This is a genomic window from Ureibacillus yapensis, from assembly GCF_003515775.1.
Classification (GTDB): Bacteria; Bacillota; Bacilli; order Bacillales_A; family Planococcaceae; genus Ureibacillus; species Ureibacillus yapensis.
The window spans coordinates 1-57,671 of record NZ_QWEI01000002.1 but is presented as its reverse complement, the minus strand read 5'-3'; the positions used below and the strand labels follow the sequence as shown (position 1 = coordinate 57,671).

At 36.6% G+C, this 57,671-nt stretch carries 58 protein-coding genes, 3 pseudogenes and 1 riboswitch (1 of these 62 running past the window's edge); of the genes and pseudogenes, 46 read left to right on the top strand and 15 right to left on the bottom strand.

Annotated features, from left to right (window positions below; genetic code table 11):
* The 3 genes from leuC to D1B33_RS05005 all read left to right on the top strand — a co-directional run.
* Nucleotides 1-102, top strand: the final stretch of a protein-coding gene (gene leuC, locus D1B33_RS05015) for a 3-isopropylmalate dehydratase large subunit (RefSeq protein ID WP_118875284.1). 1,308 nt of this gene lie to the left of the window's left edge; only the last 102 of its 1,410 coding nucleotides appear in the window; its start codon lies off the left edge, out of view; the stop codon is at nucleotides 100-102.
* 19 nt (nucleotides 103-121) lie between these two features.
* Entirely contained in the window at nucleotides 122-715 is a 594-nt protein-coding gene (gene leuD, locus D1B33_RS05010; protein ID WP_118875283.1) for a 3-isopropylmalate dehydratase small subunit, read from the top strand.
* A 164-nt stretch (nucleotides 716-879) separates the two neighbouring features.
* Complete coding sequence (locus D1B33_RS05005; RefSeq protein ID WP_118875282.1) at nucleotides 880-1,062, top strand: hypothetical protein; 183 nt, start codon at nucleotides 880-882, stop codon at nucleotides 1,060-1,062.
* A gap of 66 nt (nucleotides 1,063-1,128) precedes the next feature.
* Here the strand turns inward: D1B33_RS05005 and D1B33_RS05000 are convergent, their stop codons facing one another.
* Nucleotides 1,129-2,427, bottom strand: a complete 1,299-nt coding sequence (locus D1B33_RS05000) for an MFS transporter (RefSeq protein ID WP_118875281.1) — start codon at nucleotides 2,425-2,427, stop codon at nucleotides 1,129-1,131.
* Nucleotides 2,428-2,624: 197 nt separating this feature from the next.
* Here D1B33_RS05000 and D1B33_RS04995 point away from each other — a divergent pair, with 197 nt between their 5' ends.
* On the top strand, nucleotides 2,625-3,887 hold the full coding sequence (locus tag D1B33_RS04995) for a helix-turn-helix domain-containing protein (RefSeq protein WP_158582917.1): 1,263 nt from the start codon (nucleotides 2,625-2,627) through the stop codon (nucleotides 3,885-3,887).
* 29 nt (nucleotides 3,888-3,916) lie between these two features.
* Here the strand turns inward: D1B33_RS04995 and yfkAB are convergent, their stop codons facing one another.
* Together yfkAB and D1B33_RS04985 are read right to left on the bottom strand one after the other, a co-directional pair.
* Nucleotides 3,917-5,026 carry a radical SAM/CxCxxxxC motif protein YfkAB gene (yfkAB, locus tag D1B33_RS04990; RefSeq protein WP_118875279.1) on the bottom strand — a complete coding sequence of 370 codons (1,110 nt, stop codon included), beginning with the start codon at nucleotides 5,024-5,026 and terminating at the stop codon, nucleotides 3,917-3,919.
* A 252-nt stretch (nucleotides 5,027-5,278) separates the two neighbouring features.
* Nucleotides 5,279-7,201 (bottom strand): right-handed parallel beta-helix repeat-containing protein, encoded by a 1,923-nt coding sequence (locus tag D1B33_RS04985; protein WP_118875278.1) that lies wholly within the window; start codon nucleotides 7,199-7,201, stop codon nucleotides 5,279-5,281.
* Nucleotides 7,202-7,405: 204 nt separating this feature from the next.
* Between D1B33_RS04985 and D1B33_RS04980 the strand changes: the two genes are divergently transcribed.
* From D1B33_RS04980 to D1B33_RS04960, 5 genes are all read left to right on the top strand, one after another.
* Entirely contained in the window at nucleotides 7,406-8,239 is an 834-nt protein-coding gene (locus D1B33_RS04980; protein WP_118875277.1) for a DUF2785 domain-containing protein, read from the top strand.
* Between the two features lie 18 nt (nucleotides 8,240-8,257).
* Complete coding sequence (locus D1B33_RS04975) at nucleotides 8,258-8,812, top strand: hypothetical protein (RefSeq protein ID WP_118875276.1); 555 nt, start codon at nucleotides 8,258-8,260, stop codon at nucleotides 8,810-8,812.
* A gap of 216 nt (nucleotides 8,813-9,028) precedes the next feature.
* Nucleotides 9,029-11,731, top strand: a complete 2,703-nt coding sequence (acnA, locus tag D1B33_RS04970; RefSeq protein ID WP_118875275.1) for an aconitate hydratase AcnA — start codon at nucleotides 9,029-9,031, stop codon at nucleotides 11,729-11,731.
* A 237-nt stretch (nucleotides 11,732-11,968) separates the two neighbouring features.
* Nucleotides 11,969-14,179: a 5'-nucleotidase C-terminal domain-containing protein gene (locus tag D1B33_RS04965; protein ID WP_233549393.1), complete on the top strand. Its 2,211-nt coding sequence runs from the start codon at nucleotides 11,969-11,971 to the stop codon at nucleotides 14,177-14,179.
* A 182-nt stretch (nucleotides 14,180-14,361) separates the two neighbouring features.
* Nucleotides 14,362-14,616: a hypothetical protein gene (locus D1B33_RS04960; protein ID WP_118875274.1), complete on the top strand. Its 255-nt coding sequence runs from the start codon at nucleotides 14,362-14,364 to the stop codon at nucleotides 14,614-14,616.
* A gap of 61 nt (nucleotides 14,617-14,677) precedes the next feature.
* Here D1B33_RS04960 and D1B33_RS04955 read toward each other — a convergent pair whose 3' ends face one another.
* Both D1B33_RS04955 and D1B33_RS04950 read right to left on the bottom strand, forming a co-directional pair.
* Nucleotides 14,678-14,962, bottom strand: coding sequence for a DUF2653 family protein (locus D1B33_RS04955; protein WP_407656715.1), 285 nt, complete (start codon nucleotides 14,960-14,962; stop codon nucleotides 14,678-14,680).
* Nucleotides 14,959-15,429, bottom strand: coding sequence for a hypothetical protein (locus D1B33_RS04950; protein WP_118875272.1), 471 nt, complete (start codon nucleotides 15,427-15,429; stop codon nucleotides 14,959-14,961). Before D1B33_RS04950 ends, D1B33_RS04955 begins: the two co-directional genes overlap by 4 nt.
* A 247-nt stretch (nucleotides 15,430-15,676) precedes the next feature.
* Here D1B33_RS04950 and D1B33_RS04945 point away from each other — a divergent pair, with 247 nt between their 5' ends.
* The 3 genes from D1B33_RS04945 to D1B33_RS04935 all read left to right on the top strand — a co-directional run bounded on the left by D1B33_RS04945 (nucleotide 15,677) and on the right by D1B33_RS04935 (nucleotide 18,036).
* A complete protein-coding gene (locus tag D1B33_RS04945) occupies nucleotides 15,677-15,940 on the top strand; it encodes a YhdT family protein (protein ID WP_118875271.1) in 264 nt (87 codons plus the stop codon).
* The gene (gene panF, locus D1B33_RS04940; RefSeq protein ID WP_199677376.1) at nucleotides 15,940-17,379 is read left to right on the top strand and encodes a sodium/pantothenate symporter; all 1,440 of its coding nucleotides are present in this window, start codon (nucleotides 15,940-15,942) and stop codon (nucleotides 17,377-17,379) included. The genes D1B33_RS04945 and panF overlap by 1 nt, the downstream gene beginning before the upstream one ends.
* Before the next feature lie 75 nt (nucleotides 17,380-17,454).
* Complete coding sequence (locus D1B33_RS04935) at nucleotides 17,455-18,036, top strand: hypothetical protein (protein WP_118875269.1); 582 nt, start codon at nucleotides 17,455-17,457, stop codon at nucleotides 18,034-18,036.
* Between the two features lie 69 nt (nucleotides 18,037-18,105).
* On the opposite strand, the gene D1B33_RS04930 is transcribed toward D1B33_RS04935, so the two are convergent.
* Nucleotides 18,106-18,486 carry a nucleotide excision repair endonuclease gene (locus D1B33_RS04930; protein WP_118875268.1) on the bottom strand — a complete coding sequence of 127 codons (381 nt, stop codon included), beginning with the start codon at nucleotides 18,484-18,486 and terminating at the stop codon, nucleotides 18,106-18,108.
* Between the two features lie 171 nt (nucleotides 18,487-18,657).
* Here D1B33_RS04930 and D1B33_RS04925 point away from each other — a divergent pair, with 171 nt between their 5' ends.
* The 9 genes from D1B33_RS04925 to D1B33_RS04885 all read left to right on the top strand — a co-directional run bounded on the left by D1B33_RS04925 (nucleotide 18,658) and on the right by D1B33_RS04885 (nucleotide 29,951).
* On the top strand, nucleotides 18,658-19,083 hold the full coding sequence (locus D1B33_RS04925; protein ID WP_118875267.1) for an acyl-CoA thioesterase: 426 nt from the start codon (nucleotides 18,658-18,660) through the stop codon (nucleotides 19,081-19,083).
* A gap of 212 nt (nucleotides 19,084-19,295) precedes the next feature.
* Nucleotides 19,296-23,081, top strand: coding sequence for a DEAD/DEAH box helicase (locus tag D1B33_RS04920; RefSeq protein WP_118875266.1), 3,786 nt, complete (start codon nucleotides 19,296-19,298; stop codon nucleotides 23,079-23,081).
* A 167-nt stretch (nucleotides 23,082-23,248) separates the two neighbouring features.
* Nucleotides 23,249-24,028 carry a nucleoside-diphosphate sugar epimerase gene (locus tag D1B33_RS04915; protein WP_118875265.1) on the top strand — a complete coding sequence of 260 codons (780 nt, stop codon included), beginning with the start codon at nucleotides 23,249-23,251 and terminating at the stop codon, nucleotides 24,026-24,028.
* A gap of 56 nt (nucleotides 24,029-24,084) precedes the next feature.
* Nucleotides 24,085-24,198: riboswitch (SAM riboswitch) on the top strand.
* A gap of 88 nt (nucleotides 24,199-24,286) precedes the next feature.
* Entirely contained in the window at nucleotides 24,287-25,225 is a 939-nt protein-coding gene (gene metA / locus D1B33_RS04910) for a homoserine O-acetyltransferase MetA (RefSeq protein ID WP_118875264.1), read from the top strand.
* Between the two features lie 268 nt (nucleotides 25,226-25,493).
* Complete coding sequence (locus D1B33_RS04905; RefSeq protein ID WP_118875263.1) at nucleotides 25,494-26,351, top strand: MBL fold metallo-hydrolase; 858 nt, start codon at nucleotides 25,494-25,496, stop codon at nucleotides 26,349-26,351.
* A 154-nt stretch (nucleotides 26,352-26,505) separates the two neighbouring features.
* Nucleotides 26,506-27,267 (top strand): 3-hydroxybutyrate dehydrogenase, encoded by a 762-nt coding sequence (locus D1B33_RS04900; RefSeq protein WP_233549392.1) that lies wholly within the window; start codon nucleotides 26,506-26,508, stop codon nucleotides 27,265-27,267.
* Nucleotides 27,268-27,357: 90 nt separating this feature from the next.
* Entirely contained in the window at nucleotides 27,358-28,059 is a 702-nt protein-coding gene (locus tag D1B33_RS04895; RefSeq protein WP_118875261.1) for a CoA transferase subunit A, read from the top strand.
* A complete protein-coding gene (locus tag D1B33_RS04890) occupies nucleotides 28,034-28,681 on the top strand; it encodes a 3-oxoacid CoA-transferase subunit B (RefSeq protein ID WP_118875260.1) in 648 nt (215 codons plus the stop codon). The genes D1B33_RS04895 and D1B33_RS04890 overlap by 26 nt, the downstream gene beginning before the upstream one ends.
* Nucleotides 28,674-29,951, top strand: coding sequence for an MFS transporter (locus D1B33_RS04885; RefSeq protein WP_233549391.1), 1,278 nt, complete (start codon nucleotides 28,674-28,676; stop codon nucleotides 29,949-29,951). Before D1B33_RS04890 ends, D1B33_RS04885 begins: the two co-directional genes overlap by 8 nt.
* 153 nt (nucleotides 29,952-30,104) lie before the next feature.
* Here the strand turns inward: D1B33_RS04885 and D1B33_RS04880 are convergent.
* Nucleotides 30,105-30,332 (bottom strand): annotated as a pseudogene (locus tag D1B33_RS04880) (hypothetical protein); the annotation flags it as partial.
* A gap of 18 nt (nucleotides 30,333-30,350) precedes the next feature.
* A complete protein-coding gene (locus tag D1B33_RS04875) occupies nucleotides 30,351-31,928 on the bottom strand; it encodes a recombinase family protein (RefSeq protein ID WP_158582916.1) in 1,578 nt (525 codons plus the stop codon).
* 183 nt (nucleotides 31,929-32,111) lie between these two features.
* Here D1B33_RS04875 and D1B33_RS04870 point away from each other — a divergent pair, with 183 nt between their 5' ends.
* Together D1B33_RS04870 and D1B33_RS04865 are read left to right on the top strand one after the other, a co-directional pair.
* Nucleotides 32,112-32,399 carry a hypothetical protein gene (locus D1B33_RS04870; protein WP_118875258.1) on the top strand — a complete coding sequence of 96 codons (288 nt, stop codon included), beginning with the start codon at nucleotides 32,112-32,114 and terminating at the stop codon, nucleotides 32,397-32,399.
* 154 nt (nucleotides 32,400-32,553) lie between these two features.
* Nucleotides 32,554-33,102, top strand: a complete 549-nt coding sequence (locus D1B33_RS04865; protein ID WP_118875257.1) for a TraB/GumN family protein — start codon at nucleotides 32,554-32,556, stop codon at nucleotides 33,100-33,102.
* A 68-nt stretch (nucleotides 33,103-33,170) separates the two neighbouring features.
* On the opposite strand, the gene D1B33_RS04860 is transcribed toward D1B33_RS04865, so the two are convergent.
* Nucleotides 33,171-33,941, bottom strand: coding sequence for a hypothetical protein (locus D1B33_RS04860; protein ID WP_118875256.1), 771 nt, complete (start codon nucleotides 33,939-33,941; stop codon nucleotides 33,171-33,173).
* 302 nt (nucleotides 33,942-34,243) lie between these two features.
* Between D1B33_RS04860 and D1B33_RS04855 the strand changes: the two genes are divergently transcribed.
* The 3 genes and pseudogenes from D1B33_RS04855 to D1B33_RS04845 all read left to right on the top strand — a co-directional run.
* Nucleotides 34,244-35,224 carry a hypothetical protein gene (locus D1B33_RS04855; RefSeq protein ID WP_118875255.1) on the top strand — a complete coding sequence of 327 codons (981 nt, stop codon included), beginning with the start codon at nucleotides 34,244-34,246 and terminating at the stop codon, nucleotides 35,222-35,224.
* Nucleotides 35,225-35,583: 359 nt separating this feature from the next.
* On the top strand, nucleotides 35,584-35,832 hold the full coding sequence (locus tag D1B33_RS04850; protein ID WP_118875254.1) for a hypothetical protein: 249 nt from the start codon (nucleotides 35,584-35,586) through the stop codon (nucleotides 35,830-35,832).
* 147 nt (nucleotides 35,833-35,979) lie between these two features.
* Nucleotides 35,980-36,120, top strand: a pseudogene (locus D1B33_RS04845) (arsenate reductase); the annotation flags it as partial.
* Nucleotides 36,121-36,201: 81 nt separating this feature from the next.
* On the opposite strand, the gene D1B33_RS04840 reads toward D1B33_RS04845, so the two are convergent.
* Complete coding sequence (locus D1B33_RS04840) at nucleotides 36,202-36,780, bottom strand: hypothetical protein (protein ID WP_118875253.1); 579 nt, start codon at nucleotides 36,778-36,780, stop codon at nucleotides 36,202-36,204.
* Between the two features lie 144 nt (nucleotides 36,781-36,924).
* Between D1B33_RS04840 and D1B33_RS04835 the strand changes: the two genes are divergently transcribed.
* The 10 genes and pseudogenes from D1B33_RS04835 to D1B33_RS18715 all read left to right on the top strand — a co-directional run.
* On the top strand, nucleotides 36,925-37,278 hold the full coding sequence (locus tag D1B33_RS04835) for a hypothetical protein (protein WP_118875252.1): 354 nt from the start codon (nucleotides 36,925-36,927) through the stop codon (nucleotides 37,276-37,278).
* 198 nt (nucleotides 37,279-37,476) lie between these two features.
* Nucleotides 37,477-38,034, top strand: a complete 558-nt coding sequence (locus tag D1B33_RS04830; protein WP_147370379.1) for a hypothetical protein — start codon at nucleotides 37,477-37,479, stop codon at nucleotides 38,032-38,034.
* Nucleotides 38,035-38,036: 2 nt separating this feature from the next.
* Nucleotides 38,037-38,732: a putative periplasmic lipoprotein gene (locus D1B33_RS04825; RefSeq protein ID WP_118875250.1), complete on the top strand. Its 696-nt coding sequence runs from the start codon at nucleotides 38,037-38,039 to the stop codon at nucleotides 38,730-38,732.
* 315 nt (nucleotides 38,733-39,047) lie between these two features.
* On the top strand, nucleotides 39,048-39,605 hold the full coding sequence (locus D1B33_RS04815; protein ID WP_325049430.1) for a recombinase family protein: 558 nt from the start codon (nucleotides 39,048-39,050) through the stop codon (nucleotides 39,603-39,605).
* Between the two features lie 23 nt (nucleotides 39,606-39,628).
* Nucleotides 39,629-40,072 (top strand): HIRAN domain-containing protein, encoded by a 444-nt coding sequence (locus tag D1B33_RS04810; protein WP_158582915.1) that lies wholly within the window; start codon nucleotides 39,629-39,631, stop codon nucleotides 40,070-40,072.
* A 756-nt stretch (nucleotides 40,073-40,828) separates the two neighbouring features.
* Nucleotides 40,829-41,242: a hypothetical protein gene (locus tag D1B33_RS04800; RefSeq protein ID WP_118875245.1), complete on the top strand. Its 414-nt coding sequence runs from the start codon at nucleotides 40,829-40,831 to the stop codon at nucleotides 41,240-41,242.
* A gap of 63 nt (nucleotides 41,243-41,305) precedes the next feature.
* Nucleotides 41,306-41,731, top strand: coding sequence for a hypothetical protein (locus D1B33_RS04795; protein WP_118875244.1), 426 nt, complete (start codon nucleotides 41,306-41,308; stop codon nucleotides 41,729-41,731).
* A 46-nt stretch (nucleotides 41,732-41,777) separates the two neighbouring features.
* Entirely contained in the window at nucleotides 41,778-41,954 is a 177-nt protein-coding gene (locus D1B33_RS18395; RefSeq protein WP_158582914.1) for a hypothetical protein, read from the top strand.
* Nucleotides 41,955-42,680: 726 nt separating this feature from the next.
* Nucleotides 42,681-43,442, top strand: coding sequence for a DUF4145 domain-containing protein (locus D1B33_RS04790; protein WP_158582913.1), 762 nt, complete (start codon nucleotides 42,681-42,683; stop codon nucleotides 43,440-43,442).
* Nucleotides 43,443-43,866: 424 nt separating this feature from the next.
* Nucleotides 43,867-44,091: pseudogene (locus D1B33_RS18715) on the top strand (hypothetical protein); the annotation flags it as partial.
* Here the strand turns inward: D1B33_RS18715 and D1B33_RS04780 are convergent.
* On the bottom strand, nucleotides 43,984-44,568 hold the full coding sequence (locus D1B33_RS04780) for a hypothetical protein (RefSeq protein ID WP_118875242.1): 585 nt from the start codon (nucleotides 44,566-44,568) through the stop codon (nucleotides 43,984-43,986). The pseudogene D1B33_RS18715 and the gene D1B33_RS04780 overlap by 108 nt on opposite strands.
* A gap of 133 nt (nucleotides 44,569-44,701) precedes the next feature.
* The gene (locus D1B33_RS04775; RefSeq protein WP_118875241.1) at nucleotides 44,702-44,926 is read right to left on the bottom strand and encodes a hypothetical protein; all 225 of its coding nucleotides are present in this window, start codon (nucleotides 44,924-44,926) and stop codon (nucleotides 44,702-44,704) included.
* A 703-nt stretch (nucleotides 44,927-45,629) separates the two neighbouring features.
* On the opposite strand from D1B33_RS04775, the gene D1B33_RS04770 reads away from it, so the two are divergent.
* The 3 genes from D1B33_RS04770 to D1B33_RS04760 all read left to right on the top strand — a co-directional run bounded on the left by D1B33_RS04770 (nucleotide 45,630) and on the right by D1B33_RS04760 (nucleotide 47,856).
* On the top strand, nucleotides 45,630-45,854 hold the full coding sequence (locus D1B33_RS04770) for a hypothetical protein (RefSeq protein ID WP_118875240.1): 225 nt from the start codon (nucleotides 45,630-45,632) through the stop codon (nucleotides 45,852-45,854).
* Nucleotides 45,855-45,929: 75 nt separating this feature from the next.
* Nucleotides 45,930-47,426, top strand: a complete 1,497-nt coding sequence (locus D1B33_RS04765; RefSeq protein ID WP_118875239.1) for a zinc-ribbon domain-containing protein — start codon at nucleotides 45,930-45,932, stop codon at nucleotides 47,424-47,426.
* 139 nt (nucleotides 47,427-47,565) lie between these two features.
* Nucleotides 47,566-47,856, top strand: a complete 291-nt coding sequence (locus tag D1B33_RS04760) for a hypothetical protein (protein ID WP_118875238.1) — start codon at nucleotides 47,566-47,568, stop codon at nucleotides 47,854-47,856.
* On the opposite strand, the gene D1B33_RS04755 is transcribed toward D1B33_RS04760, so the two are convergent.
* On the bottom strand, nucleotides 47,847-49,082 hold the full coding sequence (locus D1B33_RS04755; protein ID WP_118875237.1) for a hypothetical protein: 1,236 nt from the start codon (nucleotides 49,080-49,082) through the stop codon (nucleotides 47,847-47,849). The genes D1B33_RS04760 and D1B33_RS04755 overlap by 10 nt on opposite strands.
* A gap of 221 nt (nucleotides 49,083-49,303) precedes the next feature.
* Here D1B33_RS04755 and D1B33_RS04750 point away from each other — a divergent pair, with 221 nt between their 5' ends.
* From D1B33_RS04750 to D1B33_RS04735, 4 genes are all read left to right on the top strand, one after another.
* Complete coding sequence (locus D1B33_RS04750) at nucleotides 49,304-50,035, top strand: class I SAM-dependent methyltransferase (RefSeq protein WP_118875236.1); 732 nt, start codon at nucleotides 49,304-49,306, stop codon at nucleotides 50,033-50,035.
* Nucleotides 50,036-50,180: 145 nt separating this feature from the next.
* Nucleotides 50,181-50,756: a hypothetical protein gene (locus tag D1B33_RS04745; RefSeq protein ID WP_118875235.1), complete on the top strand. Its 576-nt coding sequence runs from the start codon at nucleotides 50,181-50,183 to the stop codon at nucleotides 50,754-50,756.
* A gap of 228 nt (nucleotides 50,757-50,984) precedes the next feature.
* Nucleotides 50,985-51,314 (top strand): hypothetical protein, encoded by a 330-nt coding sequence (locus D1B33_RS04740; protein ID WP_118875234.1) that lies wholly within the window; start codon nucleotides 50,985-50,987, stop codon nucleotides 51,312-51,314.
* Between the two features lie 318 nt (nucleotides 51,315-51,632).
* The gene (locus D1B33_RS04735) at nucleotides 51,633-52,238 is read left to right on the top strand and encodes a hypothetical protein (protein WP_118875233.1); all 606 of its coding nucleotides are present in this window, start codon (nucleotides 51,633-51,635) and stop codon (nucleotides 52,236-52,238) included.
* 450 nt (nucleotides 52,239-52,688) lie between these two features.
* Here D1B33_RS04735 and D1B33_RS04730 read toward each other — a convergent pair whose 3' ends face one another.
* Nucleotides 52,689-53,504, bottom strand: coding sequence for a copper amine oxidase N-terminal domain-containing protein (locus D1B33_RS04730; RefSeq protein WP_118875232.1), 816 nt, complete (start codon nucleotides 53,502-53,504; stop codon nucleotides 52,689-52,691).
* A gap of 446 nt (nucleotides 53,505-53,950) precedes the next feature.
* Between D1B33_RS04730 and D1B33_RS04725 the strand changes: the two genes are divergently transcribed.
* Both D1B33_RS04725 and D1B33_RS18555 read left to right on the top strand, forming a co-directional pair.
* Nucleotides 53,951-54,478 carry a hypothetical protein gene (locus D1B33_RS04725; protein ID WP_118875231.1) on the top strand — a complete coding sequence of 176 codons (528 nt, stop codon included), beginning with the start codon at nucleotides 53,951-53,953 and terminating at the stop codon, nucleotides 54,476-54,478.
* Nucleotides 54,479-55,336: 858 nt separating this feature from the next.
* Entirely contained in the window at nucleotides 55,337-55,486 is a 150-nt protein-coding gene (locus tag D1B33_RS18555) for a hypothetical protein (RefSeq protein WP_199677355.1), read from the top strand.
* Between the two features lie 935 nt (nucleotides 55,487-56,421).
* On the opposite strand, the gene D1B33_RS04710 is transcribed toward D1B33_RS18555, so the two are convergent.
* Nucleotides 56,422-56,907: a hypothetical protein gene (locus D1B33_RS04710; protein WP_118875228.1), complete on the bottom strand. Its 486-nt coding sequence runs from the start codon at nucleotides 56,905-56,907 to the stop codon at nucleotides 56,422-56,424.
* Between the two features lie 215 nt (nucleotides 56,908-57,122).
* Between D1B33_RS04710 and D1B33_RS04705 the strand changes: the two genes are divergently transcribed.
* Nucleotides 57,123-57,602, top strand: a complete 480-nt coding sequence (locus tag D1B33_RS04705; RefSeq protein ID WP_118875227.1) for a hypothetical protein — start codon at nucleotides 57,123-57,125, stop codon at nucleotides 57,600-57,602.
* Nucleotides 57,603-57,671 lie beyond the last annotated feature (69 nt).

Sequence of the window (57,671 nt, the reverse complement as noted above, 5' to 3'; positions counted from 1 at the left end):
GCCGGGGCGCGTACACACTTAGTTAGTCCGGCAATGGCAGCAGCTGCTGCTATTGAAGGTCACTTTGTTGACGTACGCAAATATGTAACGCAAGAAGTATAAGTGCTAAGGAGTGAATAAAATGGAACCAATTAATATTGTAAATAGTGTCATTACACCATTGGATCGAAAAAATGTCGATACAGACCAAATTATATCCAAAGAGTTTTTAAAACGCATAGAACGTACGGGCTTTGGTCGTTTCCTTTTTTATCATTGGCGTTTTGACGAACAGGGAAATGAGAACCCTGATTTCGTTTTAAATAAACCGGAATATAAAGGCTCCCAAATTTTGGTTGCACAAGATAACTTCGGCTGCGGTTCATCCCGTGAACATGCGCCTTGGGCAATTCTGGATTATGGATTCCGCGTGGTCATTGCTCCAAGTTTTGCGGATATTTTCCATAATAACTGCTTTAAAAACGGCATTTTACCGATTAAATTAACAGAAGCAGAGTGCGATGAAATTTTGGCGAAAGGCTTGCAAGGTCCATATGACGTGGAAGTGAATTTGGAAGCTCAAACTGTAACAGGAACAGACGGAAAAGTATATAGCTTTAACATTGATCCATATTACAAGCAAATGCTTCTAAACGGGTGGGATGAGATTTCACTCACTTTCCAATATGAAGACCAGATCAATGCTTTCGAAGAAAAACGTATTGTATTTAAATAAGATGGAGTCGATTCATTCTTTTAACAGAGTGAATCGACTTTTTTTATTTAGGCTGTTTTCGCAAACTTTGTTGCTTTTTAAGTAAGGAATAAATGTGGTGATATAATATATTTACAAAAGGAATTAAATATTAAAGAAATTATGCGATAGGAGGTGAACCATTTATGAATAATAAGATTTTAAACTTCGTTGTTCTTGCTCTTATAATATCAGCGATGGTGATTAATAACTTAGAAGGAATCCATACCTTCAAAACGATATTTAATAGTGTTGCTATGGTTGTTTTAATCTTCATTAGTTGTGAGCGTCTATATAGATATATGAAGCGAAACAAAAAAGCAGTTTAACAGGTGGGAAGCATGCGCTATCTTTTTTATTGCTTACGAAACACCCCTTAAGTTATTGCTTTATTATCATCTCTTCATTTCCAATTGAGCGCTATTGGGCAAAGATTTTTGTTTATTTTGAGGATAAATGGCCCTAATGAATGAAGAAGGCAGTAAAATCAACGTGATTACAATTAGCAAAATGCTGCAAATAAGCAATACTATTTGGGCAGCTACCAAATCATAAAGCAGGCCAAAAAACAATGAACCAATGGGCATGAACCCCATTGCCATCATTTCAATAAGCCCCAAAATGCGTCCTCGGTAACTTTCCTCCACATCTTTTTGCAGCATTACCCCAATTGGCGTATTCGTGAAAACGGATAAACTGCCGAATAAAAACATTACCACAGAGTAATAGAGAAAAATGAATAAGCTTGAAAACTTGAAGAATAAAGGGAGTGACATCCCACTGACTAATATCGACAATCCCAAAATGGCTCGTTTGGAGAAGAGGAGGGGGAATTGAATCGTCGATATTACAGCTAAATAGATGGAACTAAACAGCATGCCGATCGCTCCCGCTGCCTCAATAAAACCGATAGATGTATACTCTATCTTCAACCGTTCCACAAAAATATAGTTCGTTCCCACAGTAACAGCTGAAAAAAAGAAATTTAACCATAACACGACGAGCAATAATCGAGATAGGGCAGGTTTGGATCGTATATAATCCATGCCTTTTTGTAAGCTTTGAATCATTGACTCTACCTTTATCGAATTAATCGTTTTGCTGGAATACAAATCAAAATCCATGGAAGCATCCAATAAAAATGCAATCCCATATAAGACGACATTAATCAAAATGAACGATTCCATCGATACAAATCCGAATAACATTCCGCCTATAACCGGTCCCCCAATACCGGAAAGGGATATTGATAATTGATTGAAAGACATGGCACGTTGAATTCTTTCTTGATCGACCAAGTTTGCTATAGAAGCAGAAAAAGCAAGGGTTGAAAAAGTACTGCCGATTGTATAGAAAAACGTTGTTGCATAAATGGCTCCAATCGATAGCGCAGAGGAAAAACTAATTAGCAGTAATCCGGTAATCGAAAAGATGGAAATGCCTTGCCCAATAAGCACAATTTTCTTTTTTGGCAAACGATCCGATACAATTCCGGCAATTGGTGAAAAGATCATTCGTGGAACAATCGAAAAAATCAAGTTTGCCGCAAAACTTAATGCTGAGCCGGTAATTGATAAAATATACATACTCATCCCAAATGCGTAGACATTTGCTCCCAAGGAAGAAATCATCTTGCTAAATAAAAAGGTGTACAAATGGTAAGTTGCCCTCTTTCGCTTAAATTCCTCAGTCATATTGATGCCTCCCACCTAAAAGTTTAATAGTATTAAACACATATTATTCCATATATTGGTAAAGTGCAAGATTAAAGTTTAATATAATTAAACAAAATTTAAAAATTAAGGGAGATATGGAAAGTAGTAAGTTTAATAGAATTAAAAACGTGTTCGACTGTTCAGATAATTGTTACAATATGGAGAGAGGTGATTGCATGAATTCACTTGGTGAAAGAATCAAGCAATTTCGAAAGCGAAAAAAGATGACTTTGGCTGAAGTTGCGGGAGACCGACTAACAAAAGGGATGCTAAGCTTGATTGAAAATGGCAAAGCGCAGCCGTCAATGGAGAGCTTGCGGTATATTGCCGAAAGGGTAGGAGTGGACGTTAGTGATCTTCTTGATGATGGAGATATTGAAGAACTTCGGACTCTCTTGATGGAAATCGAAGAACAATATAAGTCGATTTTTCATCCTTATGAGCCAAAAGCGAAAGCAAAGTTAGTGCGAATGCGCGAAAAGATTTTAAGGAAAAAAGAGGAGCTTCAAGGGAAAAAATACGAAGAAATTCGATTGCTCGACTATTTTACAAGAATTGATGCAATCTTGAATGGCGAGCAGGAAGAGTTAACCATGTTTGATGTGATTGGTTTTTACGAAAAAATCCATGCATATAGCCGAATGATTGATTGTTATGCATTTTTGAGCGGGTTGGCCTATACCCGAAATGACTATAAAATTGCTTTGCAGTTCATGCAGGATGCCGAACAAAAAATACAGCCATATCGGCACCTTATCGACTTTATGGCTATGCTGGATTTGCATTATTTATTAACGGTTCTTTACACAGCAGTTGACGATCCTGTTAACACGCAAAAGCATCTGGAGTTGGCACTGGAAATTGCCCATAAACATAAAATTTATTATCGGATGGATGATTTTTATCGCTTTACGCTCATTCAGGCAATTGGGCAAGGTGATAAAGAAAAAAGCAGCTACTATTTAATGAAATTAACCCAGCACGCAGACTTCACGGAGGATAAAATGGCGATCAGCACGCTTGCTTTTGCCAATGCGCATTTTGCCAATATAATTGAAAAAGATTACAAAAAAGTACCTGGCTTTAGTAAATATTTAATTCTCGATGGGTTGGCAGAAGAAGAGGTGATTGATTTCGCACTTTTATTCCATATGGAAGAAGCATATGCTTACTGGGCGTTGGATGAATTCAAAAAATCCCTTGAGATTAGCGAATCATTCACGATTCCTCCTTATGTCCATCATCCATTGGATTTATCGATCATGTATAGAAGCTTTGCTGTTCGCGCCTTATGTTTCTATGAAACTGGTAATCGGGATGCTGCGAAAAGCGAGATTTTATTCGCTTACCATGGGGTAACGGAGTTTCCAAATTCCATTTATAAAAAATTTGTTCAAGAAGCTTATGAAAAAATTCAATATGGAAAAAGGGTTAAGTAGGAATTGTTGCACCCACTTAACCCTTTCTATTATTTCACTGAACCACTGACGAATTGTGTGTCTTTGTAATACATATTTTTCACCAAAACATTTGGTCCCAGACATTTTACTGCCGGGCAGTGGCAATTCAGCGATTTAGCCAGGTCCGTGTCCATCCATTTATCGAAAACATCAGGAAGTGAATCCGTTTGGATATTCCCAAGGGCAGGTGTGTCGCCAAAATCCGTTACAATGACATCCCCATTGAAAATATTCACGTTCAGTCTTGAGCGGCCATCCGGATCGCTGCGCATTGTGACATTTTTGGCCTCGCGCAATCGTTTTAGCAACGCGCGGTCGTCCTCATTGATACTGCAAGGATAGAAGGGAAGTGTACCAAACAGCATCCATGTATTTTCATCGCGGATATCCAGCAAATGATTGATCGCATCCCGTGTTTCTTCCAAAGTCAGGGAAGTAAGGCTTGAAGCGAAATCGGATGGGTACATAGGATGCACCTCGTGTCGCGCGCATTTCATTTCGTGAACAATTTGATGATGAATGTGTTCGATATAAGGAATGGTTTTTTTATTCAGCATCGTCTCAGCCGAAACCATCACTCCTTGCTCTGCAAGCATGCGGGAGTTTTCAATCATTCGGTCAAAAAGGGCGGCACGCTGGTCAAAAGTGGGTTTTCTTTCCATCATGGCAAAACCAGTTTCAACAAATTCCTCTACTGTTCCCCAGTTGTGCGATATGTGGAGAACATCCAGGTAAGGTGCGATTTCCAAATATCTTTCGCCATCCAGGGTAAGATTTGAGTTCATTTGCGTACGGATGCCACGTTCGTGTGCGTATTGCAAGATGGGCTTTACATAATTGGCAACCGATTTTTTGCTTAACATCGGCTCGCCGCCCGTAATGCTCAATGTTCTTAAGGTTGGAATTTCATCCAGTCGTTTTAGAATCAACTCTAACGGAAGCGCTGCTGGATCTTTCGTTTGCAACGTGTAGCCAACAGCACAGTGTGCACAGCGCATATTGCATAAAACAGTGGTTGTAAATTCAATATTGGAAAGTGTTAACTTCCCATATTGTTCTATATCCAAATAAGCTTCCCAAGGATCGAAATTGGGGGTCATCTTTTCTAAAGTTTTCATAGTCTTCGATATCTTCCTTTCCAAAGGAATATTCTCTCATAATATTCTCGATTCGAAAACTATTTTGTTCATTTTAGAAGGATAACCAAAATAATGTAGCGTTTTAGCTTATCTAGTTGTCCAGCTGCGAACCCCAGCCCCTCGATTGTTTCGACTCCTCCGCACAAGGATGTGCAAGTGCCGATATGCAACACGATGTTGCGTTTTTGTCGGCCAACAATTGTCGGGGCTGAACGGATGTTCTCCGCATTTCTAAGTATCCAGCTGCTTTATATAACTGTGGTTTTCACTGTAATATACGTCGCCGTAACTGTTTTCGATGACGGTTCTTCGTATTTCAATGTTGGAAAAATTGACAGCCTGCACATTAAAGCGTGATTTATTGTTGCGAATGATACTGTCCGTGATAAAAACTGCCGATTGATTTTGTGCGAAAATGTCCGTAAGGGCCCCGTCCATCATTTGGACGCCTGTTAGTTCGATGGTCGACTCAAAATCAATCCAGACTTGATGGTGGGCATGTTTTGATATAAAACAATCCGTGGCAAACACTTCACTATGATTTTGTATAAATAAAGCGTGCCGTTTGCCGTCAAATAATTCGCTGTTCTTCAGAATCACCGAACTATCATTAACGACTAATTGGGACAGCTCATGGCCGAAAATTTGACTATCTTCTAAAAAGAGACTTGAATTTCTAAGTACTTTGACTCCATATGATTTGCCGTTGTAAATTTGGCAATGTTCGAATCGTGCATTTGATAAATCGCAAATTTCTATTTGCACATTTAAACTATCGTAAAATTGGCAATCAACCGCGGTTAATTCACACTCATTGACAATAAATAAACTTTTTCCGTTGAACAGTTTGCTCTGAACAATCGCTACTTCTACATTGGATTTGCAGGCGATATGAGGCATTTCATTCGTGGAAAATAGACATTGGTCCACTTCTACTTTTGACTGGGACATCGCCAATATCCCATTGCCGATATTTTCGGATACTGTTGAATGGAAGATAGATAATTCTGATTTGAACAATGTAATGGCAGAATTTGCGTTATGGGTAATATCGCTTTCAACTATGGAACAATTGCTCTGATCTTCAATGCAGATTCCAACATGATAGCCTTCCTTGATCGAACATCTTTTAATAGAAAGAATCGATTTATTGGATAGAGAGATTTGTGATGAGCGATTTCCTCGAATATGTGTTTCCGTTAAATTCAAAATCGAACCATCACCAATTTGCAGCCCGAAATTTTCGCCATCATAAATGCGGCAATGCTCAATATTCATCTTGGAATGTTTGGACACGACAATGTTGGTCTTTTTATGTTGGCCGATTTCACAGTGGAAAAGCTGGATTTCCGCATTTTGGGTAATGGAAATCCCGGCGTCTTTTCCTTGCCAAATCGAGCAGTTCCTTGCAGTCAATATCCCTCTTTGCACACAAAGCTGAGTTTGGTTGTTATGCTGCAATACAGTGGATTGCAAGGAAGCATCTCCTTCGTGGTAGACATGAATCCCCATTCCATCCCCATATTCAATCACACTTTCATGATCAATAAAACGAGAATCTTCTACAACGATTTGTGCACTTGTATGGTGGTACATATGAAGGTTGCGCGTTTGGACAAATGATCCATTTTTGATGCAAAGAGCGTGCTTTGCATGGGAAAATTCGCTTTTTTCAATGCAAACCTGCGAAGATTCAACCAAAATCTGTACTTTCCCATTGTGCTCAAAGGTGCAATTTTCAAAAATGGCCTTGCTATTATTGATAATGGAAACGGCCATTTCCTTTGCTTGTTCAAACCGGCAACTATAGGCGTTCATTTTTCCGTTATCCACCGTTACGTGAACATCATTTTTCCCCCCAATGAAGAAACAGTTCTGCAAAACCACTTCTCCTTCGATATACATCTGGGCGGTAGGGGAGATTGTCAAGTTTTGAAAGGTTACGGACACGTTTTTAGGTACAATAATTAATCCTTCCAACCTGGTTTCTTCATATATATCTCCGGCGAGCACCATGTTTTTATCGAAATGAATCGATTCCTTATAATTTTTCGCTTTTAATTGAATTAAGTTTCCGGCTTTGGAAAATTGAATGGCTTTTTGAATCGTGTTCTTCTTTGAGAAAAACTTTGCAAACAGTCGAACTACAGCCATTAAGCGGCCACCTCCATCTAAACAATCACTATTCCTATTGTCAGTAAAAAATTCAAATCTTAATCGTATTCTTACAAATCTTTCTAAAAGCAAAGGCAGAACCCTTTTAGTTATTCAGGGGCAATTTGCTTTTTTGCTAAAACCAAGCGAGAAGTTTACAATGAATCTACCAAAGCTTATGCCAATTGAAGGGGGATTTATTTTTTGAAAGCTGTATTTTTGGAACTGCTAAATAAAAATGACAAAGAACGTCAAATCTATTTGAAGGATCATGGCCAGGGATTAATCGATCTCATGCTTAGGGAAATCGGCAATCCGGATGAAGAACTGCGGGATAAACTAAATTACCGGTTATTTATCGAACTATTATCGGGTCAATTATTCACCAATGAACAAATGGCTCATGTAGCAAATACATTAAAAGGCGAAAATTATCTTTATCATGAAATTGGAGACAGGGATAATGACCATGTTTTTACAAGGTCTTTTTCAGCCCTTTGGCTAAGCAATTTGCTGAATGCCGATCGCCAATTGCGTTTTTTATCACGGGAACAAGCAATAGAATTGCTGGAACAAAGTGTTTCCTATTTAATGAAAGAAAAGGATATTCGCGGATTTGTGGGTGGTGAAAAAGGCTGGTCGCATGCAATTGCCCACGGTGCGGATCTATCAGCCAGCATTGTTGCACATCCTTCCTTTGAAAGCCGGTTTGCACCGATTCTTTTACAGGGAATCAAGGAATCTTTTTGGAAAGGTTCCGTCTATGTAGATGACGAGGAGGAACGGCTTGTTGCAATCATCGAAAGCTTATTATCAAAGGATTTTCCGGAAGAAATATTGATCGAATGGATTGAGCAAGTGTTTGATAAATTACAATTCTATTTGATGGAAGTCGGCTATACACGCGACTATTTTACCGCAAGAACAAATACGCTCCATTTTATGAAAACCTTATACTTTACATTGAAATTTTCTAGAAAATCTCCGGAATTACAAGCGATTGTCTCATTGTTCATTGCAAAATGGATGAAACAATAGAGTAAGAGGGGGAAGAGAATGAAACAACGATTTTTGCGTATATTTTTAATTGCTGCATTGATGGTTGCAATTGGTTTTGGCTATTATTTCTGCTTGGCTGCATTTGGCGGGGATGGCAAAAAAACACCAGAAGAGGCTTTGCCGACCGATGCAAAGTATGAATGGATTGAAGGACCCAAGAGCGAAAAAGAACAAAGATATTTCTTCTTATCGAATGGCAATTATTTTGGAACGGGAAGTGTCACAAAGAATTTGAAAGGATGGACATCCGGGAAAGGGGCTTATTCGCCGCTGCCCGATCCACTTGAAGACGATAAAATCACCAGTGCCTATTCGGATGGCGAAATATTATTTGGGCTGATTAAGCCGAACGGGGGAGTATCCGTAACGGTCAATAGCGAAAAGGCTGAACTGCTACCTTTATCGAGTTTATCTGAAGAACAAATTGCAAACTATCAAGTTGAGAACTATGAAATCTGGTATATAGATTTATCGAAACTGAAGGATGCAGAACTTTATATTATAAAAGTATTGGATAAAAACAATTCTTCCTTGAGTGAGTTATCTATTTAAAAAAGCGGGTAGACAAGTAGAAGAAACTTATCAAAATGTTCCATGTCCACTCTTATTTGGCAACTGTTATAAACATAGTAAATTGCTAGGTCATAAAAATAACTTATCACAAAAGATAATATTAATGTAATTTACTTATGTATAAATATCAGATAAGATAATATATGGAGAAAAGCTTTGTAAGCCTTTCAATTCTTAACTAGGGGGAGTACACAAATGGCAAGCAACTTACACAACAGCCGCTCTTCTTTTGAAGTAAACGGTAAAACGTATAATTTTTACCGCTTAGCTGCAATTGAAGAAGCAGGCGTAGCAAACGTATCACGCCTACCATACTCAATTAAAGTATTACTAGAATCTGTATTGCGTCAATATGATAACTATGTAATTAAAGAAGAGCATGTAAACAATCTAGCTAAATTTGGTGCGGGTGCTAATCCGGAAGGTGAAGTACCATTCAAACCATCACGCGTAGTATTACAAGACTTCACTGGGGTTCCGGTAGTAGTTGACTTAGCAGCTTTACGTTCAGCTATGAAAGAGCTAGGCGGAGATCCAAATAAAATCAACCCTGAGATTCCGGTTGACCTAGTAATTGACCACTCAGTACAAGTTGACAAATACGGTAATGCTTCTGCATTGCAAGCTAACATGGACCTTGAGTTCGAACGCAACGCAGAACGTTACAACTTCTTAAAATGGGCTCAAACTGCATACGATAACTTCCGTGCGGTTCCTCCAGCAACTGGTATCGTACACCAAGTTAACTTGGAGTATTTAGCACCAGTTGTTCACGTGAAAGAAAATGAAGACGGCACATTTGAAACATTCCCTGATTCAGTAGTTGGTACTGACTCTCATACAACAATGATCAACGGGATCGGCGTTCTAGGATGGGGTGTTGGTGGTATTGAAGCAGAAGCAGGTATGTTAGGTCAAGCTTCATACTTCACAATTCCAGAAGTAATCGGCGTTAAATTAACTGGCGAACTTCCAAATGGCGCTACTGCAACTGACTTGGCTTTAAAAGTAACACAAGTATTGCGTCAACGCGGCGTAGTTGGTAAATTCGTAGAGTTCTTCGGCCCAGGCGTATCCAAGCTGCCATTGGCTGACCGCGCTACAATTTCAAACATGGCTCCTGAATATGGTGCTACTTGCGGATACTTCGCAATTGATGAAGAATCATTAAACTACATGCGTTTAACTGGCCGTGATGAAGAGCATATTGCGGTTGTAGAAGCTTACTTAAAAGCGAACAACCTATTCTTTGATCCAACATTAGAGCCGGTTTATACTGACGTATTGGAAATTAAATTAGAAGAAATCGAACCAAACCTTTCTGGTCCAAAACGTCCACAAGACTTGATTCCACTTTCAGAAATGAAAGCGCGCTACCATGAAGCAGTTACTGCTCCTATGGGCGTACAAGGTTTCGGTTTAACAGAAGATGAATTTGCAAAAACATCTACAATCAAATTTGCAGATGGCGATGTAGAAATGCCTACAGGTGCGGTTGCAATCGCTGCAATTACTTCTTGTACAAATACATCCAACCCATACGTTCTTTTAGCTGCTGGTCTAGTTGCTAAAAAAGCGGTTGAAAAAGGAATCCAACCACCAAAATGGGTAAAAACATCTTTGGCACCAGGTTCAAAAGTAGTAACTGGCTACCTTGAAGATTCTGGCTTGCAAAGCTACTTGGATCAAATCGGATTCAATACAGTAGGTTATGGTTGTACAACATGTATCGGTAACTCCGGTCCATTGCTTCCAGAAATCGAAGAAGCGATCAAAGATAAAGATTTATTCGTAACTTCTGTACTTTCCGGTAACCGTAACTTCGAAGGCCGTGTACACCCACTTGTAAAAGCAAACTACTTGGCATCACCGCCACTTGTTGTGGCTTATGCATTGGCTGGTACAGTTGATATCGACCTTCAAAGAGATGCAATCGGTACAGACAAAGATGGCAACAATGTATTCTTTGCTGACGTTTGGCCAACAACAGAAGAAGTAAATGAAGTATTGAATAAAGTAGTTACTCGTGAATTATTCCAAAAAGAATATGCAACAGTATTTACTTCAAACGAAAAATGGAATGAAATTGAAACATCAACGGATTCTTTATATACATTCGATGAAAATTCAACTTACATCCAAAACCCACCATTCTTTACTGGTCTTTCTAAAGAGCCGCAACCAATCCAAGGTCTTTCTGGATTGCGCGTAATCGCTAAATTTGGCGACTCTATTACAACTGACCACATTTCACCAGCAGGTGCAATCGGCAAAGATACACCAGCAGGTAAATATTTGCAAGAAAATGGTGTAGCGATTCGTGACTTCAACTCTTACGGTTCTCGCCGTGGTAACCATGAAGTGATGATGCGCGGAACATTTGCGAACATCCGTATCCGCAACCAAGTTGCTCCTGGTACAGAGGGTGGCTTCACAACTTACTGGCCAACAGGCGAAGTAGAGTACATTTACGATGCAGCGATGAAATACCAAGAACAAGGTACTGGATTAGTAGTTTTAGCAGGTAACGACTATGGTATGGGTTCTTCCCGTGACTGGGCTGCTAAAGGTACATTCTTATTGGGCATCAAAACAGTAATCGCACAAAGCTATGAGCGTATCCACCGTTCAAACCTTGTGATGATGGGTGTATTGCCACTTCAATTCATGCCAGGTGAAAGCGCAGATTCTTTAGGCTTGACTGGTAGAGAAGAAATCTCTGTTAACCTTACAGATGATGTAAAACCACGTGATATTTTAACAGTAACTGCTAAAGCGGAAGATGGAACAGTAAAAGAATTTAAAGCTCTTGCTCGTTTCGACTCTGAAGTAGATGTAGACTACTACCGTAACGGTGGTATCCTGCAAATGGTTCTTCGCTCGAAAGCAGCTGAATAATTTGCACAAAGAGGCTGGCCCAAAACTCATGTTTTTGGGTCGGCCTTTACTTTTTTGTTCATTCAGGAGAGGGTATGACGCTGTATCTTGCTTTTAAAAAAGGCATTAAATAGGTTTTTAAAGAATGGTAATCTAACAATAAATTTACATGCCCTTAATAGATTTTTACAATGCTATAGATTAATATAATGTTGTATTAAAAATATTAATAATTCGATTGTCGGAGGTTTTATCCTAATGAAATTATCCAAGAACGGCAAAATCTTTTTAGCCACAGCTACTACTACTGCACTGGCATCATCCGTATTGATTGTTACCCCAATGCAAACTGAAGCAGCAGCCTCATTTTCTGATGTTTCTTCATCACATCCATACTCAGAACATATTATTAAACTAGCAGATTTAGGAATAATTAAAGGTTTTCCGGATGGTACATACAAACCTGAAGCCGGCGTAACACGTGGACAGGTTGCAATTATGCTTGCCAATATCCTGAAATTGGATACAAAAAACGTTCAAGATCCAGGGTTTAAAGATGTACCTAAAGCAAAGGACTCTTTCGGTGCGATTGCCGCATTAAAAGAAGCAAATATCATTAAGGGTTATTCTGACCATACTTTTAAACCAAATGAAAAAATTTCGCGTGAGCATTTCGCTCTAATGCTTTCTTCCGCTTTAAATCTTCAGCCGAAAAATGATGAAGCATTGCCATTTAAAGACGTAGCAAAGTATGCTAACGAAATAAAAGCACTTTACGATTATGGGATTACTACAGGTACGACGGCCAGCTCCTTTTCTCCTGCAAAATTCGTGACAAGAGGACAAGCGGCAACGTTTTTGGCGCGTGCTTTAGAACTCCCAAATGATTCCGATGGTGCTTTCAACTTAACAATCATGCATTCGAATGATACGCATGGTCAAATTGAAATGGCTCCAAAGCGTGCAACAGCGGTGAAGGAAGTCCGTGCAGAAAATCCAGATGCTTTGTTATTAGACGCTGGAGACGCTAACACGGGTACTTTATACTACAATGAATTTAAAGGGCAAGCAGATGTGGCTTTCATGAACTACATGCAATATGATGCCATGACATTCGGCAACCATGAGTTTGATGGCGGTTCTTCGCCAGAAGGGCACAAAGCTCTAGTTGATTTTATAAAAGCTGCCAAATTCCCATTCGTATCAGCAAACGTTGATTTTTCTGGGGACAAACAGTTTACAGGTTTATTCAGCGATTTAATCTCAAGCGAACCAGAGAACGGTAAAATTTATAATGGAATCGTGAAAGAAGTAAATGGCGAAAAAGTGGGGATTTTCGGGTTAACGACAGCAGAAACGGCTGATCTCTCTTCTCCGGGCAGCATTGAATTTGAAAATTATATTGAAGAAGCAGAAAAAGCGGTAAAAGCGTTTGAAGGTATGGGTGTCGACAAAATTATCGCACTTACCCACATTGGATTTGACGATAACCCTGCAGTGGATAATGATATCCTTTTGGCTCAAAATGTGGAAGGCATTGACGTAATCGTTGGTGGACATTCCCACACAAGACTAAAGGAACCCTATGTAATAGACAAAAATGCGCAAGGACAAGCCAAAGAGACAACATTAATTGTCCAAGCAGCGAATGCCAGCAGTCATCTAGGAACATTGGATGTAGCGTTTGACGAAAAAGGCGTGATTGTGAGCCACCAAGGCGAATTGCTGGAATTAGGAAAATATACCGATGACCAACAAGCGCTTCAACTGTTGGCTCCTTATAAAGAGCAGGTTGAGAAATTAGGAAATACCCAAATCAATGCAAGCACAACGGCTGCTTTAGTGAACCCGCGTATTTCAGACGAAGGGAATACGGAACAATTGAGCGTTCGCAAAAACGAGACGGCTTTAGGTAACTTGATTACTGACGGTATGGTTACAAAAGCTCAGGATTACACAGACAAGAAGGTAATCATGGCTGTTCAAAACGGTGGGGGAATTCGCGCGGCAATAGATGAAGGACCAATCACTGTTTCGGAAGTCATTACTGTACTGCCTTTTGCCAATACACTGGCATTGATGGATCTGACTGGTGCCGAATTGAAAGAAGCATTTGAAATCAGTGTTGGCACTTATCCGAAAGAAAACGGTGGATTTTTGCATGTTTCCAAAGGAATAAAAGTCAAATTTGACTCTTCCAAACCTGCCGGAGAACGCATCGTAAGCATTACTTATACAAATGACCAAGGAGAAGCTGTTGAAATCGATGACCAAGCTACTTATACAATCGCTACAAATGCGTTCACTGCCAAAGGCGGAGATGGCTATGATGTCTTTGCGAAAGTATATGAAGAAGGCCGCGTTACGGATTTAGGCTTATCGGATTGGGAAAACTTTAAAGAACATTTAGAATCCATCAAAACGATTAAGCCAACAATTGAAGGTCGCATCGTTGACGTAGCTAAATAATGATTTCTTTTAGGCTGAATTCACCTTAAGCGGTAGATTCAGCCTATTTTTTATGAAAAGCAATAAATCAAGCAAATTTCGCCTCTATATGATAGGATTTACATAGTTTAGAAGTTTTTATTGAAATTATTACATACAGTTAATAAAATAGATATATAAGATTAACATGATCGGGAGGGTATATGGATAATAGATACAGTATATTGGCGAAGTTTCAAGATGGCCATTATTTCTACTTGAACTTTAATAATCCAAAAATCTTAGATTGCCTAGAGCAAGTTCCTCCTCCACATGGATTATTAGCCCTAGCAAAATGGCCTATTTACAAGCACGCTGAAATTGAATTTTTTATGGAGTTAATCAACGGCAATATTAAATACTATCATATAAAAGATCGTCATACTAAAGTAAAGAAGACCATCAATGTCAGTCACTGATAAAGAAAAGAAGAGGTTGCCCAGATTTTTGTTCTGGACAACCTCTTTTAGATTGGGAATTTTACCATTCTATATTCGCAATGATTCCTTCATCATCATGCAGGTCTAGGACAATTCTTGCCGACAGGGAATCTCGATTTAATTGTTCATCGAGATATAGTCGGATTGCCGTGATGAAATTTACCGTATTATAGAAGTCCATTTGACCATTTACATAGGCTTCTGCGGTAAATCCGCCCAAATCATCATACATTAATTCCACTTCAACGTCGGAAGGTTGAACATGCTTGAATTTAGCATGAAAATAGCAAAGGGCGTTCACGATCTCTTGTTCAGATAAAGTCATCGTTTCCAATTGTCTGTTACCTCTTTGTTTTTATTGCGTTTGATCATTTGATAAATTTTCATGCAGATAAACACGATGAAAATAATTGCCGCTGCGTTGATCGCAAAGCCTAAAATGTTCCCGAGTAATCCCATGTCGGCGAATAGACTGCCGAATAATAAACCAGCCAGTCCGCCTATGAATAACCCTCTCATTAGCCCGCCGCTAAAGAAACCGCCTTTGTTCGGGTTTGTCGTTGCAGATTTATTGTTATTGTTTGTTGTAGATTTGTTTACAGTTGAATTTGTTCCATTATCATTTTTTTGGATGTTGTTGTTTGTTGTGCCTGGGTTGTTGTTATAGCTCTTTTTGCCAGACTTATACCGTTTTGCTTCGGCAGTTTCAGCATCATCCATGAAAGGAATAATTGTACCGACACTCGAGAACGCTAAAGTGAAGGCAAGAAAAATAGCAGAAAGTTTTTTCATTAAACTTTATCCTCCATCCTAATTAATCACAAGTTTATTGTGTGATTTTTATCTTTTATAATTATAGCAAAATATGATACGAGAAAAAAATATTTGCTCTTAATTTGGGAAAAGAATAAATAAATATACGATGAAAATCTTTCTTATATGCATAGTTATTAGAAACTCTTCCATTTCCATATCCGACAAAGTATGATAAAAAGGGGAAAACCTCTTTTATGAGAGTAATTGAAAGGATGAAGTTAAATTGCAGGATCAACGTTTTAAGGTTGCCAACCGGGAAGCATTGATTGGGGTTGGACTCGTCATTATTAATTTTGCGATCTGGTTTGGATTTGCTTATGGCTTAGGTTCCGGCGATCCATCAGAATATAATTATATCCTGGGATTTCCTGAATGGTTCTTTTATAGCTGTATCGCTGGAACTGTTTTTATGATCTTCTTGATATGGATCACGATTAAAGTGTTCTTTAAAGAAGTCTCTTTTGAAGAACAGGAGGAGGAACAATGATTCATTGGCAAGTAATTATCCCTCTTTTCCTGTTTTTAATCATTATTTTCGCGATCGGCTTTTGGGCAAATAAACAAGTTCGAACGTCAAATTCTTTTTTGCAGGAATACTTTTTGGGCGGACGCGAAATGGGCGGTTTCTTGCTGGCCATGACCATGATGGCTACATACGGAAGTGCCTCCAGTTTTATCGGCGGGCCCGGGGTTTCTTACAATCTTGGACTGGGCTGGGTTTTGCTTGCTATGGCTCAGCTGCCGGCAGGATATTTTGTACTGATGGTATTAGGAAAGAAATTCGCGATTATCTCCCGACGCTACGAAGCGATTACGTTAATTGATTTTTTAAAAAAGCGATATAACAGCAATGCTATTATTGTACTTTCTGCTATCAGCATTATTGTATTTCTTTTTGCTTCCATGACGGCTCAATGGGTTGGCGGTGCGCGATTGATCGAATCGCTGACGGGAATGAATTATACAACTTCCTTGTTGATATTTGCTGTTACCGTGTTAGTATACGTAATCATCGGAGGATTCCGTGCAGTGGCATTAACGGATGCGCTGCAAGGTTCCATCATGATCATCGGTACAGTCATTTTGCTTATCGGTACAATCATAGCAGGCGGGGGAATTGATCAAATAATGGCCTCGCTTTATAATGACAATCCCCAAATGTTGTCACCGTTTGGTTCAGATGGATCATTAACACCGTTATATGTTTCGTCATTCTGGATTTTAATTGGATTAGGGGTCATTGGATTGCCTCAAATTGCGGTGCGAGCGATGAGCTATAAAGATTCAAAGAGTTTACATAAGGCCATTATTATTGGGACAATCGGTATTGGAACGATAATGTTTGGAATGCATTTAATCGGCGTCTTGGCACGTCCAGTTATTCCGGGCATTGAAGTAGCGGACACCGTAATGCCCACTTTGACTTTAAAAGTACTGCCGCCAATTCTTGCAGGGGTTGTTCTTGCAGCTCCAATGGCAGCCATCATGTCCACTGTGAATGCCTTGTTAATGATGGTTAGTTCGACGGTTGTAAAAGATATTTATCTTAATTTCATCAATCCGGACGCATCCGACAAACAGATTAAGAATCGGAGCTTTTTGGTGACAACGGTTATTGGACTAGCTGTCATCATCTTCGCCTTAAAACCGCCGGAATTTTTGATTTGGTTAAATCTCTTTGCATTTGGTGGGTTGGAGTCGGCCTTTTTATGGTCTGTTGTGTTTGGTTTGTATTGGAAAAAAGCAAACAAATATGGCGCTATTTCTTCCATGATTGTAGGGCTGGCTTTATATATAGCGATTGATCGCCTCTCTCCGCATATTTTTGGCATGCATACAGTAACCATTCCTATATTTGCGTCATTGATTATCTTCGTGATTGTGAGTTTGGCAACACAGAGGGTAGGGGGAATGACGAATCAATAGATATGTTCGGGGATTTGATATAATGAAAAGCTTTTGTAGAAACAAAGCGGATAATGAAAAGGGGGTCATTTCAGCATGACAACCAATGGACCATCACAATATAACGGCATGATTTTATTGACGGGGTATTTGCAGCGTTTATTTGTTGCCGAAACCATTTACAGAAAAATCGGTGAAACCCATGATGAAGCACGGTATGAAAGAGTTAAATCGCTTTTGGATGAAGCATATGCCATTTTGCCGGCTTTTGAGGAAACGAAAAATTTGACAAAGGCACAAATAAATCAGCTGCAATTAATTGCCCAACAAACAGAAGAATTCATGAAATCATATTTTAAAGAATTGCCATACACTTTTAAACAAAAACTTGCCATTGTGGGATCTTCTTTGTATGCTGAGCAACATGTCAACGCGGGCATTATCCGGTTGGGAAAACTATTCAATGTGGAAGTAAATAAAGATTTCCATCAACGCATCAAGTTTTATGAGCAACGAACAAAAATGATTGATTATCTGGTGGCTACACTTCAGCAAAACGAGGAACCCGAAGAACAATTTACAAAGCCGATTGACCCTTGGTTTAACGATGTGATGAAAAACAAAGAGTTTCTCTTGGACGACTTTAAACAAGTTGCGAAATTATTGGAATTCAACTAAACGAAAAGCTGATTGGTATTTTCATCTACCAATCAGCTTTTTTATTTTCTTATTTAACTCGAGCACGCTTTAGCTTTCTTTATAGAAAACTTTTTCGATATTATATTTAGCTTTCAGAGTATTGATTGCATATGTTTCGTAAATTTCGCGTTCCATAGCATCTTCCACTTCATACACTTCAATTTTGTAGATTTCATCACGATGGTTTTTCATTGGCGACACATTATCCTCAAAGTGTTTTTTGATGCGCTGGCGGATTTTGCGTGCTTTTCCGACGAACAGCACTTCATTTGCTTTATTATAGAAAAGGAAAAAGCCGCCTTTTTCACGTGTGATTTTATGAAAATCAATAAATCCATGAAATGGCGTAATGGGCACTTCGCCTTCTTTTAATTCTTGTTTGCGCTGATAAATCACGACATCAGGTTTCGGTAATTCAATTTTAATCAAAACAGTTCACGTCCTTTGTATATTAGAAATTTATACTACCATAATTGCCAACAAAATGCTATTGAGGAAATAGAGCAGTTTAGCTTCCTTCTTTATTATCGACAAAAAATTAAAGCGTTATTTATGTCATTGTTTAAATCTGTTGTATACTTATTAAAGAGGTGAATGTAGATGTTTGTCAGTGAAAAACAGATTGAAATACGCTATGCAGAAACAGACCAAATGGGTGTCGTGTATCATGCGAACTATGTTATTTGGATGGAAATTGGCCGTACACAATTGATTAAGGATATTGGATTCAACTATGCCGGTCTGGAAGAAGTAGGCTATTTATCTCCAGTTTTGGATATCTCCATACAATATAAAAAAGCCATGCGCTATGGCCAGGTTGCTACTATCCGCACTTGGGTAGAATCCCACACAAAATTGAAAACCACATATGGCTACGAGATTTTGCACGAAGACGGTTCGGTTGCAGCCACGGGCACTTCACTACATACGTTGGTAAAAAAAGATAGTTTCCGTCCTTATCCATTAAGCAAGGTTGACCCTGAGTGGGATGCAAAATACCACGAAATTGCACATTCAGGAAAATAAAACATTCCATTACTATAGATAAGAGCGTAAATATATAAATCGGCATAAGAAAAGACAAACGACTCGGCCATTTTTGGTCGAGTTGTGTTTTTCTAAATTTTACCCCACATTCGAACTTTCAAACTATTTTGGTCAAGCTACCACGAAGTAAGGAATCTTGATATAATGACCTTTATGAGAAAAAATTGAAACCCGTAGGAAGGAGTGTTTGCATGGTGCAAAAAATGGAAACAATCGAGACGTTGAAATGTTTTATTGTCTTAACCAATACAGCTCGTGAAGCCATTAAACAACACTTTCAAGATGAACATTCCTTCTTTAAATTGCAAAACGCCTTTGATGTAACCATTGAAAAGCAGTCGATTGAACAAACTTCGCTTTCATTAACCGTTTTTTTTGACAACAAACGCAATGCGCAGCTCGCAAAGAAATTTGGGGAACGCGTGGTAATCATGGATTGCGCTTTTGATATAAAAAACGGTTTAATCGCAAAAAGTTTTCGTACAAGAGGGAAAAGTACCCCGATTGAAACGAACCGACGCCGAAGAATGCGCATTCGTTTTGTTCCTTCCCGCATCAACGGACATACATATCCAGACAACTTTATTTCCGCATTGGCTGAATTGCCTGTAGCACAGGAGCGATTCGATTATGTCAATAAAAGAATTTCCAGTTGGGAAGGTTATTTAAAGGTTTTATATAAAAATGCATCAATTGATGACATTGATGCGACTTTTAGTTCCATTGACTATAGCGCGGACTTTTCCAAAGTTACGCTTCGCTTAAATGGCATCAACGACAAAGAATGGAAGCAAATAAAAGGGTTAAGTGCCTATGTGAAAGGCTACCCAAGGGAAATTGGGGAAGTTGTTAAGGTAAATCGCCAAGACAGAAGCATCGACATCGAATTAAATGCGAGAGTTTCAAAGCTTGCCCGTTCTAATGATTTTGACTTTACATCCGAATATATTACATTTAGCAACGCTTCTACAAAGTCTCAATTGAATCGTTTGTTAAAAGGGTTTGATCGATTAAAAGAAGGGCTAGCAGCAAACCCGAATCTTGAAAATATCTTATTTGAAGATCACCCGAAAATTGCCGAGCGAAAAAACGAGGCCAATCTCGAATTTCATAATAATTTAAATGAATACCAACGAGCGGCAGTGACTGGTGCCATTTCTGCGGAAGATTTGTATGTCATTCAAGGCCCTCCAGGAACCGGGAAAACAACCGTCATCTCTGAGATTTGCTACCAAAATGCAAAGGCTGGCTTGAAAACATTAATTGCTTCCCAATCGAACTTGGCTGTTGATAATGCGCTGGGCCGCCTATTATCCAATAAGGATATTCGCATTCTTCGTTATGGACGGACGGAAAGTATTGAAGAAGAAGGCAAAAAGTTTATCGAAGAAAATGTTTCAGAGTATTGGAAGAAACAAACCTATGATGCGATTTTAAAAGAAATTGATGAACATGATGAGAAGGAACAGCTTCTAAAAAAAGATATCGAAAACGGTAAGAATGAAATAGAAGAATTACAGCACAAAGAACACATGTTGCTGGAGCAGATTGAACTGAAAAAAGCTGCCCAGGAGCAACTAATCGAAATACAAAAAGAAATCTATCAGCTAAAGAAGAAGATTATCCCATTAAAAAAAGAACGGGAAAAAATAGAGCAAGGGATTGAAAAGCTTGCCTCCTCTTATGAAAAAATAACAGCCCGCATGAAAGAGCTTGAGGGCATTCTTGCAGATCTTGGTTCAATTGAAGAAATAGATCAAGCGATTCGTAAAGCGAGGGAAAATAGTGCAAAAAGCCAGAGAATGCTTGAATATAAAAGCGTTCAAAAAGAATTGCATCGAATCAGCGCCCAACTTGAAGAAGCTCGCCAACAAAGCCGCAAATATGAAGAACAGACAAGCGGGATGGATTCAACCATACAACAAATTGAATCTTTTAAAAAAATATATGAAATTGAGTCTTTTATAGAAGAAAAAAATATTCGCAGGGGCTATGTGCTCAGTCAGCTTTTTGCGGATATGGAAAAGATTCATGAACAACTAAAAGACCTGAAATTTTTAAATGAACTTTCAAGTCGTCTGGACAAAGCCATAGACTATTGTAATGGGACGATTGGAATTCAGGTTAAAGTCGAACAACTGCCAGCTAATCATTCCTACTCATTGCAGGAAATCAATGAATTTTTAACGAAACTTAGCACAGCTTTTGCCAAAAAAATCATCACGAAAGAAAACGGCGTCCGCTCTGTTCAAGGGTTATACATGAGAAAGCTGTATCTTCAGCAGGTATCCCAACGCTTCCGATTGCTTATTGATGAATCCAAGCTTGTTTTCAAGAAAATTAAAGAAGAAGTCATCGATCAATCGCTGCAACAAACGGGCGTGGATGAGTCTTCGCTACAATCGGCAAAGTTAAAAGAAGAGCAGCTGCTCAGCTTGCAAGATCAAATGGAAACCAAGCTAAACTCCATTTCTCTAGATCCTATGGAAAAAGAGTTGATTCCTTCAGAAGATGAACTTCAAACTGTTCTTCATACTTTGCAATCAGACATTGAACAATACGAGCAAAACCGAATAAAACACGGTGAATTTCAGGAGAAGCTGGAGAAAAAGCAGCAAGAAGCAGAGCGTGTAAAAGAAGAACTCCGTCATGGGGAAGCATTGTTGAATGATGCAATTGCTCAATTAAAAGAAATGAACGCTGAAGGCATCAAATTGGAAAAAGAAAGTGAAAGATTGGTGCAACTAACAAAGCAAAACCCAGAACTTGCGCTGGAAAAAACAAAAGAAAGCATAACAAATCTACAGCAGGAGATTGAGAAAACCCGCAAAAAAATTGAAATGCTGCCCATTGCTAAAAATATGCAGCTTCAATGGAAGGAATTGCTGGAACAAGCGACAGAGCACGACTTGGATGAAATTCGTAAGCTTTATGTTAAACACGCAAATGTTATTGGAACAACTTGTGTGGCCTCGGCGAATAAAGAGTTTATGGATCATTATCCGATTTTTGATGTTGTGATCATTGACGAAGTGTCAAAAGCGACCCCGCCGGAACTTTTATTGCCGATGCTAAAAGGAAAAAAAGTAATCCTGGTTGGCGATCATCACCAGCTGCCGCCGTTAATCGGTGATGATACGTTTGAAGAAACCTTGGAAACTGTGCTGAAAGAAAGCGATACGTTCGAAGAAAAACGGGAGCTTGAAAAACTCTTGGAAGAATCGTTATTTGAACGGTTATATAAAAATTTGCCATCCTCCAACAAGAAAATGCTGGCGATTCAATATCGAATGCATGAAAAAATTATGCAAACCATTGCGCCATTTTATCAAAACGGCAATGAATCGCTGCAATGTGGCTTGCCGGATTCCGATAGGCTGCGCGATCATAAACTCGACACTGCTTTCTTCCATCGCGACCAGCATTTATTATGGATCGATATACAGAATCAACCTCAATTCTTTGAACAGCGCATGAAAGAAGGAGCAAGTTTATTTAATGAAGCAGAATTGAACGTAGTGCGCAAAATGCTGCTCGATTTAAATGAAGCGACCGCTAAAGCGAAGGAACAAGGGCTTATGGAGGAAAACGAGCTTAAATCGGTTGGCGTCATCAGTTTCTATGCAGAACAAGTAAAACGGATTAACCGCCTGATTGAACAGGAGCTGGATGTACCGCACTTGCACATTCGTACAGGTTCCGTCGATAAATTCCAAGGGATGGAAATGGATGTGATTTTGGTGAGCATGGTGCGGAATAATAACAACAAGCATGGGGATATTGGGTTTGCCAAAGATTATCGCCGCCTCAATGTCGCATTGTCTCGTGCGCGGGAATTGCTGGTCTTGATCGGCAGTACAGAAATGTTTACGCAGCGCCCGAAAAAAGAGGAAACCAAAAAAATGTATCAACACTTGCTGTCAACTGTAAAGGCGCAAAACGGCTATCGAAATGAGAGTGAAAGCTTGATTTCTTAACCTGATAAAAGCTTTTTACATCTTGCATAATGTCTAGCTCCAGCGCCCAGCCCCTCGAGGTCGCGGTCTGCCCTCATTCGAAAGCTGAAAAGATGCTTTCGATTCGGTCCTTCCAGCGCTTGTCAGGGCTAACCAGGGCGCTTGCGCTTTTCATAAAGGAGGAAATAATGGAACTGAATTCATTGCAAAAATCTTTAACTGAAAAACTGACCAAAAACAGCAATATTTCCATCCTGCAAGCAGATACATGGTGTGTACCTGTTCATACATTAAATATCACATATAAACCAGTGATCCGAACGAAAATGGACATTTTAATGAAAATGCTTTTTCTTTCGCTAAAAGAGACGCATTTTGAAAGCCCAGAGCAAATAAGCGAGATTCTCCTTGTAGAACCGCTGTTTGTTCATGATTTATTAAGCAAAATGCAAAAAACGGGCTTAATTTCGAAAACGTCAGGTTGGTACGAATTAACGGACAAAGGGAAAAGCCAGTTTGCCAATGGCGTTTTTGAAGAAGAGCAGGATGAGGCCTCAGTTGAACTTTTATATAGCCCAACGCATGAGTCTTTTTTAAAAGGCGATATAGAAGAAGTACTGGACTATGAAGACTTTCCTGAGAAGATGTTTCGCTACGCATCGCAAGACGAGCCATTGAGTTTGGAGCACGATGTCATCATCGCGGAAATCAAGAGCCGCAATCTTGATGATCAAGACGGGGAAGAAGATACGGAAGAGAACTTATTGATTACTTCCCTTGATGGAGTGGAGGATATGCAAGTGAATGATGTACCGTGCATCGAGTTTGTGCTCTACAATCAAGAAAAGGACAACTATTCTTGCCGTATTTGGAATACACTGATTGATGGATGGGATGAAAAAATGGAGTTGCTCATTCAGAATAAAGAGAAAACATCTTGGCGAAAAACATTATCCAATGAAAAATAATCTTAAAAATATTGCAAATACTTCCCAAGCATGTTAGTATTAGCTTAATTTCATGAATCTTATCAAGAGAAGCAGAGGGAAATGGCCCGATGAAGCTTCAGCAACCTCTAACAAGGTTAGAAAGGTGCTAATTCCAGCAAGATTGCATTTCGCATCTTGGGAGATAAGAGTGTGCGTATAACATATACCCTCTCATTCCCAGTGCTGGAATGAGAGGTTTTTATGTTACGTGAAAAATGAAGAGTTGGGGGAAAAAGAATGCCTATTAATATACCAAAGAATTTGCCTGCAGGGGAAATCCTGCGCGAAGAGAAAATATTCGTGATGGAAGAAGATCGCGCCCAGACGCAACAAATTCGTCCATTGAACATTTTAGTATTAAATTTAATGCCCGAAAAAGAGAAAACAGAGCTGCAGTTATTGCGTTTAATGGGTAACACGCCGTTGCAAACGAATGTGACATTTTTAAATACAGCTACTTATTCTTCCAAAAATGTGTCAAAGTCCCACTTGGATAGTTTTTATAAAACGTTTGATGAAATTAAGCACCGCCGTTTTGATGGAATGATTATTACGGGTGCTCCTGTGGAACGCATGGAATTTGAAGAAGTGAACTATTGGGAAGAAATTGTTGGCATTATGGATTGGGCCAAGGTGAACGTCACTTCTTGCATGTACATATGTTGGGGTGCGCAAGCTGCACTGTATCATCATTTTGGAATTGGCAAGTTTGAACTTCCGAAGAAATGTTCGGGGATTTATTCTCATGTCATTACGGATTTAACGGTCGATTTGGTACGAGGATTCAGCGATGAATATGTAGCGCCTCATTCGCGCCATACTTCCGTATCGATTGAGGATGTATGCAATCATAGCGATTTAAGGTTGCTAAGCTATTCAGATGAAGCCGGACCTTTTATCATTCAATCCAAAGATACAAGACATATCATGATTACAGGACATTTGGAATACGATGCCACAACGCTTGCAGATGAATATTCAAGAGATGTAGCTAAAGGAGAGCCGGTTGACATACCTGTCAATTACTTCCCTGAGAACGATCCGTCCAAAACGCCAAAAAACACTTGGCGCGCGCATTCCCATTTATTATTCTATAACTGGCTGAACTATTACGTATACCAAGAAACACCATACGAATGGCACTATGTTGAAGATACGATTGAATTTCATATTTAACCTACTTAATTTGAAACTAGAGGATGTCGAAAAGCAATTAATGCTTTTTGACATCCCTTTTTTATGGAGTTAGCGGGATAGATCAAGATATGTTTTGTTCTTTGAGCATACTAGAATAATGGTCGAAGATTGCCGCATTTTGTCGACATTCAGGCAACGAAAGTTTTTGGAAGAATCGTAGTGAGATTGGTTTTTTCTGATGTTTATATAAGTTCACTGGTGGAATACTACAAAAGACATATTTTACAGAAGAAAGAAGGGGACAGGTATGGATAAAGAGATGAACTATGGTAGTGATTATAAGTATATACCGGCAACCTCGGTAGGAAGTGGGGTAGGGATCGAAGTATTGCCTGATTTATACCAGCATACTGTTCAAATTGTAAATATTGCGCTAGTAGGAGAACCGCATACAAATGATTTTGTCTTGGTGGATGCGGGCATGCCGAATTCTGCCGATGAAATTATTTCGGTAACCGAAAGCCGATTCGGAGCAAACAGCCGACCGAAAGCGATTATTTTAACACATGGCCATTTCGACCATGTTGGAGCGATTATAGAATTAATCAAACATTGGGACGTGCCTGTTTATGCACATTCACTGGAGATGCCATTTTTAACAGGCATGCGAAGCTATCCAAAACCCGATTCAACGGTAGAAGGCGGCATGATCGCGAAAATTTCTCCCATGTTCCCGAATGAGCCCATCAACTTGGGAAGACATGTCCAATTGTTGCCTTCTGATGGAAGCGTTCCATATATGCCAGGTTTCCGCTGGATTCATACTCCAGGGCATACACCGGGACACGTTTCTTTATTCAGGGACAGCGACCGTGCATTGATTGCCGGGGATGCATTTGTAACGGTAAAACAAGAATCTCTGTATAAAGTGATAACTCAGGAGAAAGAAATCAGCGGACCACCACGCTATTTAACAACAGATTGGAAGGCCGCATATGAATCGGTAAAAAAATTAGAAGCCTTGAAGCCATCAGCAGCGATTACCGGACATGGCTTGCCTATGACGGGAGAAGAATTGGCGGAAAACTTGCAAATGCTTGTCCGTGAATTTGATAAAATAGCCATTCCGGACCATGGTAAATATGTTGACGGTCATGAAAACTAAATAGTTTCACTCGGGTGTTGTTCGCAACACCCTTTTTTGTGTTTAAGTTTTCATTATACATAGTAAAGAATATAATCATTACCAGATTAATATTATAGTTTAAAGCTTTATATTAAATAGACTTGTTAATGTTTCAAGACTAGAAGGGAGGATTATGATGGTCAAACAAAGAGTAGTCATTATTACCGGAGCAGTTGGGGGACTTGGGTCTGCAATGACCAAGAAATTCATAAAAAACGAAGATATCGTTTGTTTACTTGATATTAGTCAAGAAAAGTTGAACATCGCTGTAGAAGAACTTGGAAAAAATGCAAAAGGATATGTGTGTGATGTAACCTGCGAAAAATCGGTTAGTCAAACAATACAAGGAATCATAGAAGAATTTCAACGAATTGACGTTCTTGTAAATAATGCTGGAATCCAATATCGTGCCAAAGTAGAGGACTTTCCTTTAGAAAAATGGCAGCTGTTAATTGATGTTATGTTAACTGGCGTCTTTTTAATGACCAAGCATGCATTTCCTCAAATGAAGTCACAAAAATTTGGTCGGATTATTAATATTTCCTCCGTTCACGGAAAAATGGCCTCTCCTGAAAAGGTAGCCTATGTTGCAGCAAAGCATGGTGTAATTGGAGTGACGAGTGTTACGGCTATCGAGGGTGCCCCGTTCGGGATAACTGTTAATTCAGTATTGCCTGGCCCAGTAAAGACACCGTTACTTGTTAAACAATTAGAAGATTTATATGAAAGTGAAGGTTTGACAGAACAAGAAGCGTTACCTAGAATTGCCTACCCCAAACAGGCAATGAACCGTTTTATTGAGGCAACCGAAATCGCTGATACAGTTTTTTTCCTGGCATCAGATGAGGCATCGGCAATCACAATGGAACATATCAAAGTTGCAGGTGGAATTTAAAAAAGGGTCTATGGAAATTCTGTTCTACTAAATAAAGGGATTTGAAAAAAGTGGAAAAGTTTTAATTTCTTCGAAAAAGGTGGTTTTATAATGAAACAGAAATTTGTTAAAGATCCGAGTACCTTAATGCCACTGTTCAAAGACGGACAGAAAATACTAGCGGGCGGATTCGGTATATCCGGAACACCTTTAACAATCATTGATGTAATCGCTGCTTCGAATGTAAAAAATTTAAAGATTGTTAGCAATAACTTAGGTGATAACGGGATAGGGTTACATCAATTATTTATTCGTGGACAGATAAAAAAAGCGATTGGTTCATTTTTTACGATGAACCGAGAAGCAGTTTTGGCTTGGACAAAAGGAGAGTTGCAAATCGACTTACTGCCTCAAGGGACATTAGCGGAAGCAATTCGGTGCGGTGGAGCAGGAATTGGTGGGTTTTACACGAAAACAGCTGTGGGAACAGAATTGGCAAATGGTAAAGAAGAAAGAGTGATTGATGGAGAACGTTATATTTTCGAGAAAGCCATTAAAGGTGATGTTGCAATAATTCGTGCTAAAAAGGCCGATCAATTGGGAAATTTAATTTATCATACCACTGCTCGTAATTTTAATCCCATGATGGCAACAGCAGCAGATGTCGTTATTGCCGAAGTAGATGAAATTGTGGAAGTAGGCGAAATTGATCCGGAGCATGTCGTGACTCCCCATGTATATGTCGATTATATCATCCAAACAGCATATCAGAAGGAGGGAGGCCAATATGTCAAACAAAGATGTTCGATTTAAAATAGCCCCACGCATTGCTGATGAGCTAGAAGATGGTCAAGTCGTCAATTTGGGGATTGGCATTCCATCATTAGTAAACGCTTTTATTGAAGGGAAGGAAGTATATTTACAATCTGAGAATGGCCTTTTGGGTATCGGTCCACCTCCGTCACAAGATGAATTTGATATAGATTTGATTAATGCCGGTAAAGAGCCTGTGACCCTTGCGAATGGTGCAGCTTTGTTTAGCAGTGCCGACTCTTTTGCAATGATTCGGGGTGGACATGTTGATGTAGCCGTACTGGGGATTTTACAAGTGGATACTCGTGGTAGAATTGCCAACTGGGCGGTTCCCTATCAACCGATTCTAGGTGTAGGAGGTGCAATGGATTTAGTAGCAGGAGCTAAAAAAGTGATTGGCGCTGCAACACTATTTGCAAAGGATGGTTCATCGAAAATAGTTAAAGAATTAACTTATCCTATTAGTGGTATTCGTTTCATCGATTTGCTAATAACAGAGTTTGCCGTGTTTTCTTTTAATAAGGAAGAAATGGTTGTGAATGAAATTTTGGTAGACATGTCTATAGAAGAATTAAGTGATAAGATTGGCATTCCTTTAAAATGGAGGGAACTGGTTGGGTAATCAGATGATCATAGAATCAGTCACACGTAAAAGAATGATTCGCATTTTGCCATTTATTTTAATTTTATACATCGTAGCCTATCTTGATCGGGTAAATATGGGATATGCAGCACTCGAGATGAATGCTGAGTTAGCATTAACAGCTGAAGTTTTTGGATTGCTATCAGGAATATTCTTTATTGGTTATTTTTTCTTTGAAGTACCCAGCAATATGATCATGCATAAAGTTGGAGCAAGAATTTGGATTGCCCGAATTATGATTTCATGGGGAATCGTGGTTATTTTAACAGGCTTTGTTCAAAGTGCGACGCATTTATATATTCTTAGGTTCTTATTGGGTATTGCCGAAGCAGGCTTCTTTCCAGGGATTATCTTGTATTTAACTTATTGGTTCAAGGAAAATGAACGTGCAAAAGCGACCGCAGTTTTATTATTGGCTCTGCCAATTGGAGGTTTAATCGGAGCTCCCGTTTCAACTTGGATTATCGATAATATTGCATGGGCAAATTTGTCAGGCTGGCGCTGGATGTTTATTTTAGAGGGGATTCCTGCATTAATACTGGGAGTAGTCGTGCTGTTTTATTTAACTAATAAACCTCGTGACGCAAAATGGCTTACGGATGAGGAAAAGAACTGGCTTGAGCAAGAACTGGAAGCGGAGAGAATTAAAAGCAGCAAACTAAATAAACCGACCAAACGAGAAATGCTAAAAGACTTTACAGTTTGGAAACTCTCAGCATTTTATTTCGCGGCCTATACAGGAATTTATGGATTATCCTTTTGGGTACCTACCATTATTAAATCATTATCTGAAGCGACTACTACCAATCTAGAGATAGGCTGGTTGGCAATGATTCCTAACATTATCGCAATTCCAGCTGCACTATTTGTTGGTTGGAATGCGGATCGTACAGGAACGCATAAAAATCACTTACTGGTTTGCCTGTTCATCGCAATGATAGGATTTATTGGATGTGCTGTTGTAACATCTGTTGCACCGATGGTATTCGTTTTATCCATCGCCTCTTTTGGTCTATATGGTTTTGCTGGTTGTTTCTTTGCTTATCTTACATTTTTCTTTACAGAATCGACAGCTCCTGTTGGTATCGCCTTAGTCAATTCATTTGCTGCGCTGGGCGGTTTTATCGGACCTACTATATTGGGAATGTTTACGCTAACATCGGGAATGTTCCTATTGGCGGGTATTGTCGCTGTAGGAATATTAATTTTATTTTCTATGAAACGCAAAACTCCTATAACAAGTCAGTAGTGAGAAAAGAGATTCTGGAGCACTTGAGGAACAGCTCCAGAATTTTTTTATTCAAATTGGTTATTCAGACAATTTTTCTTGACCAGGAGGGTTTGTTATTGTCTTTTTTCATCAACTATATTTAGCTAAGCCAAACTTAACAACCTTTGCTATTTAAATCAAGAACATGGCAACAATCGTTGTCACAACTAATCCAATGACAACGGGAATTAAATTTCTGCGGGCCAATTCAAATGGACTGACATTGCAGATTGCAGCCGCTGGAATCAATGCCCAAGGAACCAATGTGCCGCCGCCAACCCAAATTGCAGCAATTTGGCCGAGCGCCGTTAAAGTAGCCGTTCCATCACCAATTGCTGTTCCAAATAGTTGAGCGTTTGAATACAACGACTATTGGTTTTAAAGTATGGTTGAATTGATTTTCACTTCTAAATGAAATTCCGACTCTTTGCCGCGTGTTTTCTTTGTAATGAATAACTTTACTTCATCAAAAATTTTATGAAGAAGTTCATTTTTAAATGGATCAGCAAGCGACTCATATATCCTTAACGCTTCGGTTGCATTTACCAGAAATTTCTCGACATTAACTTTTGCTTGTTCTTCTTCCTCGTTTGATGACATGGTTTTCTTGATAATTTCAATTCGTTCGCCTAAATCTTGAATTTCTATATTTATCTCATTTCGTGTCCGATTATAATCTTCCTCTTCTGCAGCTCCATCTAAGTAAGCATTATAGTTTCGATTACGTTTATCTTTAAGCTTTTCAATTCGTTTCTTATAGGAAGCTATTTCAGTTTCAGCATCAATCTTGTTTTCCTGAGGACTAAGTTCAGTGAGCAATTTTTCCTCTAATTTTTCAGCATCAATTTGCACGTATTCATTCAGAATTTCCAATAATCTTTCCTCAATACGGTCATACTTAATCCCGCCCTTACAATCTGGACAAAACATATGATAAGTTATATATTTCTTTTTTGTCCCATCTAATAATATATGTTGAGCTTGAACATTTTTTCGCATCATGTTTTTTCCGCATACTCCACAGGTAATCAGTTTGCTTAAAGCGTAAACTCTTTTATGTGTTTGAGTATCATAGTTAACTCGATTATCTGCCAAAAGCTCCTGTGCTTTTTTAAAAAGTTCAATTTCCTCTTCACTTATTAGTATGGCAGAATCTTTTTCTTCTACTTGTATCCATGTTTCTTCTGGCTGGGGTTTAATAGCTTTTCCTTTTAATTTTGTTCTGCCAAAAACTTGGATTCCGATATTTTTCTCTTGGGAAAGAACTCTTCGGATTTGGTGTTTAAGCCACTTTTTGCCTTTTGGAGAGGGAGTCCCGTTATGATTTAAATAATTAGCAATCCTTTCAAGCCCCCAACCCTCATTTACATACAGATTATAAATGTCTTTTACGGTTTTTGATTCCTCTTCATGTGGAACAAGTTTTCTCGTTTTATCATCAACCTGAAAACCAAAGGGAACAGGTCCACCGATATAGAACCCTCGCTCTGCTGCTAGTCTTCGTCCACCAACCATTCGCTTTCTGATAATTTGCCATTCTTCTTGAAATAAAAAGAGTTCCATACGTAGCATTTTCAGATCTTCATCATTTGAACAGTCATATATTTTCCCTGGTGTAATAATTATCGTTTCATAATCTTTAAATAAATCATGAATGTATCCTGAATCTTTTAAACCTCTAGATAGTCTCGAAACATCTTTGCAAACGATAGCATCAAAGGTTCCATCTTCAATACCTTTTAAAATCTTTTTAAATTGCTCTCTTTTTTCAATGCTCGAAGCACTGATGATTTCTTCAAAGGGTAACGGATGGCAGGGGAAATCTTGTGTCGAAAGAAAATTTCCCATTAATACACGTTGAGCTTTTAATGTGTCTTCACCAGTTAGCTTTTCAAATTTTATGTCTTGGCGTGATCGTCTTAAATAAAGAGCTGCCATTTTCACTTTTCTTGGCATATGCATACTTTCACCTTCAATCAATAGTTGTATCAATTAAAAGTGTATTAGTTTACTAGTAAATAGACAACACAAATAAATACCATTTTTTACAAAAATACACTTGACATGAGGGAGTTACGGATTAATATATAAAAAAGTGGTATAGAACGTATGTTCCTATAAAACTTTGGAGGTGATGACATGGAACAAGAATTATATTTCAGAACAGATATAGGAGAAGGTCTAAGCTATCTTGTGGAAGAAGAAACAGGATATGAACCTCAATTTATTTGTGTATATCGAAAAAGTGATGTTTATCTAATTGGTGTAAAACTATATTATGTCAGGAGTAATAAATATTGTTATGGACATAGTGAGGAATGGATATTAAAAGAAATGTCGGAAAAAGGGTACGAGTGGGTCTATAAGAATTATCCAGAACAAAAGAAAAATAGATTACGAACTTTACTGGCAACAAAGGATCAATAATTTGGTCCTTTGCTTTCTTTTCTCCTTACTCGTCCTCCTTTATACGTATTGTTATGGAAATAACACCATAACAATACAAAAAAATTGGGTTTTTTTACCGAACGTATGTTTCTTTAATTAAAATAATAATGTAAGAAGTAGGGGAGGAGATAATATGTCCAGTTATTGCATCAAAAAAATCAGGGAGAACGCATTTTATCTGTATCGAAAAACGTACCTTTATCCAGAGTATCATGCCTCACTGGGTAAATTACTAGGGTTAACCGAAGAACAGGTAATTGACATTCGAGACAATGAACCAGAGATCTGGAACAATGATGAATTCAAGGAAGCTCGTAAAAAGGTGAAATCCAAATCCCGATCAAAGTTTCAATATGAATCACTCGGAAGATGGAGAGATGATGTCACAAGCCTAAAGGATATCGAGATTGATAAAGATTCTGATCAGTTAACGCCTTTGGAAGAAAAAATCTTAAAAATGGATATTGTCCAGTGGTTTTTGCAGGACCTTTCGAAACAAAATGCAGAAAAGCTTGGAACAAAGCCAGGGGACGAAATGAAAAAACTGTTAAGAGAGAAAGAAAAAAAGGTAAAACAAGTGGCAGCCTTGGGCTATGGATTTAAGGAAGCGGAGGAAATTGTGCTGAATCGTTATTATAAAAAAGCCAATGAATTCAACGCTAAGGGATTAAGCCGAGTATGATTACTCGGCTTTTTTAATCGATAACAATCAAAAAAGTTCCATTATATTCAATGGAACTAAGTAAAGTTTTACTTTTGATAAAGATCTTTATCAGGAGCAACTTTTATTATCCGAGTCTGGTCGTTAAAGACAAGCAGCCATTCACCGTTTCTTTGTATCATGCTAGCATTTTCTTCGCCTTCTTGTAATACAGTTAATATTGCCTTCTCGACTTTATAATTAAGATGATGAAGTTTAGAAGTATCTAACAAGCCATTGTTAACCATTTCGTACAGGATTTCTTGTGCATCTAAAAGTGTGCGTCTGAAGTCGTTTTCATACACTAATTTTAAAGCATTGACGTATTCAAATCCATTTTCAGTTTTTTGGACAACTGGGCTATTAAAACCAACCGTAATTTGAAATTTTTGGGTATCAAAGTCTTTGTACATATTAACAGCAACAATTGGAATCGCTTCAATACGTTCAATATCATAAGTCAGTCCCTTTGCTTTGTTCACATTATCTGGGGCAAAGCTTAAATTATCGATACAACAGTTGAAAGAATCATTATCCATATGCTCAACAATGAAGTCTTTCTCGTAGGCTTCTTCTATTGCCTCTTTACCATACCAATGAAGCATCACTAATTGATGTAGTTTTTTGTATTTACCAAACTTACTTGAAGAGGTGCCTATATAACCTTTTCGTTTACCATTTTTCCTCGTCTTACCCCAGCTGATCTTCCAATTAACTGATTGGACGTCTGCCCACAATTTTTCTTTAAAATCTGTATATCCAAGAATGTTCTGCTCTTTATCATGAAAGTAGATTCGTTCGTTTTCGACATATAGGTGCATCAAGCAACCCTCCATTCTATTATTAATACCTTTAAAAATAACATAAATGAAGGGGAGGTAAAATTACCCATTGGACTTTTTTGAGAAATTTTGTTTCCTAGGTCATTGAGTTTGTATGATTCATTTTTCTATAATGTGGTTACGGAAAAAGAAAAAACCGATGTCTGCACATCGGTTTTAAAGGACTTTTCCGCATTCCAATTAATTATTATGGTGCGGAATTTTGATTAATTTGCTTATCATAACTATTTATAATGTTAATCGAAATTCCTCCTAATTTCAATACACAGGGGGTTAAAAAAGTGAAGAAATTGAATGATAAGAAAGATCAATTATTTGATGCAATTGCTGATTTACTTCATGAAGGTAAAGGAACTGAAAGTATTTTAGAAGAGTTAAATCAGCAGCTTATAAACGGGAAGAATACAAAAGAAGTAAAAGCTTATCTGGAATCATTGGTTGCAGCAGAAAAATCTAGAAAATTTTTGGAAGAGAAGAATGCAAATAAAAAGCAAAATTCAGATGATAGCAGTCGATGGGTTGTTTGCTATTTTAAAAAATTAAAAGAGGTGGAGTTAACAATGGCAAAAGCAAAACATTTACTCTTATTGCTGACAATGTTAGAAATGAAAAGTGAAAATGTGTTATGGGTCAGTAAAAACAAACCTGCAAAGATTTCAGATGTCGCAAAAGTGCTAGACGTTTCAGCAAAACAAGCTAGAAGGATTCTTGAAGAATTCAACGGTACATTCCTGGATTTGGAAATTTCAGATACGAATCGTATAGCGAAAGTTACGATCAAGAAAGAATTTCATCAAATGGGAGAACAAGATTCCAAAAAGAAGAGTTGGGCAAAGCTTTATAAAGTTCGAATTGAACAATTACATGAGAAATTATTAGCCGAAGGTAAAAGCACAATCGAATTAGGGTTATTATACAAAATCCTCCCATATGTTCATTATGAGACAAATTACATTTGCCGCTATCCTGATTATGAGAATGCTGAAGAAATAGAAGCATTGAACGGAAAAGAACTTGCTGATCTTTTAGGTCATGATGAAGCTACCATTTGTTCTTATATGAATCATTTATACGATTACGGTGTTGTTCTTCCAATTGGTTCAGGAAAAGATGTTATTTACAAAGTGCATCCAGATTATGTAATGAGACGTCCTAGTATTTATGATGATTTCATGAGAAAAGATTTTGCCGTTGTTAAATCAAGAAAAAAAAGCAGTATTGAAAATCGAAGAAATAGAGGAAGGAAAAAAGAGAGAATTTAAGCTCTTTTTTTTCCTTCCATTACCCTGTCAATTTGTGAAAATGTCCGTTTTTGTTCATTTCAATTTGTGAAAATGTCCGTTTTTTTAGAGGGGAAAAATTGCATTGAACTATTGGCGTTATTGGATATGTTTGAGTACTGGGTTGAAAAATTAATCTTGTTATTGTACGTCTAGTCATTTTGAATTAAATATTACTTGAAATATGCTGTTTGAAAAACTTAGATCATTTAACTACGACATACAATAACAAGTCAAAAAACGGAAGGGTCAATAAATTATCGATACTTAAATAAATTCTTCCAATTACTAGCTCAAATGTAATATTATTATAGAATATCACTTTGACTGGAGGATAATTAATGACCGTTAAAAAAATTGGTGTAAACAAAATTACAGAAAAAACGAAAGCAGTAGCAATCGAATTTGAAGATGGAACATTTGCATCATTTTCTCTTAAGCAAAATGAAATCACAAAACTGTGGGAATACAATCCATTGATTCCAATTCAATTGTCACACATAACAGCAGCTAACCATATCAAGGACGGCGAATCATTTATTCATGAAGTTTTGAATGATCCAAGCGTTCGTTTGGAACAAATTTTTTAAAAGATATCCCTTATGGGGCAAGCCCCATGCCCCCTTCTGTACTAAGTGTGTCGCAGGAATTACGGCACTTCATAGAAATAGATTATATGAAAGATTTCTTTTAACTCGAATTGGAGGCTCTCGCCTCCTAAATCATTAACGGAAGCTCCACACGTAAAACGTGATCACTGGGGCTTTGAAGACACTGCAAAAGCTGAAGGGACGGAAAAAGAAAAGTGGGCATTCTTCCAACGTGTTCGTGATGAAATTGGAGAACGTATTCAACGATTTTCTGAAACGGGAAAATAAAGAACTTCGATGCCTAAAGGATAATTAAAAAAAGAATCATCTTTTGATGATTCTTTTTTATTTTGGAAATCGTTGCACGATTTAAATTACTGATTCCTTTCTGCTTTCTAATATTGTGGTAACAATGTTATTAAATGCACGTGCTGCAGTTTCTTCCCCATACACTTGGACCAATTTTTCAAAATTGGACTCCATATTCCCCTTTAAAGTATTTATCAGAGTGGTACAGAGCACGATATTGTCTTTTACATAGCCCCTCTTAAAATTTTTCCGATCAGGTGACCAAGAGGAATTTGGATTGCCTACCACTTCTGTCAATTCGATTCCTGAATAATAACAGTGTTTTTGACTATTTGACAATTCTTCAAGTAGGCTCCTTAAATTCGAATCGACTTCGTAAACTTTACCTTTTTCCATTCGCTTGTTTGTAAGCCAATAAATAGTGTTTAGTTTATAGCCGACATAGTCAGCCTCTCTAATTCGAGCTTCCCTTGTTCTTTGACAAGGCTTACAATAGCTTTTATTTGTGCCAAAATTCCTTACAGGTGCAAGGTTCCCATTGCACAATGGACCTGTACAAATTTTACTCGGAACACCATTTACCTCCTTTACCTTCTTGTTTAATGAACCTTTTCTTCGACCGCTGTTTTTTCCACCCACATTTTTCACCACCTAATAAATATTATGCAATACAACGAATTTTATACCTCAATTGAACTTTAATTAACATTTTAATTGAAATTTAACTTTAATTGAAATACAATTACACTGTAATTAAAGTTAAACAAAGGTGGATGATTGAAAATGAAAATTCAAAAAACATATTCTGCAGAAGAATTTGCCGACAAAGTGGGAGAAAAAGTAGGCAATATCCGTTTGTTCCGAAAATATGCAAGGAAATTTGGTTTAATTGATAACCACGAGGTGTTGACTGAAGATTTTCTACCAGCATGGGATATTGCACAAAAATTGCACTATCAAAAAGGCGTAAAATGGGAGAATGCAATAAAACATGGTCTTAGTGAAGAGTTTGGAATACCTGAAAATGAGAGTACATTTGAAACTGAAATAGTGGGAGCTAATATTATTGAACATAAACTTGATGAAATAATAGAATATTTAAAAAGAATAACGATTGCTTTAGAAAACAAAGCTTAAATTTAACCTAAGTTGAATAGAATTCGTTCATTTAAAAACCAACATTTAAGCACCTAAGGGTGCTTTTTTATTTACTTCAATATGATTAATGTGTAGTGATTAATTTAGAAAGTGGTGAATTTAGACTAACTTTAGGTTAAAATTATCCATATATTGTAACTAGGAGGTTCTCTTGTGAAAAAATGGATGCTTATTTTAATGAGTGCGATGGTGCTAGCTGCTTGCAGCAATGATGCAGATTCATCGACAAATCAAGAAGTGGTTGAAACCGAACCGACGGAAGCAGAAGAAACGACAGTTGAAACTAAACCAACAGAAACAACAGAACCAGTAGTTGCTGATCCATCTAAAGAAGAAACCGAGGAAGAAACTCAGGTAGAACCGAAAGTGATTGAATTGAAACCTTTGACTTTAGAGGATTTTAACAATCGCTATGAACTGGATACTGAATTCAGCGAACCGTTTATAGACGGTAAATTTGAGTTGAAAGATGGCACCATTGTTTATGCAGACTGGTATTTTTACTTGGAGGGTGAAACCTTCGAGGATGCATCTGCTGCGTTTATAGATGGTCAGCTTGTAGATGCTCAATTGACTCTAAAAGAGGGCGTGACGAAAGAAGAGGTTCTGACTGAATTGGGTTTATCTGAAGACGTAGGTTATAAAGTCAATGAGTACACTGGTGTTGTCGATCTGGTCATAGACAAGCGTTTTGATGATGCAAATATTCAACGTCTTCCAAGTGAGTGGGATTAAGAATGAAAAAATGGATGATGTTTATTGTAATGATTGTTATGACGCTAGCAGCTTGTAGTAATGATGCAGATTCATCGACTTCTGCGACCGAAACAACAGAACCAGTAGTTGCTGAGCCGTCTGAAGAAGAAAAATATCAAGAATTTTTAACAGAACTAAGATTAAAGTATGTAAACGAGCAATATCCAGAAGTTTTGCATCAAGTAATTGTGCAATGTGCTGACTATGTTAAAGCTGGAGATATAAATAAGTGTGTTGAGGATGGGTATTTAAAAGATGACTCTATCGAATTGTACAACAAAGCTTTTGAATCATATTTTAATAAAAGAACTTTTGATCTGAAGATATTAGATGATTCGATATTGAAGTCCACATATGAAGAGGTGCAAGAAGATTTACTCTCTCCTCAAAATAAAGAAATATTCAATGGTGAAGTTTTAACTGCTGAAATTGATTATGTGACAAATAAAAGTAGAAATCCAAATGGAAGTAACTCAACCAACAATAATGCAGATGTAGATAAAGCGGCGGTTTACGCCTTCATGAAAGCCACATATAAACGTGTCACACGTAATGGGGAGTTTTATAATCCAGAGACACATGATCCTTTGGTAGCCTATTATGCATCTATAAAATATGACATCCCTGAAGCGGAAGCGAGTCAAATTTATAATCAAGGTGAATTGGGCGGGTTTTGATCGTTGACCATCATTTATGATGGTTTTTTTATTTGGGGAGACGATCACATTCAGTGGAGAAGGAGAGGATATGCCGAGAAAACTTCTTTACCATGAGGGACCCCCAGGTTCATACTCCCAAGGTTATGGGGGACGGGAGTGGTTTTTTCGCGTTCCTAATGTTCTTTGGGGTCTGGGGTTGGAAATTGGAATACCGCAGCCTTCGAAAAGTGTTCGGTGTCTAATAAGGTAAGCCTTATAGAAGGACTTTTCAAAATAAGATTGAATAAGGGTTTATGATATCTAGAAAGGTCGGTCTAAAAGGGGAAATTAAAAATAATCTACGGGTATGCAAGAATTTCAGATAAATCGCAACAAATTCAAGCACAGGTTGAACAACTAAAAGAGTACGGCTGCGAACAAGTGATTGAAGAAGTCATTACAGGCGTTGCAGAAGAAAAAGAACTGAATAAATTGATCGGGAAAATGCAAAAAGGCGATAAATTGGTGGTTACACGACTTGATCGCCTAGGCAGAAATACGCTGCAGTTGCTTCAATTAATCGAGGAAATGAAGGAAAAAGAACTCTCACTGGTCATAATGAATATCGGATTTGATGTCAATACGGAAGTTGGACAAGCGGTACTGACGATTCTTTCTTCATTTGCACAACTGGAACGTGATATGTTGAAAGAAAAACAGAGAATTGGCATTGAATCGGCTCGTAAACGCGGGGTCCATCTCGGTAGAAAACCAAAATACTCTAAGAAATCGTTCGAAAAAGCGGTACTTGATTATCTGGAAGGGATGACGGTCGGGGAAGTTTCGGATACCTATAACATTCCGAGAAGTACGTTTTACAAGTTCTTAAAGGACGAATGCATCCAAAGATAAAAACTATTCATGGAGGTGAAAAAATGAGTATAGACGAATTTGAGCGTGACAACGGAGAATCCTTTATGCTTTTAAAAGATGGAACCCATTTAATTAAAGTCGCAGGAATTTCTTATGAAAATAGGCAGGAACATATCGAAAAAATGACAGGGGAAGAAGAAATCGAATTAAAGAGGGAAAAAGAGAATGAATTCGATGAAAATGCGATTGCTATTTATGTCACATTAGAAAATGGGAAAGAAAAAATTGGCTATATTCCAGCTGATTTAGCTGGAAAATTGGCTAAAATTATGGATTCTGGCGATGAATTACATATTGAATTTTACTGTTTTACAACGCAGACATACACGCACAGCGATTATAAAGTAAGTTACCGTGGTTTGATCGTGAAGTTAAAAGAGAAAATCTATGAACATAAACTTTTCCGATTACGTGAATTATTCAAGGGTAATGCTAACTCTCAATAAAAATTGATAGAAACATAGATTTTTCTATTAAACTCCGATAGGGTAAAAACCAGTTAGACAGAATACAAGGCTCCTATTTTCATGAATAGATATGAATATAGGAGCTGAGTGTAATTGGATAATAAACAAGCAAGGGCACTAATTGAACAAGAAGCAACAGAAATTAAAAAGAAAATAGAAGCTTACGATTAGACTTAGTAGTATAACTTCTCCAGATAGTTTCAAATCTGCACGTAAACATTTTATAAAAACAGTGATTGAGGAGGGTATTGACAATGTCAGGGGCATTGCATTTCCAAGTTTTAAAGACAAGGCTCTGTTAATGTTTGATGCAAAAAGAACTCGTTTGCATTGAGAATATGCTAAGGATGTTTACTCATCAAAACAGGTTAAGAAAAATCCTATTGCCTCGTTTATACATAGAAAAAGAAATGGAATACAGAAGGAAGCTGCGTAACATTTCGACTGATTACATTGTAAAGAAAGTTTTTCCCAATGGTCCCATACAGACGTATCCAGATGTCCTGCAGTACATGTTAAGCGGCGAAATGAAATTATTTGTCAAAAGAACACTGACAAACTACATAGATTTCGGACAACCGTACATAGAAATTCAGGCAATGGGATCAAAATTGAACTCTATACAGTGAAGATTTGAACAAATTTCTAACCATGTGGAAAAGTTATAACGAATGTAACTCCCTCCCAAGCCATATGTTGTAAAGTACAATCCTATTGGCAATGGAGTGAAGAACTATGGATGAAAAGCGTTTTATGGAATTAGTTGAACAGGGTGCAGAGGTTATTAAAATAGGGATGGATCAAATCAAGGAAAAAAACAAAGTTAGAATGGTTGTTGATAAAGAGCGGTATAAACCTGTGTTGGAAAATGCAGAGTACGAAATATCTCGTAATGAAACATTCAAAATTTTAAATGAAGTATTTCCAGTGAATGATTTAAAGGCATCTTATTTTAAACAAATGGACAAGGATATCCTAGAATATATTGCAAACTCAGATTTGATAACTTCCATCGCTGAAATGATGGAAAATATTAATGAACATGGAAAGCCGTATAATGATCAGGAGAAAGAAAGTTATGAAGAGTTCTTGAAAGTCTTTTTAGATAAATCCAAACGATGCATTAAATTCGTGAAAAAAATTACATAGTTAGACAGAATACAATGCTCCTATTTTCATATGATATATGGATAAAAAAAGGAGCTGAGGGTTTTGGATAATAAAGAGGCAAGAAAGTTAATTGAACTTGAAGCAACAGAAATTAAAAAGAAAATAGATGCTTATGATTACAAAAACAGACTTAGAACAATTACTTCTCCAAATAATCGTGATTATGAAGATGATCGTAAACGTTTTATAAAAACAATGATTGAAGAGGGTATTGACAATGTCAGGAACATTGCATTTCCAAATTTTAAAGACCAAGTAAGAAGCGTTAAGGATAAGATATTAAGTGGATACTTTGTGCATAATGAACCATATGTTTTCCTTTATTACACGTTTTATTCTTATGTGAACATTGATAAACCAGTTAAAGAAGCATCCGAACAGTATTATGAAGAAGTCATCGAAGAATTTGTTGAAATGTCTAACCGATATAATAATATAATTGCATCATTGCAACAAGGTGGAGAGTAGTTAAAGATAACTGCTCTTTTTTTCGTGTACATGTGCTACTTGTTACTTGGGAGACCCTAAAAATTATGAACACATAGCGGTCCATCCTGAAAGAAGAGTAAATTTAGTTTTTACGGATAAGGAAGTAGAAACATTTAATCATATAAAAGCTAAAGCTGAATTTAGCGATGAACCAATAGAAGTTTACATTAAAAAATTATTAGAGGTTGTTATAAAAGAGTAAAGCAAAAAATCTGCTTTGCTCTTTTTTGTTGGCTAACAACCATAACAATGTGGTGTTAATCATCGAACAAATTTAAAAACACGGAGTTGAGGTTGCAACTGATTACAACATTAGCACGATTAAACAAAATGATACGTAAGCGATCAACAAAAAGCTTACAGGTCAACAATTCCTCTCTAAAAAACTGTTTGAATACATACACATCTTCAAAGTTGCCTGAAAAGATATAGTAACAACGGTCTTGATTTTAATTATGTCACTAGTTTCAAAGGTAACGGTATATTCAAGGACAACTGTATCAGTGTAGGTTTCTTGGTTTTTTGTGATTTTTTTTATCTTCATAATGGTAATTTGTAAAAAAAATTCAAAAATTATGTCGCAAAAAATGAAGAAGTTTCCGCAATATAAAGGTAGGTGAGGTATTTGAAAAAAACTGATATTCATCTTGAAAATTGTAATTAACAAATAGAGATTCATAACGAAATATTTATGGTTTATAAGAAGCATATTCAAAGGATCGTTCAGAAATGCAAGAATAGGAAAGATTACTAAAGGATGTGCATGGTTATGAAGTAAAAAAAGAAAAAAGAAGAATGATTATTATATCAATGAATACGGTCATACAAAAATCAATCCAAAATTAGTCGATGATTCAGAATTTGAGTATAAAAGATTTTAGATAAAAAGAGTCAATTGCGGTATAATTGTGGAAAAAGGATGAATGACATGCAGCAAATTCCTAGCGAACATTTACCAAGTTTCCATCGTGATGCTTTCCATTGTCCAAGATGCAAAGTGCTTGTCCCTCAAAAGTGGTACAAACTTGAGAGGTCCTATCCACACAACGAGAATGTTGAATTAGTTGAAGTAAACTTAAAATCAGAAAATCGAAAGCCAATAGGTGGACCGATGGGTGGTATAAGAAATCCAGATGGGTCTGAGCCAAATTTCCATTTCGATTGGCATTTGGAGTTATCATATTGTACTCACTGCCATAACTATACGATTTGGGAAAACAAAAAAATCATTTTCCCATATACAACGGAACTGCCTCAACCACACGAAGACATGCTTGAAGATGTAAGAGGGATTTACATAGAAGCAATGAACGTGTTTAAACATTCTCCGCGTGCAGCTGCTGCATTGCTTCGTCTAGCTATTGAATTAATGATTCCACAATTGGAAGACTACCAAATTAAGAAGAGCTCCATAAATAATATGATTGGCGAGCTTGTGCAGAAGGATATTCCTGAACATGTCCAACAAGGTTTAGATTCGATTCGTGTTTATGGTAACGAAGGTATCCATCCAGGTGAAATCGATTTAACCGATGATGAAAGTATAGTGTTGTTTTTGTTTGAGCTAATCAACATTATGGTCGAAGAATTGATTACGAAGAAAAAGAAAATCAAATCATTCTATGAAAACCTCCCACAAGGTAAACTGCAGGGGATATTCCAAAGAGATAAGCGGAAGCAAGAAAAATAACGGTTACGAAAACACTACGATACAAAAGGATAGCTACAAGGCTGTCCTTTTTTTGTATCTAAAAAAAGAACATATGTTCCTTTTGTGAGGGGTTACGGTTTTATGAAAAGAAGGTGAGAACATGAAGAAACCTTTTAAACCATGCAATAAGATAGGTTGCTCCAACTTAACAAGAGGAAGCTACTGCGAGACACACAGTGATGAAGGCATGAAGAAAGTAAGGGAGTATAACAGTGAAGTTCGAAACCAGGAGCACGTGAAGTTCTATAACAGTAAAGAGTGGCAGAGCGTGAGAAAACAAGTACTCATTCGGGATAACTTCCTATGTGTGAAGTGCAAAGAAAATGGAGTACTGACGCCTGTGATGAATCGAAAGGGAGTTGTCGATCACATCGTGGAGGTTCGAGATAACTAGGCACTTAGGTTAACGCTGAGCAATCTTCAGACGCTTTGTCATGATTGCAATAACAAGAAGACAGAAACAGAGAAAAAGAGAAGAAGTGGAAAAAAAATAAAAAACATAAAGCTAAACTGCTTTGCTTTATGTTCTAATGCCACCTGTATTATAATTTTCAATTTCGATGATGATTTCTTGATTTTCATTATATTCCATATCTTCTTCGATTTGATGTTCAATAAGGTTTTGTAATCTTTCAATCTCTTGACCATCTTGGTAATTTTGAAATTGACTGAGAAGTAATTCAAGCACTGGGAATATAAAGGTCATGAAAATTAATAAATAATTCTTTTTATCAATTGTTGTCGGTGGTTCATTTACTGTTAAGGATGCTTTTATATCACTATTTCCACGGTTATTTTCTGGGTAATGTTCCATCATCATAAACATGTCAAAAACTTTACTGAAATCAAGTTGAGGTGATTTGAGCGGGGATGTAATTACAAATTTAATGAATTTGTCTGCATCCACGTCTGGGAACTTCTCTTCAAGAGTATTCTTCAATCTATTCCTAGATTCAATATAGTTTGTAATTGTACCTTCGGGAACATTATATTGTGCATTTAAATTCAGGTATAAAGATTTACCTTTTAATATTGTTATTACTTTTTGAAGTTCTTCCTTAGTTTTCGGTGGATCAATGTTTAAGTGAAATAAGTTTTCTTCCATTAGAACAACTCCTTTCGCATTAGAATATTTTACCACGGAAACTAGAAAACAATAAAGTGCTCCTATAATTTTATTTGAAACTAAAACAGCTACTGACAAATGCCAGTAGCTGCTACCACACAGAGAAGATAGATTATCTATTTTTAATGTCAGCAATAATATGACTGCTTATGATCTCAATATCATCTTGAGTGAAATGATAGTGAGATCCATATTCACGTTGTGTATCATGAACACCTGAATAATAACGCATATATTGAGCCACAACCTGATTTCGTAGTGTCTCATCGCTTCTTCCATTATTGAAAGGAGCAACTCTCTTAAAAATAATTTCTCTAACAGTTTCAAAATGATTCATTCTTATCATCCTTTTCTTATTTTAATTTATATAAGGTAAAGAAAATAAAAATTGGAGGAATGATAAAAATGAAAGAATCTGAGCTCTGTGTGGTAGATACATTATACTATTCTGACTTCTTATTTAGAATATGTTTTTTAAAGAAGTACCAATATTAGCATACATAGCTCATTTTTTAACTTTTACTTAAGGGTCAAGGGGTTTATACCCCCCTTGTTTAATTTCTAGGAGGTAAAAACCCACAGAACTGACCCCAGTTTAATTCATACAAAATTCCCTAAATGAAATTTTGAAAAGGAGGTGAGGAAATGGCACGCCGCCAAAGCGTAACCCCCTCATAAAAATTAATAAAGTTGTAGTCATTTTTCATTTTAGATTCATAATTCACCAAGAGGCAAATTTGCCTCTTGGTTTCTACCGCGAAGTGATACACGAGGGTTTGATCTTTTGATCTTTCAATAGAAGATGAAAAATGGTAACTATTCATAAATATTCGAAAAAAACTTTGAATAAACGTAAATCTCTATTAATTTCTTTAAATATTAGTAAATGAAAAAAGCGTCCAAGAAGGACGCCAAAGTTATTAAGGAAATCTTGAAGGAGGATAATTGTTCAATCATATAATGTCCATCATTTTCGAAATTATACAAAATTTACGTATGTTTCCCAAAAAGCAGGGAACATTATTACTAAGGAGGAGTTTATGAATACATTCTTTTTAATGGACGATCACGATAGAGGACTTTATTCGGACTTGATGAACGAAGCGTCGGAGCGAATGAACTATTACACGATATTTTACGATCAGCTACTGGACATCGAAAAACGAAAAGTTCAATCGGAATTGGAAAACATCATGTATGATATTGAACGACTGAAATTACGAGCCGAAGAACTAGCTTTGCCAATGTCGCATAGCATCGCATAAAAACCAGGAGATTACAGCTCCTGGTTTTTCATGTTATAATTGTATATTAAAGGGAAATGTGAAGGGGCTAAATTAATGATTTTAGAAGAAGAGGTAATCATTAAAATCAATAGTGCAAATTTTAAAAGGTACGAAGAACTCGGTTATACACTTCCTAAATATATTAATTCCAAAGGCGAACTGGTTGTAAAACAAGGTGAAAAGGTTAAAGTAAAAGTAAAAGATTTATCAAATGGCAGTAAGGTTCTAGTAACAAAAATTTGTGATGAATGTGGATATAAGATGCCTAATCAAATTTATGCACATGTACTTATTAATCGCAAAAGAAGCGACGGAAAAGATCGATGCCGAAAATGTGCAAGAATAAAAGGTGAAAATACAAAAAATGAAAATATAGATTCCGAGAATTCATTAGCATCTTATGCAGAAAAAAATAACAAAGAGTTTCTTCTGCTTGAGTTTAGTGATAAAAATGAGAAGAAACCTTCTGAAATCAAATTTGGTTCAAATCATAAGTACATCTGGATATGTCAAAATTGTAAAAGCGAATATACAGCAACAGTGAATAATAGAATTAATGGAAGAAATTGCTCCTATTGTTCAGGAAAAAAAGTAAATGAGTTTAATAGTTTATGGTGCATCAATCCAGAAGTAGCAAAACTACTGACTAATCCCGACGAAGGTCATTTATATACAAGTGGAAGTGGAGAAAAGATATTATTCACATGTCCTACCTGTAAAAACGTTGGCAGAAAAACGATAAAGACCGTAGTTAAAGTTGGATTAGGGTGTACGAAATGTGGTGATGGATTAAGTTATCCTGAAAAATTTGTGATTCAGCTTTTAAATCAGCTGCATATTGAATTTGAAAGTCAAAAAAGATTTGATTGGTCCTTTAATAAAAGATATGATTTTTACATTCCACAGAAGAATTGCATTATTGAAACCCATGGAATTCAGCATTACAGCAATCATGCTACATTCCATAAACTAAGTGGGAAGACGCTGGAAGATGAACAATTAAACGATGAACTTAAAAAAGAATTAGCTAATAGGAATGGGATAAAACATTATGTAACAATCGACTGTTCAAAATCAGATATGGACTTCATCAGAAAGAATATAGCAGATTCTGTTTTAAATGACTTATTCGGTTTATCACAAATTGATTGGAAAATTTGTCATGAATTCGCGTATAATTCATTAGTGAAAACAGTATGTGATTTATGGAATACAACAGAATTGACGACAGTATCAATTGGTAAGAGTTTAGGTTTACACCAGACAACGATTTTAAGATATATAAAACAAGGCGTTAAATTAGGATGGTGTGAGTATGATTCGACTGATTCTTACAAAAGGATTTATAAAACAAAGTCCGTTTGGAATAAAACAAAGATTGTTCAATTGACTATAAATGATGAATTTTTAAAATGCTGGGATAGTCTAACAGAAGCAGCGAATGAACTTAAATTAAATCATACAGGAATATCCAATGTATGTAGAGGTAAGTTGAAAACTTCTGGTGGGTTCAAATGGAAGTATTTAAGAGATTATGAAAATGAAATTTAAAAACCTATTTACATATATACCTAATTTTGGTATAATACAAATACATTATAAAAAGTGAACAAAAACGTTCATTTAACCTCATAAACCACTACGCCTATGGAACTACGCCATAGGACTGTCCAAAAGTGGGTGACGTTAAATGAGCGTTTTTATGTTTGAAGCAACTGATGCAACTTTGTTAAATGCGAAACTTGTCGAAAAACCGAAGAAAAAAAGAATAAAAGAATATCCCTCACATATAAATGATGGTAAAACATCTTATGGAGGGGACACCATGGCGACTCCTGATGATTCCACTAAGATGATCCCAACTAAAAAAGGAAACGATATTATTACTTTCTCAGATGCTAGTTCAGATAAAGAAGATTTTCACGAATTCCTAGCAAGACTCCTAGTAAAAAATGAGCAGTACAAAGCCTCTCAATGTTGAGAGGCTTTTATTATGTCCAAAAACCAATAGTTAAAAAAATCAAACTCTTGGGCAATCGAACCAGCTAACGTAATACCGGAGAATCCGGAACCATCCAGCCCTGTAATGGCGCCAACTGTTGTTAACGTAACGGCTGCAATTTCGCCTGTAATTGGAACGATGCCTGCCAAAGCATTGCCAAGATCATTCACGATTCCCAATGATTCTGCCGGCAAAAAATCTCCTATAATCGCCCCAAACCCTGAGTCGCCTAAATAGAAGAATGCGGCAATTGGAATCACGGGCCCAAATACTTTAAAGCCAAATTGGAATCCTTCGATTAAATAGCTTGTTGTTTTTTCCAAGCCTTCATTTTTATGCGCAAACAAGGCGAGCAACAGAAGTATAAATACTGTTGTGCCTCCCACCAGCGCTGTTGCATCCCCACCGGTTAGATCAAAGACGAACATACCCACTACATCTAGCAAAAAGGCAATCGGAATCAGCACGGCAAAAAATTTGCGTTGTCCTTTTGTTAATAAACGCTCATTTACTGCATCGATTTTTTTCTCGCGGTCAAATGTACCTTCCATCTCCAGCCGCCCTTGTTTCATATCGCGCCGAAGCAGGATAAAAGCTACTATAGTTGTCACTGCACCCATCACGAGCACCAATGGAATGCTGGCAGTAATCACGTCGGATACCGGAATCCCGGCCGCATCTGCCGTTAGTTTTGGAGCCCCCTGGAGAATGATGTCGCTCGATAGGGCAATCCCGTGACCAAACAAGTTCATGGCCATTGCAACCCCAAGAGCCGGCAGTCCCGCGCGGATTGCAACCGGTAACAAAACAGCTCCCAGTAAGGCAACGGCAGGCGAAGGCCAGAAGAACCAGGAAATGACCATCATCAAAATCCCGATTGTCCAGTAGGCAAGCGTTGCGTTTTTGATGATTTTCGTAAAAGGGGAAACCATTACTTCATTAATGCCCGTTTTCATCAAAATCCGGCTCATCGCCACAATGATGGAGATAATCAAAATGGTCGACAACAATTCACTAATGGCATAAACAAAGCTGTTGAATACACTGCTAATTGATGAAGTAAAGTCCCCAGTTGCCACAATTGCCAGCAGAAAAATCCCCATAATGCAGATGAGCGATGTGTCCCGACGTTTTACCATAAACCCAATAATCAACAAAATAAACCCAAGATAAATCCAATGCAGCGCCGATAAATCCACATTCATAGGCATGTTCCCCTCTAGTTGTTTAACTTTAGAATATGAGGAGAAAGTCTAATGGGTGAGTAGTTCACGATTTTCAAACAGCTAAGTGGAAAACTTTAGGGTCATTTTATTGAATAACAATTCAAAAGCACACTGGATATTAATGCTAATATATAGGTAACATAGTTTAAATAAGTTAGGTGGTATTAAAATGAAAAAAAAACGTTAGTACAGAAGAAGCGATTAAAAGGTGGGATACTTTTGCCGAAACATATGCGGCAGTACATACTGAACGAGGAGATCTTCATAAGGAAGTTTTTTTAACCCCTACTTTATTGTCACTCATGGGAACGGTTAAGAATAAAAAAGTTTTAGATGCTGGATGTGGTGAAGGATACTTTAGCAGAATTTTAGCTAAATCTGAAGCTGCTGTAACAGCTGTAGATTATTCAGAAAAAATGTTAGAAATCGCTAAAGAAAGAACTCCCATTGATTTGGGAATTGAATATAGACATGGGAATTGTGAGGATTTAAATTTTTTAGAGGATAACAGTTTTGATCTAATTGTATCGAATATGGTAATGCAAGACCTTGGAAATTATGAAAAGGCATTCCAAGAGATGTATCGGCTATTAGTAGATGGAGGATATTTTATTTTTTCAATTTTACATCCTTGTTTTGTTACTCCGGAGAGTGGATGGGAGAAAACGAAAGACGGTGTAAAGTTACATTGGAATGTAGATAAATATTTTTATGAAGGGGTTTATGAACAAAAACTAGGCGATAAACAAAAAATGCTATTATTCCATAGAACATTAACGAGCTATGTTAATAATATAATAAAAGCGGGTTTTACTTTAGAAGGTTTAATAGAACCGAAACCATCAGAAGAAATGTTAAGTAAATATCCTTCATTTGAAGAAGATTTCAGAAGCGCTGATTTTATAGTTTTCAAATTGAGAAAGAAAATTTAATTTTTTTCACAGGGATTATAACCCGCAACTTATTCCAAATAGCTAATAGATACTAGTAGTTATTCAATGATAGGGCTCAATTCCGCAGCAAGAATTGCGCCTTTCAATCCACGCTGAAAATTTATATAAAAATGAGGTTGCAACTATGAAAAAATTCAATTGGGTCTTGTTCATTTTACCTATACTGCTATTCATTTCAACTTATTTTATTCGGATTAATAAAGTTGACGCTAATATTTTCCACTTTGATTTATTCATATTTGGTTTATTTTTAGCAGTACCAGCTATCATTGTATTGGTCATTTATTGCTTGTTGCTCCGTAACGGTATAAAACGAGAGAACATGAAAATTGTGAATAGCATTCATATCGTCTTTCTTGGCATTGCCTGTATCTTGTTTGTAAAAACGATACTTTTACCAACATCGAACGTAGACCTGATTTTAAAACAAGGAAATGGCGAAGAAAATTTTGCTAAAATTCTATTTGAACGTGTTGAAGCGTTTAATGTAAGCGAGGATTTTGACCTAACCTTACGCGATTATACTTTTATAACAGAAGAAACATCAGGAGCTTTTATGGACTCTGACAGCACATTGTTGGCTCAACTAACCATTAAAATTGACTATGATGAAAAAGAGGATAGAATAGTCGAAATGAACTTGGAATGTATTCAGTTTGATAGTTGTTTCAAAAGGAAAGGCGAATTGAACTTTAAATAGCTATGGATTATTATTTAGTATATACCCTAAATCTCCTATATTTTACCATTAAATTGATGCGGAAATGTGAATGGTTTGTAAATTTTTAATGCATGAGTCATAACCAGACATGGTAGAGCAACACAGCAAGAAAATGATCAAACTTTTCTCGAAATGGATTCGTATCATTTATTATAAGATATAGTTTTCGAGGCATTTAAATTAAATTTTTATCTAATTTTTTGGATAATGAATCAATTTGCTAGTCATGCTGTGGCTAATGAACTATCGAAGTATTTAAATAATTGGTATCAATCATTACCTAGCCAGTTTGGTGGAACTGATCAACCGCCTGTTGAGAATTATAGGGTATTCACTTCAGATGACCTCACGGAAATAGTACTTTGGATTACAGGTGTAATAGCCTTTTTGGAATTTTTATCGAATTTTATAGAAATTATGAAACCTCAAAAAAAAACTAAGCAATCCAATCACTTTATGATTCGATGGGGGATACAATTAATAGCTCTATCAATTTTATTTCTAATTATGTATTTAAGTAGGTTTATCGGTAGATAAAAATTGAACTAAGTTGAATATCGAATATAATTTTCTTTATCAGTTCAAGATTATTACATATCAGTCTTAAACTATAATGGATAAAAGCAAAGAACACGTACTTAAATATATACGATTAAAATATGAATAATCTTCAACAATCGGGCGCTTTTCTGAAATAAGGAAAGTGTCTTTCTTCATGAATAGGGCCATATTGTAGAGCAACCTATAAATTGAGTTGGATATTTATGTTAAAATATAGAATGACTGTTAAGTACTTCAACTAACGCAGCTGATTTGCCGAATAGGGAATGTTAAGAAACAACTAGGGGGATATAAATGAAAAGAACACTTACAATACTAATATCAGCTCTGTTGTTATTTATTTTAAGTGCTTGTGATGATAGTAATTCGAATTCAAATACAATTTCTGTTTCTGAATTAACAGATAGAGAAAATGCAATCCTTTCGAGTATTTCAGACCAATCATTTGTATTTGATTTCAATGTAGACGAAGAATACACAGAAGTAACTGTATGGATAGAAAAATATGAATTCGGAAATTTGGTTGAGGATAAAGTAAGCAAACTTATGACTCAGGTAGAGGGAGACGGAGACGGCTCTATTATCTTCACAACTCCCAAAACAAACGATAGCCAAAAGCAACTAACATTTAATAGTGCAATTAGTAGTAAGGGAGGCGTTAGTAGTATAAGGGCCTTTGATCCAAACTCTAATGGTTTAGATGATATGTCAAGTGTATGGGGAACCTTTCCAGAAGAAAAAGCTATCATTGAAGGAGAAATAGTGTTAGGAAGTATTTCTTATTCAAATGAAGGGAGAATGAATTCGCTTACCAATGATTTTTATCAAGATGTTGATAGTCATATTAATGAATTAGAAAAATATGACGTTGTATATTTGTTTAAAGCGGATTTTAAGTGAGAGTTTGTGTAAATTGGGTATGACTGGTGCAGCATAACTTCAATGAAAAATAATATTCCATAATAGGGCGCAATTCTTGCAGAGGAATTGTGCCTTCTTCAGCTAAAGGGCCAGATTGCTGAGGAACGTTTTTAGGTATTCAGAAAAATAATATTTGAGATTACAATTTGCCATCTTGATTTGTCCAAAATAGAAGTCTCTTGTGGAATGAATGTCCGAATACGTAATATTATTTTTTGTCATTTGAAAAACCCTCCATTTTATTTGTATGTAAGTCGACTTACGCAAATAAAATGGAGGATTGTAATTGGATATACAACCTTCAATTATTATTTTATATAAATTTTTTATCATGTTGCGAAATGAAGCGTAATCTTCGGAAGCATTTTTGATGTGACAGAGCAATTGAAAATTGAATCACAATATTTTGCAGATAGCACAGTTCTACGATTATCCATTAGCTTGAGGATCGTGGATATTTTCACGAAAATCTACACTATACACTTTCCAAACCCCATCTACATTTTTAATAGAAATTCCTCTCCTAAGAGTAATCGTTAAATAACCATCATTAGGTTTTCCAATACTTTGTGTTATCAATGTATCACCTATGGCACTAGCTTGCTTAACATCAAGATTTATAAATTCGTGATTATATTCTTCAATACCTGTGTCAATGATTTTATTTATAAATGCGTCTGTAAAGTAAGGTTTAAAGTAAGCTCTTTTTTGACTGATAGATGATAGATTCTCAATTTCATTTACTTTCTTAATAAGCTCAAATATTCTAGTATCCGCTACTTTAGATGAGATAGTGTTAGTTGCTATTACATTTGTCCTTACAATTAGTATTTTTCCATCAAGAGTAATAGTAGCCGATTTATTTTTATTATCCCATTCAGTATATGACCTTTCTGGACTAGCAACAACTAAAGGAACATAAGTTTTTCCATTTTTAATTGTAACTGGAGCATCAATAGTTTGCGATTTACCATTAACAGTTATTGTTTTAGAATTAGCTTTCAGAACCTTTTCGTTTTTACCATCGGTTACAGTTACAGTCTTACTATTTTGATTCCAATCAACTTTTGAACCAAACTCTTCTGAAATAACACGTATTGGAACTAGAGTTCGCCCATTGGATACCAAGCCATCGTGTACAACCTTTATTTCATTTTCACTTGCAGATGCTTCAGTAGGAGATATAGTTGGTAAAGCTAATCCCATTACTAATGCAGGAACTATTAATAGATTTTTCTTTTTCATAAAGTTTTCCTCTTTCCACAAATACTGGATGATTATCAAATTATTATTATACTATGTTTTTATGATTTTATCATCTTTATTGCTAAGGAATGCTGTCAATATGTATGTAATATAACAATTATTACAACTAACAAGAAAAGCAATATAAAATCCTCTATGTAATAATTTAGTTGATTAAGCACCACCACATTCATTATAGAGCCATATTAAAGCTTTAGTAGTTATTCTAAGAAATGATCTTCAGCAATAGGGCGCTTTCCTAGAATAAGGAGAGTGCTTTTTTATTAAAGGATTATTTAATGGAATTACATTCAATAAAAATATTGGATATTTATGTTAAAATTCAGATGAGCTTGTAAAGTAACGTACTTAAACTATTCTGTGCTTAGTTGAAAAAGAAAGGAGTTTCGACTAAGGAAAATTAGATTTTATAGGAGGGACAGTTAATGAAGAAAATATTATTATTTTCTGTAATGTCACTGCTAATTACAGCCTGTTCTAATACTTCGAGTAATATTACGGAGGGATTTTTAGAAAGTGTCCCACATCCAGAGTCAACTAAGATCTTATATGAACAGCAAAAGGATGATTATAAAGTAGTGCTTTATCAAGATGAAACAGGGTTTCGTGTTGGATATAAAAGGCTGGATAGTAAGTATTGGACACATACTGGTAATGGTGAGATTAATCCAGATGACGGTTTTAACTGGGTAATGAATAATAACCCGTCAATACCTATTACATTGTTTGGTGGCATTATTACAAATGAGCAAATTACAACTGTTCTTGTGAAACAAAAAACAATGGAGAAAGAAGCAACAATTATCGAGACTGATGAAGGATTGAGATGTTGGTTTGTTACCTTTGATTCTATAGAAGAACCAGATTATGGGGAACCAGACCCATTGAAGGTTGAAGCATTTGATAGTAATGGAAACGTTTTGTGGAAAGATGGAGTGTATGAAACCAGCTAATAGAAGCTACTCAGTTATTCCATTATAGGGCGCGATTCTTGAATAAGGATCGGTTAGTTCACAATGTTAAAAAAGGGGATGATTGATTGAATTCATTATCACTTATTTTATGTGGGATTGCTTTGATAATCTGTTTGGTTCGACTCCTAACGATTCACAAGATAACAGAAAAAAAGCATAGGTATTCCGTCGTCTTTTTTTCAGGAGTTGTGTTTCTCATGAATGTTTTTGTATGGCTATTTACTTTCAATTGAAAAATCTATACAAAATAAAATGTAGCGATCAATAACATCACATTCGGGCACTTTTCTGAATTTAGGAAAGCGTCTTTCGTCATGAAAAGGGCCAAGTTGTTAAGTAAAGAAAAAACAAATCGTGCGCTTTTCAGATGCAATGAGGTACTACTCGTATTATTATTTACATGAATTAATTTCTAACATATTAACTATACTAAGAGAGTACGAATCCTATCCAATTTATACATAGAAAGGACACTTTCAACCAACTGAACTAATATTCAAAAATAACACGCCAAGTTCCTTAATCATGTCTCTTTAAGTGACACGCTATTCATGTTCAATTATCGTTGGAAAATCATAACCACCCTTTTGAAGGGTGGTTATGATTATAGTCAAAATTAGCGAGTTGATTCATGACTTTAAAATGAAGCAGCAAATTCAAGCTCGTGAAGATAATTATAATGAATACCATTTGGCGATGAATTATTTTACTGCGTTTTTAATGTTTATTGATATATGCAATGTTAGCAGTACAATAATAAGGTTTACTTCAGTAAAATAAGGTATATTATATTGTTGAATAGATTCTCTTTAAAGACAAGAAAAGTAGGTGAACAAAGTGGGGAAATATCAATTGGATACCAAAGGTAAGGTAGCTGTGACAAAGTATCATGAAAAAAACAAGCCTGCCAACTTTGATAAAAAGCAGCAACTTGAAAAAATACGTACGGAGTATTTGAAAAAGAAGCAAAATCTAACAGATAAATAATAAGAATCAAAACATAGGAAGACTAAATCTCCCTATGTTTTTTTGTTCAAAATACTTTTTTTAATTGATGAAAGAGTTTATTGTTCCCATAAATTTCAAATTCGGTGACAAAAAACTCGTCATCACATATCCATTCTTCATTAAAAATTTCAGTAGCACAATCAATTGACCAGCCGTTATTTTGGGTACACCAGTAATCTCTAGTAGAAATATTTAAAATATTTGGATACTCACTTGGCTTAGGTAGCTGAATAAAAGATAAGTCTCAATCTTTTCAGCAAGATACTTTCTCAGCAGCGTATACTCAAAGATAAACAACACAGTATACTTTCCAAAAGGAAAATTGCGTAAATGGTTATTAGATTTAGGAGAATGAACTTATAAAAAAACAGGTATGTTCGCTGCTTTGTTCTGCTAACGATGCATTGGCACAATAACTAAAGATTAAATTTTGATTTTCCGCTATTCCACAAACGGGCGCTAATATTGAGCAATTACCGCTTATTTTTCATAATAGGAGCAGATTGTGAAAATCCGATTTTTGTTGTAAGGAGGTAGAAACTAATATGAAAAGTAAATTATTATTACCAGTGGTATTGTTTTTCATTGTAGGAAGTCCAGCGGTAAGTAGCATAGATTCCCTAAGTCATACTTTCAAATCAAACTTTTATATCTTAGATATGGTAGTTTTAGGGATTATTGTGCTACTGTATCTTTTTGGAAAGGTTAAAAGCGTTAGGGAATAGCTTATGTGTAGTGTAGAAAATCGGGCGCAATTCTTGAAAAGGAATTGTGCCTTCTTCAGCTAAAGGGCCAGATTGTTGAACAAGGGTTTACATGAACATCCATAAAATTTTCATATGTTAAAGGCAAGTTAACTGGATTGCTTACGGAAACAAATTCACAATGTGAAAATAAGAAAAAGCAATTATTTCTCAATAAGCGCTTTTTTCTATACGATCTATAATATTAAAAAAATCTTCTCCGTTTTTCATGATGTAAACTGCTCCCTCTTCGTCGAAGTGAAAGAAACTTATATCTGAATCAACAAACATCGTGTAGCTTTTATTCAGCGTAATTTTAATCCAGTAATTGTAATCAAAATCAATCGATGTTAAATCTGCTTTTTCGAATTCAGCTTTTTCAAAAGTTTTTAGAAGTTCCTGTTGTGTCTCTTTTGGGATTACAATTGGTATAAATGTAGTATCGGTGTCTTCAATTCTCCATTGAATAGCTTCAATCTCTATGTATGGGTTTTTTACATCGAAATTAGCGTTTTCTAATACATCTGTTGCAGAATAAGTTGTCGGCTCCCCCTCACCACGATTAATAGTTCTATTTTTCTGATATGAATATACTCCTGCACCAACCACAATGACCAAAATAATAAAACTCGCTATGAAATTTCTTCGTTTACTCATAACTTCACCCCACACAAAAATCACAATTATATCAATATATTTGAATGAGAAGTTGGAAATTACTTCAAGAAAAGTTTATTGTATAAAAACAATTTAATTCAACATTCAATCGCGTTAAGAAAGCATCTTTCTTCATAAAAGGGCCAGATTATTGAAATATTAAACGGCGATTATTATTTCATATGGTAAAATTAGGATATGGATGGAGGGAAGAAATGAAAAAAATAATGCATGTGATCCTGATGGTTATCTCTGTGGTTATATTGAGTGCATGTCAAAAAGATGAAGTATCAGAAGAGGATGTAAAAGCTTTTGTAACGGAATATAAAAGTATTACACACGATATTCCTGTTCCAGAGGAAGCGTTTGATTTCGATGTCTTGGAAAAGGTAAAACCTTATTTAAATGATGAATGGTTTAAAATGAATGAAAGAGATAAACGAGTGTATTTTCCTCGAAGTTATGTAAGTGTAAGTGGTAATGCTGTATCCCTAAATGATGTTTTAATCGATAATTTAGAAGAAAATCCTGATGGTGAAGGGTATGCAGTGAAATATACTCTATTACTAACAGTAGGTGATGAAGAAGTTAAAAAAGAAGGCGACATGAAGATTATAGAAGGAAAGCCAAAAGGTTTTATCATTACATACGATTGGGAAAAGCAAATTACAGTGAACAGATATCACTTCCGCTAAACATAATGTATGTAGTGAATACTAATAGGGGCTTAAATATAATTTGCTATCTTCAACAATCGGGCGCAA

Bases quoted from the DNA above. Each gene is read 5' to 3' on its own strand.
- leuD (WP_118875283.1), top strand. From the start codon at position 122: ATGGAACCAATTAATATTGTAAATAGTGTCATTACACCATTGGATCGA.
- D1B33_RS05005 (WP_118875282.1), top strand. From the start codon at position 880: ATGAATAATAAGATTTTAAACTTCGTTGTTCTTGCTCTTATAATATCA.
- D1B33_RS05000 (WP_118875281.1), bottom strand. From the start codon at position 2,427: ATGACTGAGGAATTTAAGCGAAAGAGGGCAACTTACCATTTGTACACC.
- D1B33_RS04995 (WP_158582917.1), top strand. From the start codon at position 2,625: ATGAATTCACTTGGTGAAAGAATCAAGCAATTTCGAAAGCGAAAAAAG.
- yfkAB (WP_118875279.1), bottom strand. From the start codon at position 5,026: ATGAAAACTTTAGAAAAGATGACCCCCAATTTCGATCCTTGGGAAGCT.
- D1B33_RS04985 (WP_118875278.1), bottom strand. From the start codon at position 7,201: ATGGCTGTAGTTCGACTGTTTGCAAAGTTTTTCTCAAAGAAGAACACG.
- D1B33_RS04975 (WP_118875276.1), top strand. From the start codon at position 8,258: ATGAAACAACGATTTTTGCGTATATTTTTAATTGCTGCATTGATGGTT.
- acnA (WP_118875275.1), top strand. From the start codon at position 9,029: ATGGCAAGCAACTTACACAACAGCCGCTCTTCTTTTGAAGTAAACGGT.
- D1B33_RS04965 (WP_233549393.1), top strand. From the start codon at position 11,969: ATGAAATTATCCAAGAACGGCAAAATCTTTTTAGCCACAGCTACTACT.
- D1B33_RS04960 (WP_118875274.1), top strand. From the start codon at position 14,362: ATGGATAATAGATACAGTATATTGGCGAAGTTTCAAGATGGCCATTAT.
- D1B33_RS04955 (WP_407656715.1), bottom strand. From the start codon at position 14,962: ATGACTTTATCTGAACAAGAGATCGTGAACGCCCTTTGCTATTTTCAT.
- D1B33_RS04950 (WP_118875272.1), bottom strand. From the start codon at position 15,429: ATGAAAAAACTTTCTGCTATTTTTCTTGCCTTCACTTTAGCGTTCTCG.
- D1B33_RS04935 (WP_118875269.1), top strand. From the start codon at position 17,455: ATGACAACCAATGGACCATCACAATATAACGGCATGATTTTATTGACG.
- D1B33_RS04925 (WP_118875267.1), top strand. From the start codon at position 18,658: ATGTTTGTCAGTGAAAAACAGATTGAAATACGCTATGCAGAAACAGAC.
- D1B33_RS04920 (WP_118875266.1), top strand. From the start codon at position 19,296: ATGGTGCAAAAAATGGAAACAATCGAGACGTTGAAATGTTTTATTGTC.
- D1B33_RS04915 (WP_118875265.1), top strand. From the start codon at position 23,249: ATGGAACTGAATTCATTGCAAAAATCTTTAACTGAAAAACTGACCAAA.
- metA (WP_118875264.1), top strand. From the start codon at position 24,287: ATGCCTATTAATATACCAAAGAATTTGCCTGCAGGGGAAATCCTGCGC.
- D1B33_RS04905 (WP_118875263.1), top strand. From the start codon at position 25,494: ATGGATAAAGAGATGAACTATGGTAGTGATTATAAGTATATACCGGCA.
- D1B33_RS04900 (WP_233549392.1), top strand. From the start codon at position 26,506: ATGATGGTCAAACAAAGAGTAGTCATTATTACCGGAGCAGTTGGGGGA.
- D1B33_RS04895 (WP_118875261.1), top strand. From the start codon at position 27,358: ATGAAACAGAAATTTGTTAAAGATCCGAGTACCTTAATGCCACTGTTC.
- D1B33_RS04890 (WP_118875260.1), top strand. From the start codon at position 28,034: ATGTCAAACAAAGATGTTCGATTTAAAATAGCCCCACGCATTGCTGAT.
- D1B33_RS04875 (WP_158582916.1), bottom strand. From the start codon at position 31,928: ATGCCAAGAAAAGTGAAAATGGCAGCTCTTTATTTAAGACGATCACGC.
- D1B33_RS04870 (WP_118875258.1), top strand. From the start codon at position 32,112: ATGGAACAAGAATTATATTTCAGAACAGATATAGGAGAAGGTCTAAGC.
- D1B33_RS04865 (WP_118875257.1), top strand. From the start codon at position 32,554: ATGTCCAGTTATTGCATCAAAAAAATCAGGGAGAACGCATTTTATCTG.
- D1B33_RS04860 (WP_118875256.1), bottom strand. From the start codon at position 33,941: ATGCACCTATATGTCGAAAACGAACGAATCTACTTTCATGATAAAGAG.
- D1B33_RS04850 (WP_118875254.1), top strand. From the start codon at position 35,584: ATGACCGTTAAAAAAATTGGTGTAAACAAAATTACAGAAAAAACGAAA.
- D1B33_RS04835 (WP_118875252.1), top strand. From the start codon at position 36,925: ATGAAAATTCAAAAAACATATTCTGCAGAAGAATTTGCCGACAAAGTG.
- D1B33_RS04830 (WP_147370379.1), top strand. From the start codon at position 37,477: ATGAGTGCGATGGTGCTAGCTGCTTGCAGCAATGATGCAGATTCATCG.
- D1B33_RS04825 (WP_118875250.1), top strand. From the start codon at position 38,037: ATGAAAAAATGGATGATGTTTATTGTAATGATTGTTATGACGCTAGCA.
- D1B33_RS04810 (WP_158582915.1), top strand. From the start codon at position 39,629: ATGAGTATAGACGAATTTGAGCGTGACAACGGAGAATCCTTTATGCTT.
- D1B33_RS04800 (WP_118875245.1), top strand. From the start codon at position 40,829: ATGGATGAAAAGCGTTTTATGGAATTAGTTGAACAGGGTGCAGAGGTT.
- D1B33_RS04790 (WP_158582913.1), top strand. From the start codon at position 42,681: ATGCAGCAAATTCCTAGCGAACATTTACCAAGTTTCCATCGTGATGCT.
- D1B33_RS04780 (WP_118875242.1), bottom strand. From the start codon at position 44,568: ATGGAAGAAAACTTATTTCACTTAAACATTGATCCACCGAAAACTAAG.
- D1B33_RS04775 (WP_118875241.1), bottom strand. From the start codon at position 44,926: ATGAATCATTTTGAAACTGTTAGAGAAATTATTTTTAAGAGAGTTGCT.
- D1B33_RS04770 (WP_118875240.1), top strand. From the start codon at position 45,630: ATGAATACATTCTTTTTAATGGACGATCACGATAGAGGACTTTATTCG.
- D1B33_RS04765 (WP_118875239.1), top strand. From the start codon at position 45,930: ATGATTTTAGAAGAAGAGGTAATCATTAAAATCAATAGTGCAAATTTT.
- D1B33_RS04760 (WP_118875238.1), top strand. From the start codon at position 47,566: ATGAGCGTTTTTATGTTTGAAGCAACTGATGCAACTTTGTTAAATGCG.
- D1B33_RS04755 (WP_118875237.1), bottom strand. From the start codon at position 49,082: ATGAATGTGGATTTATCGGCGCTGCATTGGATTTATCTTGGGTTTATT.
- D1B33_RS04745 (WP_118875235.1), top strand. From the start codon at position 50,181: ATGAAAAAATTCAATTGGGTCTTGTTCATTTTACCTATACTGCTATTC.
- D1B33_RS04740 (WP_118875234.1), top strand. From the start codon at position 50,985: ATGAATCAATTTGCTAGTCATGCTGTGGCTAATGAACTATCGAAGTAT.
- D1B33_RS04735 (WP_118875233.1), top strand. From the start codon at position 51,633: ATGAAAAGAACACTTACAATACTAATATCAGCTCTGTTGTTATTTATT.
- D1B33_RS04730 (WP_118875232.1), bottom strand. From the start codon at position 53,504: ATGAAAAAGAAAAATCTATTAATAGTTCCTGCATTAGTAATGGGATTA.
- D1B33_RS04725 (WP_118875231.1), top strand. From the start codon at position 53,951: ATGAAGAAAATATTATTATTTTCTGTAATGTCACTGCTAATTACAGCC.
- D1B33_RS04710 (WP_118875228.1), bottom strand. From the start codon at position 56,907: ATGAGTAAACGAAGAAATTTCATAGCGAGTTTTATTATTTTGGTCATT.
- D1B33_RS04705 (WP_118875227.1), top strand. From the start codon at position 57,123: ATGAAAAAAATAATGCATGTGATCCTGATGGTTATCTCTGTGGTTATA.